Raw genomic sequence first — 53923 nt, forward strand, 5'->3', positions numbered from 1 at the left:
ACCAGTTCCGGCACGGCCGCGAACAGGTCTGCCTCCAGCCCGTAGTCCGCCACCGAGAAGATCGGCGCCTCCGGGTCCTTGTTGATCGCCACGATCACCTTGCTGTCCTTCATCCCCGCCAGGTGCTGGATCGCCCCCGAGATGCCGCACGCGATGTACAGCTGCGGCGCCACGATCTTGCCCGTCTGCCCCACCTGCAGGTCGTTCGGCGCGTAGCCCGCGTCCACCGCCGCCCGGCTCGCGCCAATGGCCGCGCCCAGCTTGTCGGCCAGCGGCGTGATCACTTCCTGGAACTTCTCCGCACTGCCCAGCGCACGCCCGCCCGAGACGATGATCTTGGCCGCCGTGAGTTCGGGGCGGTCGCTCTTGGTCACTTCGCGGCCCACGAAGCTGCTCTTGCCGCTGTCGGCCGCCGCAGCCACGGTCTCCACCGCGGCGCTGCCGCCCATGGCGGGCGCGGCGTCAAAGCCGGTGCCGCGCACGGTGATGACCTTGACGGTATCTGCGCTTTGCACGGTGGCGATGGCGTTGCCGGCGTAGATGGGGCGCTCGAAGGTGTCGGGGCTCACCACCTTGGTGATGTCGCTGATCTGCGCCACGTCCAGTTTGGCCGCCACGCGCGGCGCGACGTTCTTGCCGCTGGCGGTGGCCGGGAACAGGATGTGGCTGTAGTTGCCGGCGATGGCCAGCACCTGGGCGGCGAGGTTTTCCGCCAGGCCGTCCTTCAGGGCGGCGCCGTCGGCGTGGATGACTTTGGCGACGCCGGCGATCTGCGCGGCGGCCTGGGCGGCGGCGCCGGCGCCTTCGCCGGCCACCAGCACGTGCACGTCTGCGCCGCATGCGGCGGCCGCGGTGACGGTGTTGAGGGTGGCGGCCTTGAGGCTGGCGTTGTCGTGTTCTGCAATGACGAGTGCGGTCATGTTCTGTTCTCCTTCGTGCCGTGCCTTAGATGACCTTGGCTTCGTTCTTGAGCTTGTCCACCAGGGTGGCCACGTCGGGCACCTTCACGCCGGCGCCGCGCTTGGCCGGCTCAACCACGCTCAGCGTCTTCAGCCGCGGGGCCACGTCAACGCCCAGCTCTTCGGGCTTGACGGTGTCCAGCTGCTTTTTCTTGGCCTTCATGATGTTGGGCAGCGTGACGTAGCGCGGCTCGTTCAGGCGCAGGTCGGTCGTCACCACGGCCGGCAGGGCGAGCTGCACGGTTTCCAGGCCGCCGTCGACTTCGCGGGTGACGCTGGCCTTGCCGTCCGCCACTTCGACCTTGGAGGCGAAGGTGGCCTGGGGCAGGTCTGCCAGCGCGGCCAGCATCTGGCCGGTCTGGTTGGCGTCGTCGTCGATGGCTTGCTTGCCCAGGATGATGAGGCTGGGCTGTTCCTTGTCCACCAGCGCCTTGAGCAGCTTGGCCACGGCCAGGGGCTGCAGTTCGGCATCGGTCTCCACCAGGATGCCGCGGTCCGCGCCAATGGCCATCGCCGTGCGCAGCGTCTCCTGGCACTGCGCCACGCCGCAGCTGACGGCGATGACTTCGGTGGCAATGCCCTTTTCCTTCAGGCGTACGGCCTCTTCGACGGCAATCTCGTCAAAGGGGTTCATGCTCATCTTCACGTTCGCGATGTCTACGCCCGTGTTGTCCGATTTCACTCGGACCTTCACGTTGTAGTCCACCACGCGTTTGACGGGGACAAGAATTTTCATGGTGTGTCGCTTTCAGTGGAAGTTATTTGTCGAACTGGATGTGCGCCTGCCTAGCAACTATCAGCAAGGGCGACACTATGCTGCACGGGCGCCCTTCGATCAGATCGTCGACCGAGAAATCAGCACATCGTCAAACTGGCCGCACTCATGCACAGGCAAGTGCGCGCACGATGCGAGTGGCTACGGAAGGGGCTGCCAGCATTGGTCGTACACGCGGAAAAATGCGTCCCAAATCTGCGCTGCTTGCCATCGCCAAACGCACGGCACGGCTGCCGGACCATTTCGCTTGGATGACCGGCGTGCACAGGGCGTTGGAGGTCTGCCCCATGCCGCCAGGTCAGCGCTGGTGGTCCTCCATGATGAGGTCCGCCCCCTTCTCCGCCACCATCATCACTGCCGCCTGGATATTGCCGGACACCATCTTCGGCATAACCGAGGCATCCACCACACGCAGCCCCGATAAGCCGCGCAGCCTCAGCCGCGAATCGACAACGGCTGCATCGTCCTCGCCCATGCGGCAGGTACCCAGTGGGTGGTAAATGGTCTGCCCGTTCTCCCGCGCAAACGTCAGCCAGTCGGCATCGCTCAGGACCTGCGGCCCCGGACTCATCTCGTGCGAAATGAACTGCGCCATGGCAGGCTGGCCAACGATGTGGCGGGCCAGCTGCATGCTGCGCACGATGCACTGCTGGTCCACCTCGCTGCTGAGGAAGTTCGGCCGGATGGAGGGCCCTTGCAAGGGGTCGGCCGACTTGGCGTGGATGCTGCCGACGGATTCCGGGCGCAGTTGGGCCACGCCGATCGTCATGCCGGGCGCACGGTCGAGAATCCGCTCTGCGGCATTGGCATAGCTGGCATGCACAAAAAAGTACTGGGCGTCGGGCGCGGGCAGCTCCGGGCGTGACTTCACGAAGCCGTGCACCAGGCCCGTTCCCAGCGTCAGGATGCCGGTGCGAAACGCCAGGTACTGCGACACCACCGCCGCCAGCCGCCAGCCTCTCGACATTTCGTTGAGCGTGACCGTGTTCTTCACGCGCCAGTTCATGCGCGTGGCGAAGTGGTCGATGTAGTTCTCCCCCACACCCGGCAAGGCATGCTGCACAGCAATGCCCAACGACTGCAGCAGCGTCGGCTGACCGATGCCCGACAGCTCCAGGATCTGGGGCGTCTGCACCGCACCCGCCGCCATGATGACCTCGGCGTGCGCCCGCACGCTGACCTCCTGGCCATAGCGTCGGTAAGTGATGCCCACACACCGCCGGCCCGCCAGGTCCACGCGCAGCACATGCGCATCGGTCACAATCGTCAGGTTGGAGCGCTGCCGCGCAGGCTTGAGGTAGGCGTCGTACGCACTCCAACGACGCCCGCCATGCTGGTTCACCTGGTAGTAGCCAAACCCCTCCTGTTCGGGTGCGTTGTAATCGTCGTTCAACCGCTGGCCGCCCTGAACGGCCGCCTGCATGAAGGCATCGGCGATCGGGAACCGCTCCTGGACCTGCTCCAGATGCACCGGGCCGCTCTTGCCCCGGGTGCTGCCACCTTGTGGATAGCACTCGAGCTTGCGGAAGTAAGGCTCGACGTCCTGAGCACCCCAGCCCTTGGCGCCGGCATCGCGCCAGGCGTCATAGTCCTGCGCCTGCCCGCGCACGTAGATCATGCCGTTGATCAGCGTCGAGCCTCCCAGGCCCCGGCCGCGCGGCACCGAAATGACCCGGCCCTTGGTGTTCTCTTCGGCTTCGGTCTTGAAGAGCCAGTTGTACTTGCGGTTGGTCAGCAGCTTGCTGAACCCCGCAGGGATCTGGATCCACGGGCTGCGCGGTTCCCCGCCCGCCTCGACGAGCAAAACGCGGTGCTTGCCCGAGGCCGTCAGCCGATTCGCGAGCACGCAGCCCGCCGTGCCTCCGCCCACGATGACGTAGTCATAGGTGTCCATGGTGCTTCTCAGGAATTCAGATGGGGTGTGAGGACCTTGCCGGGGTTCAGCAGGCCGGCCGGATCGAGGGCGCGCTTGATGCGCTGGGCTAGTTGCAGTTCGGCGGCGGCGCGGCAGCGCGCGAGTTCGCTCACGCGGTACTGGCCTATGCCGTGCTCGGCCGAAATGCTGCCCGCGTGCGCGACCACCAGGTCGTGCACCCGGGCATTCAAGTCCGTCGCATCCAAGCCCGGCGGGATGATCACGTTGTAGTGGATGTTGCCGTCGCCGGCATGGCCGAAGGCATTGACCCGGGCGCCGGGGTAATGCTGCTGCACCATGGCATCGGCTTGCTGCAGGAAATCCGCGATCGCCGAAATCGGCACCGACACATCGTGCTTGAGCGAACGCCCTTCCCGGCTTTCCGCCTCGGAAATCGATTCGCGCAGCGCCCACAATTCGGCAGCCTGTCGCTCGGACTCCGCGACCACGCCATCGGTGGCGTCGCCACTCTCCAGCAGGGCGCCCAGTAGTTCCTCGGTCGCGTCACGCAGGCCTGGCAGAGAAGAACTCGCCTCCAGCAACAGGTACCAGTCCGATGCGCCCAGCGGTGCCTTCAGCTGCTGGTGACGCTGCACCAGCTCCAACGCCGCACCGGACATCAGCTCGAACCCGGTCAGGGTATCGCCGATGGCTTGCCGGGTGGCACGCAGCACCTCCAGCGCCTGAGCGGCGGTCGGCACCGCCAGCAGGGCCGTGACGCGGTGCGCGGGCATGGGCGTGAGCTGGAGCACGGCGGCGGTGACGATGCCTAGCGTTCCCTCGGTGCCGATGAACCATTGCTTCCAGTCATAGCCGGCGTTGTCCTTGCGCAGCCGGCGCAGGCCGCTGACGATCTGGCCGTCGGCGGTCACAACCTCCAGGCCCAGCACGCGGCTGCGCGCCATGCCGTAGCGCACGACGTCGGTACCGCCGGCGTTGGTGGAGATCACGCCACCGATGCGTGCCGATCCCTCGGCCGCCAGGCTGATCGGCAGCAGCAGGCCTTGCTCCGCGGCGGCCTCCTGGGCCACCTGCAGAATGCAGCCAGCCTCCACCTCCAGGGTTTCGCCCACCACGTCGAGGTGGCGTATGGCGTTCATGCGCGCCAGGGACAGAACGACCTGCCGCCCGCTGGCGTCCGGCGTGGCACCGCCGGACAGGCCGGTATTGCCGCCGTACGGCACCACGGGCACGCTGGCCTGGGCGCACAGACGCACCACCTGGGCCACTTCCGCGGTGCTGCGGGGCAGCACCGCGCACAGGGGAACGCCGTGGAACATGTGGCGCCAGTCATGGCTGTAGGGGGCGAGATCGGCGGCATCGGTGACAACGCCGCGCTCGCCCACTACATCGCGCAACCGCGCCAGGAATTCGGCTTCAACCATATTCAGGCTCCGCCCGTCGGCATTGCGCCGCTCATGAATGCCGCCATCAGCTCGATCTGGCTGGCCAGCATGGGGGCGCCGAAGTGGATGCGGCAGCCCTTGGCCTGGGCGGCCATCAGCAGCGGCGTCTCGGCTGGTTGCATGATGATCTCCGCGACGACTTGGTGCGGCTCCAAGCGGTCCGCATCCAGCGGCAGCGCATCGCTGGTGCCAAGGCCCAGGGAAGTGGCATTGACAACCAGGTCGTGACCAGCCGGATCCTCGCTGCCAACGGCCATGGTCAGCGATGGATGACGGCTCGCAATGCGATCAATCAGTTGCTGCGCCTTGTAAGCCGTGCGGTTGGCAATGGTCAGGCGGCTCACGCCAGCGCTGGCAAGCGCGAACGCGATCGCCGATGCGGCGCCTCCAGCACCGGCCAGATAGGCGCTGCGCCCGGCCGGGTCCAGGCCCTGGCTGCGCAGTCCGGCGACGAAGCCCTCGCCGTCCAGCATGCCGCCACTCAGGCGGCCATCGGCCGTGCGATGCACCACGTTCACCGCCCCGATCAGGCGTGCCTCGGGCGTCACCTCGTCGCACAGGGCGACGATGGCCGTCTTGTGCGGAACGGTGACAACGAAGCCACCCAGGTTCTGCATCGCCCGCAGGCCTTGCACCGCCTGCGCCAACCCCTCGGGCTTCACATGCAGGGGCACCATGACGCCGTCGGTCTGGCGCTCGGTGAACAGCTGGTTGATGCGCTGCGGCGTTTTGACGTGGTGGATGGGGTCGGCCAGGATGCCAAAGATCCGCGTGCTGCCGGTGATGTCTCGCATGATGTCAGGCCTGGGTGTAAGAGGTCTTGGTAGCGGTGTAGAACTCGCGCGCATACGTTCCCTGCTCGCGCGAGCCGTAGCTGGAGGCCTTGCGACCGCCAAACGGGGCGTGGTAGTCCACGCCCGCCGTAGGCACGTTCACCATCACCATGCCGGCCGTCGAGCGACGCTTGAAGTCGGTGGCATGCTTCAACGAGGTGGTGCAGATGCCTGAGGACAAGCCGAACGGTGTGTCGTTGGCGGTAGCCAGGGCTTCCTCGTAGTCCCTGACGCGGATGACCGTGGCCACCGGGCCGAAGATCTCCTCGCGGTTCACGCGCATGGCGTTGTGCGTTTCGGTGATCAGGGCCGGTGAGAGGTAGTAGCCCGGCGTGGCGCGTTGCAGCAGTTCCCCGCCCGCCACCAGGCGCCCCCCCTCCTGCTGAGCCAGATCGATATAGAAACGATCCTGGTCCAGCTGGTCCTGCGACACCACGGGGCCAATGTCCGTGCCTGCCTCCAGTGCGTTTCCGACCTGGAGCGCCGCCATGCGTTCGGCCAGCGCTGCGACGAAACGGTCGTGAATCCCCTCCTGCACGATCAGGCGGCTGGATGCCGTGCAGCGCTGGCCTGTGGAATAGAAGCTGCCTTGCAAGGCCACCGTGACGGCGATGTCCAGATCCGAGTCATCGAGGACGATCAGCGGGTTCTTGCCGCCCATTTCAAGCTGCACCTTGGCCCCGCGCTCCATACAGGCCAGTCCGACACTGCGGCCCGTGCCGGTTGATCCTGTGAAGCTGAGCGCACGCACCTTGTGCGAGCTCGCCAGGGTCTGCCCCACCTTGGAGCCAGGCCCCATCACCAAATTGAAGATGCCAGGAGGCAGCTGACCGGCCCGCACGATGATTTCCGACAGCGCCCAGGCGCTGCCCGGCACCAGGTCGGCCGGCTTGAACACAACGGCGTTGCCGTAGGCCAGCGCCGGGGCGATCTTCCAGGCCGGAATGGCGATCGGGAAATTCCAGGGGGAGATGATGCCCACGACGCCCTCGGGCTCGCGCGTCACCTCGACCTCGACGCCGGGCCGGATGGAGGGCAGCTTCTCGCCGCCCAGCCGCAGCGCTTCGGCCGCAAAGAACTTGAAAACGCGCCCGGCGCGCACCACCTCGCCAACGCCCTCGACCAGCGTCTTGCCCTGCTCGCGCGAGAGCAGCCGGCCCAGTTCGTCCCGGCGCGCCAGGATCTCCGAACCTATGCGGTCCAGGGCATCCGCGCGTTGCTCGGCCGTGCACCCGGCCCAGACCCGCTGCGCGTCGAATGCCGCGTCAATGGCGATCTGGGTCTGCCGTGCGTCGGCTCGGACGTATTCACCCACGACATCGCGGGTGTCCGACGGGTTGATGTTGGGCGCGATCGAGGCTCCCTCGGTCCAGGCGCCAGCGATGTAATTGAGATGCGGTGTGGTTTGCATAAGGCGGGTTGGTTGTCGGTGTCAGGTCATGAGCCAGCCGCCGGCCACGTCGATGACCTGGCCGGTGATGAAACTGGCCTGATCCGAAGTGAGGAACAGGCAGGCGTCGGCCACCTCGTCGGGGGTACCCAGACGCCGCAGCGGCGTGACGGCCACGACCGCGTCGTTGGCCGCCTTGGGCGCGCCGGCGACCATGGGGGTATCGATGCGCCCGGGTGCCAGCGCATTCACTGTGATGCCATGCGGCCCGAGCTCACCGGCCATGTGCCGGGTCATGCCGATGAGTGCGGCCTTGGTGGTGCTGTAGTGCGCGGCGACGATGTCGAGGTATGCCTTGCCGGCGACCGACGACATGGACACGATGCGCCCGAACCGGCGCTGCACCATGCCCGGAGCCAGCAAACGCGTGAAGTGGAAGACGCTGTTCAGGTTGACGTCGACCACCTGGCGCCATTCGGCGGGGTCCATCTGCCAGATCGGCGCCGGCAATCCCTGGTGCTTGGGCGATATCCCGGCGTTGTTGACGACGGTGTCCACCGGCCCCAGTACGGCCTGCGCCGCATCGCACGCGGCCTGGCACTGCGCAAAGTTGCCGACATCGGCCTGCGCAAAGTGCACTCGGCCGCCCTCCTGGCGCAGGCGCGCCGCCAGCGCTTCACCGGCGGCTGCATCGCGGTCCACCAGACAGACGGCAGCGCCCGCTTGCACATAGCGGCTGGCGATCGCCGCGCCTATGCCGCCGCACGCCCCCGTGACCAGCACAGTCCGCCCGGCGTGGTGCGGTGTGTTGTGGCTTGCTTCCATCATGGTCAGAACTTGATGTTGGCCTGCTTGACCAGGGCGGGCCAGCGCTCGCGCTCCAGCTCGATCAGGGCCTTGAGCTCTGCTTCACCGCTCAGCTTCGGTATGGCCCCCAGTTTGCGGATCGACTCCCGGAATGCCTCATTGGCGGACAGGCCGACGATGGCCTTGTCAAGCTTCTCACGCGCGCCCCGCTCCAAGCCAGCAGGCGCCACCAGTGCGAACCAGGCATCGACCACGAAGTCCTTCAGCCCCAGTTCCTGAAGTGTGGGCACGTCGGTCAGCACCGGCACCCGGGCTGCACTGGTCACGGCGATGGCCCGCACCTTGCCGCTCTGAATGAAGGGCAGCACGGACGGCAGGTTGTCAAACAACATGTCCACCTCGCCCCCCAGCACGGCGGTGATGGCCGGTCCGGCGCCCTGGTAGGGCACATGGGACAGGTTCAGGCCGGTGCGGACCTTGAACAGCTCACCCGTCAGATGCGGCCCATTGCCCGTCCCCGTGGAAGCAAAGAAACTGCCTTCTTTCTCCTTCCCCTTGAGATAGTTGATCAGTTCGGCATAGTTCTTCACGGGCATCTTGCTGTTGACAACCAGCACATTAGGCATCGTCGCCAGCAGGCTCAAGGCCGTGAAATCCTTGCGCGAGTCATAGGGAATCTTGGTATACGAGGCGTAGTTGAGCGCCAGGTTGCCAGCACTCCCCAGCCCCAGCGTGTAGCCGTCCGGCGATGCCTTGGCGACCGCATCGGCGCCAATGCCTCCGCCAGCGCCGGGCTTGTTCTCGATGATGACGGCCTGCTTGAGTCCATCCTGCAGTTGCTGGCCCACGAGCCGCGCCAGCAGGTCCGTCGTGCCACCGGGGGGATAGCCGACAACGAGCTTCACCGGTTTGGTGGGGTAGTCCGCCGCCTGGGCCACTGACAGCGGCAGCGCACATCCGAGTGTTGCCAGTGCGGCGATCAGGAAGTTTCGTTTGATCATGATGCTTGTCTCCTTCTGGGTTTTCGTTGGTTTCACTGCTGCTTGAACACCGTCCACAGCTTGCCGACGCCATCATCGGGTGGGCCATCGCCCACCTCGACGACCATGCGATGCAAGGTCGCGTTAAAGCGGAACGGTGGCTTGAAGGCCTCGCTGATCGGCACGCCCGCAAGGCCGCAGGTCAGGCCTGCAGTGGTGCTGTAGGTCCACCACGTCTTGGGCAGGTCAAGCACCGCCATTTGCCGGCCATCGACGCACAACGCCACCTGCCCTGCGTGGCTGCCCGTGCGCTTGAAGTTCAACTCCACAACGGCCGAGTCCGTGGGCAGCGGCGTGCTCATGCGGTAGCCCTGCACCTCGGAATAGAGGTACTCGTACACCAGCTCACCGGCCTGGCAGTACAGGACAAAGCCGGCAAAGCGGCTGCCCCACGAGAAGATGACGCCCTCGGTCTGCGGCACCAGCGCGGACAGTTCCGCACGGATGGTGTAGTCGCGGTCGCTGATTTCCGGCACCATGAAGCGGTCGATGCGCGCCATGTCCGGCTGGAATTCGTAGCGCGACCGCTTGGTGGTCATCAGGAAGTCACGCGCACGTTCAGCCTCGCGGTCATCCAGCGGCAGCACGCCGAAGCGATTCGCCTGCTGCCACCAGATGTCGACCAGTGACTTGAGCTTGTCGGGATGCTGCGCGGCCAGGTCGTTCGCCTCGGTGAAATCCTCGTTGAGCTTGTACAGTTCCCAGCGGTCATCCACCGCGTAGTCGGCACCCTTGGCATGCTTGACGACGGCCTTCCATCCCTCATGCCACACGGCGCGGTCGCCCAGCAGTTCGAAGTACTGCGTGGTCTTGGCCGTTGGCACGGTCGCGTCGCCAAAGGTATAGCGCATGCTCTGGCCGTGCATGGCCAACTGGTCGATGCCCCGGTAGACGCGCGGCGCCTCGACGCCGATGCAGTCGAGCACGGTGGGCATGACGTCGGTGACGTGGTGGAACTGCGTGCGCACCTCGCCGCGGCTGGCGATGCCGGCAGGCCAATGCATGATCAGCGGCGCGCGGATACCGCCACCGTGCGTGTCCTTCTTGTACCACTTCAGAGGCGTGTTGGAGACCTGCGCCCAACCCATGGGGTAATGGCTGAAGGAGTATTCACCGCCGATGGTGTCGATGCGCGGCAGCATGGCCTCGACCGTCTCCTGCTCATGTGTCATGTGCTTGCGCATGTTGATGGCGCCCAGCGCCCCACCCTCCGGACTCGCACCGTTGTCCGAGATCAGCACGATCATCGTGTTGTCCAGTTGGCCAATCGAGCGCAGGTAGTCGACCAGACGGCCAATCTCTGCATCGGTGTGCTCCAGGAACGCCGCAAAGGTTTCCTGCAGGCGGCAGCCCACGAGCCGCTGATCCTCGGGCACATCCTCCCAATCGACCACGCCCGGATTGCGTGGTGCCATTTCGGCACTCTCCGGCACCACGCCCAGCTCCTTTTGCCGCGCAAAGCGCTCCTCGCGAATCTGATCCCAGCCCCGGTCATAGCGCCCACGGTACTTGCCTATGTAGCTGTCCGGCACCTGGTGCGGCCAGTGGCAGGCACCAAAAGCCAGGTAGCTGAAGAATGGACGTCCGTTGGTGGACGTGACGTGGTCGCGGATCTGTCCGATCGTGCGATCGACCAGGTCGGTAGACAGGTGATAGTCCTCGCGGGACTCGAAGTGGAAGGGGTGGTTGTCTTCGTACAGCTCCGGGTTCCACTGGTCGATCAACGCGCCGTGAAAGCCATACCAACGCGAGAAGCCCCGCCCCAGCGGCCAATCGTTGTGGGGACCAGCAGCGCCGTAATCCGCCAGATTGGTCAAATGCCACTTGCCGCTGGCATAGCAGCCGTAGGCATGCTCACCCAGCACCTCGGCCAGGGTGGCGGCCTTTGGGGTGATGCGCCCCTGGTACGCCGGAAAGCCATTGGCCCATTCGGAAATGATGCCCACGCCGACGGAGTGCGCGTTGCGCCCGGTCAGCAAGCAGGCCCGCGTGGGCGAGCACATGGCGGTCACATTGAAATTGCTGTAACGCAAACCGCCGCCAGCCAGCGCGTCGATGTTGGGCGTGTGGATTTCGGAGCCGTAGCACCCCAGGTCGGAAAACCCCACATCGTCCAGCACCAGGAAGACCACGTTCGGGGCATTCGGTGGCGCTTTCTGTTGTGCGGGCCAGTGGGGCACCGAGTCCTTGTAGGTCTTACCGATCTTGCCTTCGAACTGTTCGTTCAGGCTCTGCTGCTGAGGCTTTTCCATGCGTATCTCCTAAGTCTTTCTCGACGCTGCAGCGAGTCTATTGATCCGTACCATTTATGCAGTGGTACAGTTCCATGCAACAGTAGACGTTCCCAAAAAAGCATGAGCAACCACGCTCTTCCGCTGGCTGAGCGCATCGCCACCGACATCAAGCGCCAGATCGCACTGGGCCAGTTGCTGCCCGGCAGCAGCCTGGCGTCGCTTCGCGACCAGGCTCAAGCCTGCGGCGCCGCGAAGAACACCGTCGTCAAGGCCTACGAGATGCTTGTGGCCGAAGGGTTTATCGAGCCACGCCGAGGTTCCGGCTTCTATGTGGCGGGCCGAGATCCACGCCTGCGCGTGACGGACGGATGGGCTCCGGCACTCGACCTGGCGCTGAGTGCAGTGGGCATTGAACGGCACGAGATGGACGTCGTCCACGGTAAGCCATCCCTGGGTGAGGGCCTTCCGCCCTCGGCCTGGCTTGAGGGTTGCCGGCTCGACCGCTACATGCAGAAAATCGGCCGCAGCGGCCTGGGCACGGTCTTTCGCTACGGCGACCCTGCAGGCTACCTGCCGCTGCGCAAGAACATCGCCGCCCGCCTGCAGGGCTTCGGCATGACGGTTACCCCGTCGCAAATCGTGCTCACCCAAGGCGCCTACCAAGCCGTTGACTTGGTTATCCGGCATCTGGTCCGCCCAGGCGACCATGTACTGGTCGACGATCCGGGCTTCTACCCGACCTTCAACAAACTGCGGCTACAGGGCGCGCAGATTCACGGCGTGCCCCGTACTCCCGAAGGCCCCGACATCGGCGTGCTTTCCCTGCTGCTGAAGCAGTACAAGCCGCGCCTTTTTTTTACGCAATCCTGCGGGCACAACCCAACGGGCAGCGACATGACGGGCCCAATGGTGCAGGAGCTGACCGAACTGGCACAGCGGCACGGCCTTGTCATGGTGGACGACGACGCTCTTGCTGATTTCGCACCGCCACGCACCCCGCGCATTGGAGGGGGCGACCAGCTCGAGCAGTCCATCTATGTTGGCAGCTTCTCCAAGTCACTGTCGAGCGTGGTCCGCGTCGGCTTTCTGGCATGCAGGCCTGAGCTTGCGCGCGAACTCACGCAAGTCAAAACCATCGTCAGCCTCAACAGCTCCCTCTACGCCGAGCGCACGGTCGACGCGGTCATCACCGAAGGGCGCTTTCGCAAGCACGCTCTGGCCCTGCGCGCCAAGACACGCAATGCCACGCGCGCCGCACTGTCGCTGTTTGACGCCAACGGTATCGAAGCCTTCACCCGGCCAGAGCAAAGCCTGTACCTGTGGGCACGGCTGCCTGGAGTGGAGGATTCGCTGCCCTTCGCCCGCCAAATGTTTGCGCACGGCGTTGCAATGGCACCGGGCGCCATCTTCAAACCTGACCCGACGTCGCGCACTCCCTGGTTCCGCTTCAACGTCGGATTTCTGGGCCCGGAATCGGCGATCAGCCAAGTCATCGCCGCAGCTTCATCGCATCGCCGTGGCGCACTCAGGGCTGGATCATGATTTCATCGACATAGCGCCCTTGGCGCAGCAGTGAAACCATGGCCTTCATCGGCGGGTCTATGTGCGTGAAAAAGGCCTTGTAACCGGCACACAGGTAGTTCAGTCCAGGCGCGCCGTCGGGTGTTTCGATGAACCGATTGCGCGGGCACTCCCCATAGCATGCAAAGAGCACTGGACACTGTTTGCAGTACTGCGGGAGCGTATCGAACTTTGCATTGCCAAAGCGGCGCTGCTTCTCCGAAGCCACCAGTGTCGCCAGCGGTGTGTCCTTGATATTGCCCAGCCGGTGCTGCGGCTCCACGAAATGGTCGCAGGAATACACGTCTCCGTTGTGCTCCAGCGCCAGAGAGGCGCCACATGTCGGCGCAACAACGCAGCTGTTGTGCTGGCCCAGCCAGCTTCCCAGCGCCACGTCGAACGTCGTCACATACACCTGCCCCACATCGCGCTGCACCCATTCGTCAAAGATGGCGATCAGGAAGCTGCCGAACTTCTCGGCGGGCACCGATCTGGCTGTCACGCGCGAGCCCTCCTGGCGGTACAAGGGCCTGTCCTTGCCCTTCAGGCCGCCCCAGCCTTGGTTGGCCAGCACGATCGTCTGCTCGGTCGCGCGCTCTACGATCGGGATGAGCTGGATGTACTGCGCCTTGAGCTCATCGCGGAAGAACCGATAGACCTCCAGCGGGTGGTCCGCATTGCCGGCATGCACCGTGCACAGGACATTGGTTTCGACGCCATGCCGCCGCAGGCAGTTCCACCCCTGCAGCACCTGCTCGAACGAGCCCCGCCCCTTCCGATCCACGCGGTAGAGATCGTGCATGGACGGCGGCCCATCGAAGCTGACGCCGACCAGAAAATTGTGCTGCCGAAAGAAGCTCGCCCACTCGTCATCCACCAGCGTCGCGTTGGTCTGCATGGTGTGCAGAATCTGCTGATCCACCCGGCGGTACTTCTCGGCCAGCTCTACCGAGCGCCGGTAGAAATCGAGACCACGCAGCATGGGCTCGCCCCCCTGCCATGAGATTTCAACCTGCGGCCCACCCGAAGACTCCAACAGTTGCCGGATGTAGGTTTCCAGCGTCGCATCGTCCATGAAATAGCTGTCATCGGGGTACAGGTTTTCCTTGGACAGGAAGAAGCAGTAGGTGCAGCCCAGGTTGCAAGCCGCTCCTGCCGGCTTGGCAAGAAGGTGATAGTGCTGCTGTTGTGCTTGCATGAGGTACTCCGAAGTGGTTTACGGCCTGTGCGCCGACGGCCTGGAGAGGAGGTACGCACTCATGCGCGGCGCAGGCCCAGGCATGGCAACCTGACGGATGAAATTCTATGAACACGCGCTCAACGGCAACGGTACAGTTCCGCGAAACAGTACGCGCCCCCTCCCGACACCAGCATCTCATGGCAGAGTCATTCGGAGCCTTCTGTAGCCGACGGGCCTTACAGAGTTCGGCGCAATGCGTCAGCCACAGCCGTACATTGCGAACTCCCTTGGGGCCGCATCAGCTCTGCCCCCTGCACCGGAACGAAAGTCAGGCGGCACTCGGCGCAAAGCTCCAATGCGCTTTACAGATGGCACTCCCCCGCCACGTAGGCCTTGCGCCAGCGGGTGATCTTCACCTCCTTGAACAACTGCGCCGCGTAAAACGGATCTGCTGCGATGAACGCCTGCGCCTCTTCGCGCGTTCCCACATCCAGCACATACAGCCCACCGCCTTGGTCAGACCCGTCGTCGTTCAACTTGGCACCGCAGGCAAGCAGGAGGGCCTTGTGGGCCTCCAGATACCGCAGGTGTTCCGCGCGATGCTCCATGCGAAGGGCAAGGCTGTTGGGCTTGTCAAATGTTTCAACGATGTAGGGCATATCAAACCGTGGCGATAGGAGTTACAGGCGATCCGACAGCACCCGGCAGCCGTAGCGGAGGTGCGGTCAGCAAGAACGAATGGCGATGATGGGCACGCAGCCAGTCGGCCAGCTCGGTGAGGTACCACAGTTCCCCCAGCGGCAGTCCAAGCTTGAACATGCAATGGTGGTGCAAAGGCAGGATGTGGCAGCAGTTGGGCCCAATCTTGGCGGGATGCTCCTCCACGGCGTAGTTGTCCGCAGCGATGGCGGCGATCTTGGACTCGGTCACCCACGCATGGATTCGCTCGTCGTTCCCGTCCAGTACCGCGCACATGTGGTGCGCCAGATGCGGATCGGGGTTCTTGTTCATCTCCAGCAGCCGCTGTGCAAAATTCGTGCGCAACAGCACGATGTCCCCCTGGCGGATCTCGATTTGATCTTTCTCGATCACCGCCATGAGGTCGTCGTAACCGACCAAACGGAAGTCATCCCCAAAGTGGTGGAACAGATCGATCACCACGCCGCGCCCCTGCACGCCCTGGGCCGCGATCACGGAGACATCCAGTGCCTTGGCATGGCTGGAAGTCAACCCCGTGCGCCGCTCCTTGAAGCATCCAGACTCTTCGAAGTCCATAAGCCCCAGGATGTCGATGTTGGGCCGAAAGCCGTTGTAGTACACGCGTTCGGCATGGCCATCGGCATCGGCATCGAACAGCGCTCCCGCATGCGCCAGGCCATCCCATTGCGTGGAGTACTGAAGGTACATGGTGACCTTGTCGTCGCTCAGCACATCCATGGCCCCCGGATAGAACTTCCCGATGGGGAAGTTCGTGTAAAGCATGCCTTGCTTTTCCGTAGGCTCCAGCATGGGGGGATGGCGCCGCTCGTTCAGCACATTGCCTCCCGGTACGTCCAGGGGCAGGGAGAGACAGAAGGTCTTGCCGACCCGCACTTCCGCAACCGCGCTGCGCACGGCCTCGCTTGTCAGATAGTTCAGCGTGCCCAGTTGATCATCCGCACCAAAATCCCCCCAATTCGAGCCTTCAGGCCTTTTCTTCCAACGCATTCCCGCTCCTTCTTAGATAGCACTTCACAAGGTGTTGCCCCTTCAACTTTATCGCATATAGAATAGATTTGTCATGGACGTGAAAACCGCATCGAGAGTTCTGGACGTATTCAACCTCTTCGCCGACGAGCGCAGACCGCTGACGTACAGCGAGATTTCCCGTCTGCTGGAGATCCCCCTGTCCAGTTGCCATGGCCTGCTCAAGACGATGGTCGGCCACGGCTTCCTCTATGACTTCGGCTCCCGGCAGGGCTACTACCCCACGCAACGGCTCCTGCACATCGCCACCACGATTTGCAGCGCAGACCCCTTGATCAACTACTTCACTCCGGTGCTGCAAAGGCTCAGAAACACGACCGAAGAAACAGCGATCCTGGCCAAGCTGGCAGAAAGCCGCGTCGTGTACCTCAACACCGTCGAGTCCAAGAAAACCATCCGATACAGCCATGAGGTCGGCGGCTTCAAGCTGATCAACGCCACCTCGACAGGCAAGGCGCTGTTCGAGGTCATGACCGATGCCGCCCGGAAGTCCCTCATGACGGCCCTGGAGCGGGACTACCAGCTTCCCACCGAGCGAACGATCAGGACCGCCGAAGCCTTCCTGGCCGACATCGCGTGCGGCACCCAGCGCGGCTGGCAGTCGTCCTACGGCGAGAACGTGGACGACGTGATGTCCATCGCCAAGGGATTTCTGATCAACGGCGAACCGTACTGCCTAGCAGTCGCCGGCCCCCTGGAGCGGATGCGCGCCAACGAGCAATCGATGGGTGCAGTGCTCATCAAGGTCGTCGGCACCTTACCCAAAAACATCACCGGAAATTAACCACAAAGGAGATCATCTTGTTCAAGAAAACCGCGCTCTACGCAGGCATTGCCGCCCTGGCATGCACCGCCCATCTCGCTTTTGCCCAGGACTACCCGACGAAGAGCATCCGCACCATTCTTCCGTTTGCGGCAGGCGGGCCTACCGATGCGATTGGCCGGGTCATCGCCAATCAGATGAGCGCGGATCTTGGACAGGCCATCTACATCGAAACCAAGCCGGGCGCCAGCGGCACGCTGGGTGCGGCCGAAGTGGCGCGCGCCAAGGCAGACGGCTACACGCTGCTGATGAACGCCTCCGTCCAGGTGATCTATCCGGGCATGTTCAAGGCCCTGCCATTCGACCCGATCAAGGACTTCGAGTTTGTCGGCGTGCTGGGCACCGTTCCCATGGTGGCCGTGGTGCCCCCGAACTCCCGGTTCAAGAAGTTCAGCGACGTCGTCAAGGCCGCGAAGGAGGAGCCCAAGAGCATCAGCTACGCGTCTCCCGGTGTCGCCACCATCCCGCACCTCGTGGGCGAACTGGTGTCGCTGGAAGCCAAGGCACCCATGACCCATGTGGGCTACAGGGGCACCGCCCCGGCCTTGACCGATATTGGCGGCGGCCATGTGGACCTGTTCTATGCACCGCTGGCTCCCGCCATGCCCTTGATCAAGTCCGGCAAGATCAAGGCACTGGCGGTCACGACCAAGGACCGCATCGCGGACCTGCCGGACGTGCCCAGCATTTCCTCGGAACTGGGCCTTGGCGGGTTAGATGTCGTGACCTGGTATGGACTCTGGGCCCCCAAGGGCACGCCCAAGCCAATCCTGGAAAGGCTCAACCAGGCGCTGCTCAAGGCATCCAAGGCGGAAAAGGTCATGGAAACGCTCAAGGCACAGGGCACCATCTCCAGCTCGATGAACCTTGAACAAGCCAACAAGTTTGCGCTGGAAGAAAACAAGAAGTGGGTCGGCGTGATGAAGGCCGCCAACATCCAGCCAGAGTAACGCCTTCAGGCAAGGGGCCACAGCCGCGCCGGCTCTCGCGGCCCCACTTCTTGCCTCCGTGCAACAGCATGTGCCTGCACCGTCGGACGGTGCGGGTCCTGCGGATCAGGGCGTGTGCAGGGCTGCACCCCGCATCGCTTGCGCCAGCGCGTCGTGGCCTTGCGCTTCAAGACCGCGAATGGCGCCCTCGCGGTCCTGCGGCCGGTGGTGCTGGTTCAGCTTGCGCTTGCCTTCCAGGCGGGTAATTCGTACCTCGATGCCGACGATGTTGCGCACCTGCTCGGCCAGGAAGTCGGCCGGCGCGTCGCCCATCTTCCAGGGCCTGGGCTGATCCGCCTCATGCTGGCGGGTCAGCCTGGCCACGGCGCCGCGCACGAAACGCGCGTCATCATGGACATGGATGGTTCCATGGGCATGGACCACCTCGTAGCCCCAGGTGGGCACGCGCCTGTGCGTCTCCTGCTTGCCCGGGTACCAGTTGGGCGAGAGATAACCCTGGGCGCCGCGGAACACCACCAGAACCTCGTCGCCGTCGCACGCCTCGCGCCACAGAGGATTGGCCCGCGCGACATGGGCAACAAGCACCCCGGCGCTGCCCCGATCCGCATCCAGCAGCATCGGCAGGTGGTTGGCATCCAGCCCCGCGGCGGTTGTCGTCACCAGCATCCCCAGGGCGTTCTCGCGGACGATGCGGTGCAGTTCCTCCAACCGCGGTTCGGCGAAATGCGGGGGAATGTACATAGGGCAGCCCTTTCCAATGCAAGCGCCGGAAGGCTCCGGCGAACGGTGCCACTGTGCGCCATCATCGGCAGGAAGAAAATATCCAGTTCCAGACAAAATCACCAGACCAGTTCACGCCATGCCCGCCCACCAGCACGGCCGCTCCCACCGCAGCCGCACGCTCTATGACGAAATCCGCGCCCGCATCGCCGACGGTACCTACGCCGCGGGCGCCGCGCTGCCATCGACACGCGCCATGGCCGCCGAGCGGGGCCTGTCCCGGGCCACCGTCACCCTGGTGTACGAACAACTGGCCGCCGACGGCTTCATCGAAACCCGCACGGGCGCGGCCAGCCGGGTGGCCACCGGCGCCGCGCCACTGGCACATGCAGCAACGCCCGAACGCGGCTGCCACGGAGGCGCGGCCGGCAACCCGCCCGCCGGACGGCTCTCGGCCTTCGGCAACCGCGTGGCCGCCATGGGCCTGCAGGATTCGGCGGTCACCACGCCCGGGGAGATCGACTTCGTCTACGGCCCGCTGGCCGGCAGCGACTTCCCGACACTGGCCTGGGCCAAGGCGCTGCGGGCCGTGGAGCGCCAGCGCAGCCAGCGCCTGGAATACGAAGACCCGCGCGGCACCCTCGCCCTTCGCAGGGCACTCCAGACCCACCTGAGCCAGACCCGGGGACTGTCCTGCACGGTGGAGCAGATCATGATCGTCAACGGCTCGCAGCAGGCGCTGGACCTGTGCGCCCGCCTGCTCATCGACCCCGGCGATCGGGTTGCCATCGAAAACCCCGGCTATCGCATGGCGCACCACGCCTTCATGGCCTACGGTGCACAGCTGGCATGCATCGACGTGGACGAACACGGCCTGCAGACCGAACAGCTCGCAGCTCTCGGGCCCACGCAGCTGCTCTACGTCACGCCCACCCACCAGTTCCCCCTGGGGTCGTTCCTGCCCATCGCCCGCAGGCGGCAGCTGCTGGCCTGGGCGGCCGAACGGGGCGCCTGGATCATCGAGGACGACTACGACAGCGAATACCGCTACGCCGTCCGCCCCGAGGCCACCCTGCAGTCGCTGGACACCCACGGCCGCGTGATCCACGTGGGCACCTTCTCCAAGACACTGTCGCCGCAGCTGCGGCTGGGCTACATGGTGCTTCCGCCCGACCAGATCGACACCTTCACAGCGGCCAAGCGGCTGACCGACCGCCACGCCGCCACCGGCGTGCAGCGCGCACTGGCCCGCATGCTGGAGGACGGCAGCTACGTCCGCCATGTGCGCCGCATACGCCGCCACCAGCAGGCGCGCCAGAAAGCCCTGGTGAGCGCCCTGAACCGGCATCTGGGAGACCAGGTACAGATTCAGGGCACGGCCAGCGGCCTGCATGTGGTGGTGTGGTGCCTGTCCCTGCCGGCCAGCCAGGAGCCGGCGCTGATCCAGGCCGCCCGCCAGCGCGGCGTGCGCGTGTATCCGATCAGCCCAATGTTCCACCCCGGCGCTGCGGAGCCAGTGCGGCACCGGCCCGCCGGCCTGGTCATGGGCTACGCGCTGCTGGACGCAGACGTGATCCCCGAAGGCGTGAAGCGCCTGGGCGCGGCCCTGCGCAGCATTCAGCGCCGCCGCTGACGCCCAGGCCACCGCACGCAGCAGCCGCGGCCACAGCGCCTGTCACCACCGGGGCGTCATGCCCACCCGTGGCGCAAAGCCCAACGCCGCCAGCAGCTTCTCCCGGTTGGCCACCTCCATGCGCGCGTAAAGCTGACGCCGGTGGTAGACCACCGTGTTCGCGCTGATGCCCATGCGCGTTGCGATCTGCGGCTCTGACAGGCCACGGGCCAGCCAGTAGGCCAGCTCATGCTGGCGCTGGGGCAGTGCCAGCGGGCGCAACTGCTCCAGCAAGCGCGCGTCGCTGGACAGGCGGCGCGTCACATGAATGGCCACCGCATCGCCCGCGCCCGCCCTGCCCGTCAAATGCGTGGCGCGCATCGAAAACCGGCCATACGCATTGCGAAAGTCCAGCTGCGGCAGCGGCGCATCCGCCTCCGGCAGAAACAGCCGCTGCACCAGCACCTGCAGGTCGGGCGGCAGCTCGCCGCAGCAGCCGCGCCAGCGCCAGCCGAAGGCCTGCTCCAGCAGTTCTTCCGTGCCCGGCTCAATCCACAAGGGCCGGCCCATGGGCGTCACGACCAGCAGCCCCTGGCCACAGACATCGGCATCCTGCGCATCCCCGTCGGCGGACTGCAGCGCGCGCGCCAGATGCGCCTCCAGCCGCCCCAGCGCGGCGGCATCCGCGCCGGAGAAATGCCGCTCGCCATCGCGGCGGTACAGCCAGAGGATGCCGATGCCCCGCCCATCCCGCGCGCGCAGCGGCAGCTTCATGCCCACCTCGACCTCGCCGGGGCGCAGCACCGCGTTGTAGTAGTCGCTGCGCCGCAGCTCAGACACCGGCACCTTGACCAGGTCATGCTGCATCTGCACGCCCCGCTCGCAGCGCAGCGCCTCGTCGAACAGGCGCGAGCTGCGCTGCATCACCTGCTGCTCGCTGCGCAGCACGCTGGGCTCGAAATACGACGGCATCACGGCGCGCGTGGCCGGGTTCTCCATGTGCATGTCCAGGTCGCCATCGCTGCGCCGGTACAGGTAGCCACCCGAATCGAACCCGATCACCCCCTGCAGCGCGCGCAGCACGGGCGCGATCTGCTGCGGGCCGCCGGCATCCATGCGGGCCATCTGGCGCAGTTGCAACAGGGTGCGGTCAAGGTGACGTTGTGCAGACATGGCGGCCAATCTACCGTGCACGTCACGTTAAACAACCACCCCTGCGGGGTAGGGCGCACGGCGCCGCGCATCCCTAGCCTTGGCGGCTTGTCACACACCGCCCCGATGCGCCCATGCCCCACGTCACACCCGCCCTTCTTGCCGCCGCGCTGCTGGCCGCCGCCTGCGTCATCACCGTCACGGCGCAGGCAGCGCCCTTTGCCGTCACCTACAGCGGCACCGTGGGCAGCTCCACTCTGCCCGGCGTGCAGAGCGGCAACCCGTACAGCATCACCTTCATCATGGACAACGGCAGCGCCACGGCGGCGGGCCAGCGCTGGGGCGACGCCAGCCTCACCTGCGCCATCTGGCGCATCGGCAGCGGCAACCAGCGCAGCGTCTTCACCCAGCCACTGATCGACCCCATCCGCCAGCTAAGCACCTGGGCAGGCGGTGCAGTAGCCAATGCCGACGGCTCTGCGCTGACGGACATGTTCATTGCGGGCTCCAACTTCATCCCCGTGGGCGACTACACCCTGACCGGCCCACTCACCCTGGCTCCGCCGGTGTCGTGGCTGGTAGGCGGAGCCGCCACCGCGATGGAGGACAGCCAGCATGACTTCTTCAACCATGGCCGTCCCGCCAGCGAAGTCATCGACCCGCTGAACTGGGGCCGGCCCGTGGCCGTCACCGGCCCCTGCGACGACACACCGGCCAACGCGCCGCCACCGCCACCCGGCCCCCACAGCGCCACCTCCGTCCCCGCCCTGGGCCTGCCCGCCCTGGCCCTGCTGGGCGCGGGCGCCGCCGGCCTGGGTGCGCTACGGCTGCGCCGTCGCTCCTGAATCAATAGCTTCTCACGCAATTAAATCAAGGCTTCCAGCCCATTTTGACCATGAAATACCGCCCCCACCTCCTGGCCGCCGCGCTGCTGGCCGCAGGCGCCACAGCCCATGCCGCACCCTACGCCATCCGCTACACAGGCACCATCGCCGGCTCCACCATCGCCGGCGTGCAAGACGGCCAGAGCTACGAAGTCACCCTTATCGTGGACAACGGCGGTACCACCGCCGCCAGCCAGCAATGGGGGCGCGAGCACCTGCGCTGCACCCTCTGGCGCATGAACAACCAGCGCGACCGCGAGTTGCGCGTGGATCTGGGCAGCCACCCGCCCAGCACCTACGGCGGCAGCGTGACCACCGCGGCAGACGGCACGCTGACGGGCATGTTCTCCACCCTGGTGAGCAGCGGTCTGGGCGCGGGGCAATACACCTCCACTTCCAACTTTCTGCCGCCCGCCCTCACCTGGCGCATCGGCGGCAACGGCAGCCAGAACGGCCTGTATGCCGGTGGCGGCACGGCCAGCGTCACCACCTTCCGCGACGCCGTTCACGGCGCCCCCAGCGCCCAGCCGGGCGACTGGAGCGCGCCCCGGCGCGTGCAGGGCAGCAGCCCTTGCAGCGACATCCCCGGCCCCACCGTGCCCCGCAACCCGAGCGCCACGCCCGGCGATGCACGGCTGGACGTGAGCTGGCAGCTCCCCATCCTGGTGCCTGGCGACACGCAAGCACGGCGATACGCAGCCGTGGCCAGCCCCTACGGCGGCGGCACCAGTCACTCTTGCCAGGCCAACCACCCAGCCACCACCTGCAGCCTCACCGGGCTGACCAACGGGACGGCCTACCGCGTGTGGGTGATGGCCGCGGGCCCGGACGACGTCGTCCTGGGGCAGTCAGAAAGCGTCACCGCCACGCCCTTCGCCCCCGGCGCACCCGGTGCACCCACAGGCGTGACAGCCACCCCGGGCGACGCCCGCGTCACCCTGCAATGGCAGGCCCCGACCACTGGAGCCGCACCCACCTCGTACCGCGTGGCGGCGACGCCAGGCAATGCAGGCTGCACCGCGCAGGCACCAGCCACCACCTGCACCGTGCCGGGCCTCACCAACGGCACTGGCTACACCTTCACCGTCTACGCCGTCAACGGCGTGGGCGAAAGCGCTGCAGCAGGCGTGGGGCCCATCGTCCCCGCGGCAGGCCAACGCGGTCCAGGCGACGCCACCCCCGTACCCGCCCTGGGCCTGCCTGCCCTGATTTTGCTGGGCGCGGGCGCCGCCGGCCTGGGCGCGCTGCGGTTGCGCCGTCGCTCCTGAATCAATAGCTACTCACGCATCACACAAAAGGCTCAAACCCTGTTTTGACCATGAATTACCGCCCCCACCTCCTGGCCGCCGTGCTGCTGGCCTCTGGCGCCGCAGCCCACGCTGTGCCGTTTGCCATCACCTACCACGGCACCATCGGCCCGCCCGACATCGGTACGTCCGCCATCCCCGGCATCAACGCGGGAGAGCCCTACTACATCACCTACATCGTGGACAACCTGGGCAGCAGCGCCAGCAGCCAGACATGGACGGCCAGTCACCTGACCTGCGTCCTGCTGCGCTTCAACACCGGGGCCACTGCCCGCCTGACGGTGGACCTGGTGGCCGTGCCGCCCGATGTCGTGCAAGCGCAGCTCCAGACAGGCACGGCCGGCACCATCACCGAGATGTTCCAGACCATCGCCGTGAACCCCATACAGGCAGGCCAGTTCAGCGCCACGGGCGTCAGCCTGCAGCCGCCCCTGGCCCTGGAAGCAATCCGACATAGCAGCGTGCTGAACGACGGCGCAGCCCCGTCGCGCCGCAGCGCGACCGACGCGGCAGACGGCGTCAACATGACACCCAGCAGCTGGAGCAGCCCCGTGGCCGTCACTGGCGCATGCGACGACACGCCCCTGGCACCGCTGCCGCCGCCCCCTGGCACGCCCACGGGCGTGACGGCACAGCCCGGCGACGGCCAGGTGACGGTGAGCTGGCGGCCCCCCGCCGGCAGCACCCCGCCCTTGAGCTACACCGTCCACACCTACGACGGCAGCATCCCCAGAAGCTGCACCGTGCACCACCCCACCACCAGCTGCACGGTAACGGGCCTGGCCAACGACCAGCCCTACACCTTCGTGGTGACCGCCGCCGCGCCGCGCAGCCGCCCATCGGCCCCATCCAACCCGGTGACGGCCGCACCCGGCAACAACCCAGGCCCTGGCCCCGGTCCAGGCCCCAGGCCCGGCGGCGTGCAGGCCGTCCCGGCTCTGGGCCTGCCCGCCCTGGCACTGCTGGGTGCGGGTGCGGCCTGTCTGGGCGCGCTGCGGCTGCGCAGGCGCTCCTGAATCAATAGCTTCTTGCGCAATACACAAAAGGCTTTCACACCATTTTGACCATGATTTACCGCCTCCACATCCTGGCCGCCGCGCTGCTGGCCGCCGGCGCCGCAGCCCACGCCGCACCGTTTGCCACCACCTACCACGGCACCATCGGGACGTCCGAGATTCCCGGTATCAACGCGGGAGAGCCCTACTCCATCACCTACATCATGGACAACCAGGGCAGCAGCGCCAGCGGACAGACGTGGACAAGGGCAGACCTGACCTGCGCCGTGCTGCGCTTCAACACTGGTGCCACTGCCCGCCTCACGGTGAGTCTGGTAACGGTGCCGCCCAACAACGTGTTCGGGCAGCTCCAGACTGGCACGACAGGCACCATGACCGAGATGTTCCGGATGATCTCCGTCGCCTCGATACAGGCTGGCCAGTACAGCGCCACGGGCCTCAGCCTGCAACCAGATCTATTCCTTTGGTCGCGCCCCCCCTCAAGCAATCCCGTCATCCTGCGCGACGGCGGCGGCGCAAGCCCCTACCGCCGTGTGACGGATGCCGCCGACGGCGTCAACATGACCCCCGGCAGCTGGAGCAGCCCGGTACAAGTTACCGGCCCGTGCGACGACACGCCCCTGACACCGCTACCCCCACGGCCCGACGCGCCTACGGGTGCGACGGCCCAGGCCGGCAACGAGCAGGTCACGGTGCGCTGGCAAGCGCCCGCGGGTAGCGCAGCGCCCTTGCGCTACACCGTATACGCCACCAACAGTCTGGCCAGTTGCACCGTTGATCACCCCGCCAACAGTTGCACCGTTGCGCCCCTGATCAACGACTTCGCCTACACCTTCGCGGTCACGGCCACCGCACCGGGCAGCCGCCCATCGCTCCCGTCCAACCAGGTAACGGCCACGCCACGCGCGACCCACGGGCTCGGCGACGTTCAAGCCGTACCTGCCCTGGGCCTGCCCGCCCTGGCACTGCTGGGCGCCGGTGCGGCCGTTCTGGGCGCGCTGCGGCTTCGCCGCCGCTCCTGAATCAATAGCTTTTCACGCAATAACCAAAAGGCTCTCAGCCCATTTTGATCATGAAACACCGTACCCACCTCCTGGCCACCGCGCTGCTGGCCGCCGGCGCCGCAGCCCACGCCGCACCGTTTGCCACCACCCACCACGGCACCATCGGCCCATCCAGCATTCCCGGCGCCAACGTCGGTGAGCCCTACTCCATCACGCTCATCATGGACAACCAGGGCAACAGCGCCAACGGGCAGACGTGGACGCAGCAGCAACTGACCTGCGCGCTGTTGCGCTTCAACACCGGGGCCACCGCCAGCCTGACGGTGGACTTGGCAGCAAGCCCACCCGCCCATCTCACCAATGAACTCCAGACCAGCGCGACAGGCGTCATGACTCGGATGTTTGCGGAGCTCGCGGTGTATTACATACAGGCAGGCCAATACAGTGTCACAGGCCTCGCCCTGCAGCCCCCCTTCGCACTACGTGGGGCTTCAGCCGACGACCGCGTGCTGTCGTACGGCGGTGGCGCAAATCCTCTCCTCAGAGTGAGCGACGCCGCTGGCGGAGTCAACATGAGCCCCGGCGGCTGGAGCAGCCCCATCGCCGTTGCCGGCGCGTGCGACGATACACCTCTGGCGCCGCTGCCACAGTCCCCCGGTTCACCCACGGGCGCCACAGCCCAGGCTGGCAACGGGCAGGTAGCAGTGAGCTGGCAAGCGCCCGTGGGCAGTGCCGCCCCCCTGAGCTACACAGCCTACACCTACGGCAACGACGGCTTCGCAAGAGCCTGCACTGTGGACCACCCCGTCACGAGTTGCACCGTGACAGGCCTGGTCAACGACCAGCCCTACACCTTCGTGGTCACGGCCGCCGCGCCGCGCAGCCGCCCATCGGCCCCGTCCAACCAAGTCACGGCCACGCCCCGCGCCACCCCCAACCCCGGCCCTGGCCCTGGCAGCGTGCAGGCCGTCCCGGCCCTGGGCCTGCCCGCCCTGTCACTGCTGGGTGCGGGTGCGGCCGGTCTGGGCGCGATGCGGCTGCGCAGGCGGCGGGCGCCGGGGGGCGGGCAATGAAGCGCACCTACCAGGGCAGTTGCCATTGCGGCGCCGTGCGGTTCGAAGCCGGCATCGACTGGAGCGCGGGCACCCTGCAGTGCAACTGCCCGATCTGCGTCACCACGCGCGCCTGGGGCGTGGTGGTGGCGCCGGGCGCCTTTCGGCTGACGCAGGGGCACCTGGCCCTGTCGGTCTACCGCTTTGGCTCCCGGCAGATGGCGCATTGCTTTTGCCGCCATTGCGGCGTGCACCCGTTCGCCCACGGGCACAGCGCGGCCTTTGGCGGCGCGTTCGACGTGGTGCACGTGAACTGCCTGAACGACCTGCACTGGTCCGAGGCGCTGGCCGCCCCGCTGCACGCCGCCAACGAGTGCCACGCCCACTTCACACACACGCCCGCCAAGACGCGGCATGTATAGGCCCCAGGAAATTCTCAGCATGCTCAAACTCATTACCGCCACCTTCGCCTTTTTTGCCCTGTCCACCATGGCGCTGCTCATCACGGTCACCAGCGCCTGGGCCGCGGGCGGCACCGACCCGGCCACGTTTCGCCTCACCCCCGCGCTGATGGACCGCATGGACAAGGTGGCCGCCGAACTCAAGCACCTGCCGCAGCAAGGCGATGACGACGACGAGGATGACGATGCCCAGTCCGCCGAGGACATCGCCCGCAAGCTCGACGCCCACCCCCAGGTACGCGCCGCGCTGGCGCGCCATGGCCTGAGCAGCCGCGAGTACGCCACCGCCATGCTGGCCGCGCTGCACGCGGGCATGGCGCTGGCCGTGGAGAAGGCCCCGGGCGCGAAGGGCGCGCAAGGTTTTACGCCCGCACAGCGGGCCAACGTGGAGGTGCTGCGCGCACGCCAGAAGGGGCGCAAGTGAAGCGTTTGCTCACCCTGCCCCTCGCGCTGCTGCTGGCCGCCTGCGGCGGAGGTGATACCGATCCACCGCCGCTCATCAACCACGCCGTGCAAGGCCGTTTCGTGCTGCGCGTGCTGGGCTCGGCCACCGGGTATGTGGCACTGGAGGAAACGCCCGCGCCCTACCACGGCGGGCCGCCCAGCGCGGCCGTTCACCGGCGCATCCGCACCGCAGGGGGCGATGTGTATGCGCCGCCCGATGGCTGGTCGCTCATCGACATGGCGCAACACCCCTCGGGGGCGGTGTCGGCCGTGCTGGCCTCCCGCCGGGAGCTGAGGCTGGTGCGGCTGGACGACCGCGCACGCAAGGTCAGCGAGACACCGCTGGCCGACGACCATGCGCCGCACGACCCGTACTACGGCCAGGGCGGCATCAAGGACGACACCTCCCTGCTGCCCCTGCACACGCGTGACGCGGTGCGCCTGGCCGCGCTGGGCGAAGACCTGGCCGTGGCGCTGCGCACCGGCCGCCACGCGGTAGTGGCCTACCGCTACACGCACGGCGCGCAGGGCTATACACAACGCTGGCGCAGCATGGTGGAACCGGGCACGACGGTGATGTCACGCCACCTCACCAGCGGCAGCCATGACACCTACGGCCAGCTGGTCAACCATTTCCAGGTGCTGCTGGCCACCAATGCGCGGGGCGACATCGCCGTGGCCGTGCCTGCCGCGCCGCACAACGGCGCGTTCGCGGCGCATGCGGCCCACTTCTTCACCCGTGTTCCGCTCGACCCCAGGCCGCCACCCGTGCTGCCGGACTATGGCGCCATCGTCACCCGGCTGGACGGCCAGGGCCAGAACCTGGGTGCGACCTTCGTCGACACGGGCGGCCCCACGCAGGTGTATGCGCTGCGCGCGCTGCCGGACGTCGGCGGGGGCTGGGCGATTGCGGGCCGCCACAAGGTGGCGGGCCAGGTAGGCGGCTGGAACGGCTTCGCCGCCTGGTTGAACGGCGCGGGCCGTCTGCAGCGCCATGTGGTGCTGGATGTGGAGGACGACGACGTGCTGTTCGACATCGCCGCACTGCCCGATGGCCGCCACCTTGTCGCCGGGGCCACGGGCTACCGGCAGAACCCGGCGGGCGCCAGCATTTCCGACCAGGGCGCACCGCTGCTGGCCGTGCTGGATGCGCAAGGCCGCATCGCCCGGCGCTGGGCCCTGCCCGCCGCCGCGGGCCAGAACCCGGTGCGCAGCCTGGACGGCCAGGGCGGCCGCTGGCTGGTGGCAGGCATGCGCGGCGGCCCCGGCACGCATACGGCCGATGCCGACCCCGCGCGCCTGCGCGCCGATGGCTATGTGCTGGAGCTGGAGGCCCCTTGATGCAGGCGTTGCAGCAGTTCCTGCCGCTCCTGCAGCCCCAGCCGGTTGTAGAGCTGGCGCCGGTGGTAGACCACCGTGTTGGCGCTGATGCCCATGCGCTCGGCGATCTGCGACTCGGGCAGGCCGCGGGCCAGCCACCAGGCCAGCTCTTGCTGGCGCTGGGGCAGGCGCAGCGCCTGCAGCGCCGCCAGCAGCCGCGCGCCGCGCGCCACGCGCCGCGTGATGTGAAGGGCCACGGCCTGCCTGCCCGGCTGGTGGCCCGTGGCGGCAGCCATGCGCGTGGCGCGCAGCGAGAACCAGCCCTGCGCATTGCAAAGGTGCATCTGCGGCAGGGGCGGCGGCTCTCCGTGCAGCACAGGGGCGTGCAGCCGCCGCAGCAGTTCCTGCAACGGCGCAGGCAGCGCGCCCGCCGCGCCGCGCCAGCGCCAGCCGAAGGCCTGCTGCATGAGGGTTTCGGCCTCGGGCGAGATCCACTGCAGGCGGCCCTTGTCCGTGGCAATGAGCAGGCCGCTGCCCGTCTCCTCGCCGTCCTGCGCGTCCGGGCCGCCGGGCTGCAGCACGCGCGCCAGGTGGGCCTGCAGTGGCGCCAGGGCATGCAGGTCCTCCCGCGTGAAGGGCGGCGAGCCCTTGTGGCGGTACAGGATCAGCGTGCCCACCTGCGCGCCCCCTGGCGCGCGCAACGCCAGGGTGACCCAATCGGTCACGCCCGAGGGACGCAGCAGCACGTTGTAGAAGTCGCTGCGCAGCATCCCGGCGTAGGGCACCTTCAGCAACTGCTCCAGCAGCAGCGGGCCATGCCCCAGGTGCGTCACCTGCCCCAGGTAGCGCAGGCTGCAATGGAACACCTGGCTCTCGTTGCGCAGGATGCGCGGGTCGAAGTAGTCCGCCTCCCGCGCCCGGATGCAGGGGTCTTCCATATAGGTCTGCAGCACCCCGTCGCTGCCGGGATGCACATAGCCGCCCGCGTCGAACGCCACCAGCTGGTGCAGCGCCTGCATCACCGGCGCGATGAACTGCGGGCCCTGCAGGTCCAGCCCGGCCATCTGGTGCAGATGGGCCAGGGCGTGGCGGGCGGATCGGTGCGGTGGCATGGGTGGCGGTGGTGCTGGCGCGAGGGTGCGAATCTAGGACGCTGGCCGCCGCGCGTCAACGCCGTATGCGCACTGCAACGCCCCATCCCCCCGGGGTGGTGCGCGGCGCGCGCCGCTGCCCTAGCGCGCCACCAACTAATCAAAAACAATAGCAATTCACGCTTGCAGCATGGGCGCCACAGGCCATTTCATCGCTTTTTTGGGTGCACGGGTTCGCCCCATAGCCGCTTCGCCCTTTCGAAATCTTCCGACATTTTTTGCCACCTCCACGCGGCCTCGGCCGCGTCTTTTTTGACCCCAGGAGACCCTCCATGCCATCACTTCGAACGGCCGCTCCATCCGGCCGGCCCCTTGCCTTGAGCGCGCGCCTGGCGCTGCGCGCAGCGGGCGCATCGCTGCTGCTGACAGGCGCCCACGCGTTCGCCCACACCTGCGCGCCCGGCCAGTGGCTGGCCGAGTACTTTCCCAACACGGCGCTGTCGGGACCGCCCGCGCTGCAGCGCTGCGAGAGCGGCCCCATCGACCGTTACTGGGCCGGCAGCAACGGCAGCCCCGACCCGACCCTGCTGCCGGTAGATGGTTTCTCCGCACGTTGGACGGCCACGCTGCCCTTCGCGGCGGGCACGGCCAAGTTCGTCACCTTCACCGACGACGGCGTGCGCGTCTTCGTCAATGACCGCGCGGTGATCGACAACTGGACCGAGCACGGCATCACCATGGACACGGCCTCCGTGCCGCTGGCGGCCGGCGACCACACGGTGCGCATGGAGTATTTCGAGTCGGGCGGAGAAGGCCTCGCCCAGTTGGTGATCGAGCAAGACGCGGCCCCGCCGCCGCCCGCGCCGCCGCAGATCCAGTCCTTCACGGCGCAACCCGCCACGGTGGACGCGGGCGGCACCAGCATCCTGGCCTGGAGCGCCGACAACGCCACCGCCTGCACCGCCACCGGCGGCTGGAGCGGCGACCAGGCGCCCCGCGGCAGCGCCAGCGTGCGCCCCCAGGCCACGACCACCTACGGCCTGACCTGCCGCAACGCGCAGGGCGACGCCGCCAGCGCGTCGGCCACCGTCACGGTGCGCGGCGGGCCGCCGCCCGCGCCGCCCGTCATCACCGGCTTCAACGCCACGCCAGCGCGCGTGCACCCCGGCGACAGCGCCCGCCTGGCCTGGCAGACCAGCGGTGCGGCAGCCTGCACCGCGTCGGGCGGCTGGAGCGGCCCGCGCCCACCGGCGGGCGATGAACTGGTGCGCCCCGCCGCCAGCACGGCCTACACCCTGACCTGCGACAACGGCGCGGGCCAGACCGCCAGCGCCACGGCCCAGGTGGCGGTGGATGCCGTCAACCCGCTGCCGCAGGTCGGCGGCGTGAACGCCACGGCCACGCCGCAGGGCGTGCGCCTGGGCTGGAACCCCGTCACCCACAGCGGCAAGTGGGTCTATGGCTACTACGCCGGCTGGTCCTGGCGGGACTACCCGCCCGAGGCCGTGGACATGAGCACCATGACGCACTTCGTCTTCGGCCGCTATGCGCCGGGCACCGGCCCGCTGGGCGGGCAGGCGGGCGAACTGGTGGAGGGCGCGGACAACGCGCACCATGAAGTGGAAGACCTGCTGATCGCCAAGGCCCACGTGGCGGGCATCAAGACCGTGATGATGGTCGGCGGCGATGGCGACGGCCCCGGCTTCATCGCCGCCACGACCGACCCGGCGCTGCGCGCGGGCTTCATCCGCCAGATCCTGGACAAGGCCGAGCAGAAGAACTACGACGGCGTGGACATCGACTGGGAGGAAGAGCTGGACACCCCCGAGGGCCGCGCCCAGGCCCTGGCCCTGCTGCGCGAGCTGCGCGCCGCGTCGCAACAGCGCCCGCGCTACCAGGCCACCCCGCTGGAGATCAGCTGGCCCGGCTTCTGGGTGAACGTGGGGCAAAACGACATCACCCCCTGGCACGCGGCGGTGGCCTCGGTGGTGGACCGCTTCAACCTCATGACCTACTCCATGGCCGGCAGCTGGCCGGGCTGGCTGTCGTGGCACCACTCGCCCCTCTTCGGCGAGGGCAGCAACCACCCCACCTCCATCGCCTCCACCGTGCAGATCTACCTGGACGCCGGCGTGCCCCGCGCCAAGCTGGGCATTGGCATCGGCCTGTACGGCCTGTTCTACAACCGGCCCGTGAGCGGCCCGCGCCAGAGTACCGCAGGCATGGAAGGGTGGGGAGCCAACGGTTTCGATACGGTGAACAACTACCAGCGGCTGGTGGCGGAAAACGCCTTCGGCCAGCCCGGCGCCGCCTACCACTGGGACGACGTGGCCAAGCAAAGCTACATCAGCTACGCCCAGCCCTGGTGGCGGGCCGACGACGCACCCGTCACCTTCCTGAGCTATGAGGACGAGCGCTCCATCGCCGAGAAGGGCAAATGGGTGCGCGAACAGGGCCTGGGCGGCACCCTGGTGTGGACCGTGAACTTTGGCCACCTGCACCCGCAGGGCACCAACCCGCCGATGCAGGCCGTCAAGCAGTCCTTCCTCCATGCCGGCGCATCGGCCTACCGCGTGTACCGCAACGGCGTGGCAATCGCCACCGTCACCGCAGGCGCCAGCTACACCGATGCATCGGCCCCCAGCGGCAGTCACAGCTACCAGGTGGCCATGATCGACAGCGCGGGCAACGAGGGGCCGCGGTCCACACCGGTGGCCGTGCTGGTGCCCTGACACCGGCCAGCCGTAACGCGCAGCCCCCGTGCCCTGGCGGCCCGGGGGCGCAACCCTTCCTGGGTGCGCGGCCACCAGCGGACTGGCCTGCGCTTCGCCGCCCGCCGATAATGCGCACCACCATGCCCGTCCCGCGCAACGCCCGCCACCTGGCACGTCTGGCACGCCTGTTGTTGGCGTGCTTTGCCGTGTCGCTGGGCGTCGCCACGGCCGCGCCCTTCATGCAGGCGGGCCACCTGGAGCGCGTCTGCACCGCATCGGGCGAGGAGCGCTGGGTGCGGGCCGGCGGCAACGACGCCGCCGATGCAGCCGATTCAGCCGCGCACGGCCTGGACTGCGCGCTGTGCCTGCCGCCCCTGCTGCCCACCCTGGACGCGCCGCCGCTGCACGGCGTGCACCAGGCGCCCGGCGTGTTCGTGGCGCCTGGCGAACGCCAGGCCCATGTGCCCGCGCTCAGCCGCGCGCCCTTCCCGCCGCGCGCCCCGCCCGGGGCGCCCACATCTCACGCCCCGGTTTGACCGCCGCCCAGGCGGGCCTGCTATCCGCGCGCACCGCGCCCGGCCAGGCATGCGCTTAGGCCGCATGGACGGGTGGGGCAGCCCGCCCGCCCCATCGATTTTTGATTCAAGGATTTTTCATGTTCTCCACAACGATTACCTCCCGCCTCGCACTCGCCGCTGCCCTGCTCGCCGCCGGTCTGGCCCATGCACAGGTCACGGTGCAAGACGCGTGGGTGCGCGCCGCCGTGCCTCAGCAAAAGGCCACGGGAGCCTTTATGCGCCTGACTGCCACGCAGGACACGCGTCTGGTCGGCGTCAGCAGCCCCGCGGCCGGGGTGGCCGAAGTCCACGAGATGAAGCTGGTGGATGACGTGATGAAGATGCGCGCCATCCCCACGCTGGCGCTGCCAGCCGGCCAGGCCGTGGAGCTCAGGCCCGGCGGCTACCACATCATGCTGCTGGACCTGAAGCAGCCCGTGGCCCAGGGCTCGACGGTGCCGCTGACCCTGGTCTTCGAGGGCAAGGATGGCAAACGCGAAACGCAGGAGGTGCAGGCGCCCGTGCGGGCGGTGAACGCCACGGCCGCGCCGGCCATGGGCCACGGCAAGCACGGCCACTGACGCCCACGCGCGATCGGACAAGGGCAGTGCGGCCAATGCCGCGCTGCCCTTGATTGTTTTTGGCCTCCAGCCCTTATACAGCAAGCGCAATAAGCTATTATTTTTATAGCACTCAGTATCGCCGCAGAGCAAGCGCCTCTGCCGGGGCTTGGCCGATAATCCGCTGCTTTGCGCGGCGCCCCGGGGGGCCGCGCGCCCCTCTCGCCCTCACACCTCTTCATGCACCCCAACGCCCAAGACCTCTGGCGCGCCCCGCGCTGGACCCTGGCCATCCTGCTGGCCCTGCTGGGCATGGTGGGGCCGTTCTCCATCGACACCTACCTGCCCGCCTTCCCCGCGATGGCCAGCGCCCTGGGCGCCACGCCGGTGCAGATGCAGCAGACGCTGTCGGCCTACCTGTTCGGCTTTGCCTTCATGACGCTGTTCCACGGCGCGCTGTCGGACAGCCTGGGCCGCCGGCCCGTGGTGCTGTGGGGGCTGGCGGTGTTCACGCTGGCCTCGGCCGGCTGCGCGCTGTCGCAGAACATCGGCCAGTTGGTGATGTTCCGCGCGCTGCAAGGGCTGTCGGCGGGCGCGGGCATCGTGGTGTCGCGCGCGGTGATACGCGACATGTTCCCGCCGGCGCAGGCCCAGCAGGTCATGAGCCAGGTGACCATCTTCTTCGGCGTGGCGCCGGCCATCGCGCCCATCGTGGGCGGCTGGCTCTCGGTGTACCTGGGCTGGCACAGCGTGTTCTGGTTCCTCACCGGCGTGGGCGCATGCCTGTGGGTGGCCAACTGGCGACTGCTGCCCGAATCCCTGCCGCCCCTGGACCGCCAACCCATCCACCTGGCCCACCTGCTGCGCGGCTACTGGGAGCTGGGCACCAGCCCGCGCTTCGTGCTGCTGGCGTTGGCCAGCGGCGTGCCGTTCAACGGCATGTTCCTGTATGTGCTGTCGGCCCCGGCCTTCCTGGGCGACCTCCTGGGCCTGGGGCCCACGCAGTTCTTCTGGATGTTCCTGATCACCATCTCCGGCATCATGGGCGGAGCCTGGGTGAGCGGGCGGCTGGCGGGCCGCATCGCGCCCAAGCGGCAGATCCGCCACGGCTTCGTGATCATGCTGGCCATCTCGCTGCTGAACCTGCTCGCCAACCTGCTGCTGCAGCCCCATGCGTCCTGGGCCCTGTGGCCCCTGGGCATCTTCTCGTTCGGCTGGGCGCTGATGGTGCCCGTGGTCACGCTGCTGGTGCTGGACCTGTTCCCGCAGCGGCGTGGCATGGCGTCGTCGCTGCAGTCCTTCGTGGGCGCCACGGCCAACGGGCTGGTGGCGGGCGTCGTGGCGCCGCTGGTGATGCAATCCACCGTGCTGCTGGCCACGGCCTCGCTGCTGATGATGTGCGTGGGCCTGGTGGCGTGGATCTACCTGCACCACCGCTGGCCCGAGATCGGGCGCACGGCCACGCACACCTGAGCCTCGCCGGAGCAACAAAAAAAGGCCAACCCCTTGCGGAGCTGGCCTCTGGTCATGCCGGATGTGTACGGCCGGCGGCGCGATCAGCGTGCCGGACGGGCCGGGCGCTTGCGTGCGTCGTGGGGCGTGAACGGCTTGCCGGCACCGCCCTGGGGCTTGGCGAACGCGGGCTTGCGGCCACCGAAGTCGCCGCGCGGTGCGGCACCTGCCGCATCGCCACGGCCGGCGCCCAAACGACCCGTGTCCCCAAAGCCGCTCTTGCGGCCATAGCCTTCGCCATCACGGCGGCCGCCGTAGCCACCGCGATCGCCACGCGGCGCGCCAGCGCCGTAGCCCTCGGCCGGGCGCGCCGGGCCGCGTGCGCCACGGTCACCAAAGCCGCCGCGATCGCCGAAGCCACGGTCGTGGTTGCCGCCGCGATCATTGAAACCACCACGGTCGCCAAAACCACCGCGGTCGTTGAAGCCGCCACGGTCATTGAAGCCATTGCGGTCACCGAAACCACCGCGATCGCCGTAGCCGCGATCGTTGCCGCCGCGGTCACCAAAGCCACGGTCATTGCCGCCGCGACCAAAGCGCTGATCGCGCCCACGTCCACCGCCGCCCTCGCGGCCCCGGCCGCCGCCGAAGTCGGGGCGCGACTGCGGGGAGCGCTGGGTCGGCTCCAGGCCGGCCACTACCTCGGCCTTGAACTGCTGGCGGCTGTAGCCTTCGATGTCGAAGATCTTGCGGCGGTCGCGGAACTCGGCAAAGGTCACGGCGATGCCGTCGCGGCCGGCACGGCCCGTGCGGCCGATGCGGTGCGTGTAGTCCTCGGCCTTCATCGGCAGGCCGAAGTTGAAGACGTGGGTGATGGTGGGCACGTCGATGCCGCGTGCGGCCACATCGGTGGCCACCAGAATCTGCACCTGGCCATTGCGTAGCGCCATCAGGCGGCGGTTGCGCAGGCCCTGGCTCAGGGCGCCGTGCAGGGCCACGGCCGAGAAGCCCTCTTGCTGCAGGTCGTTGGCCAGGCCATCGCACTCGACCTGCGTGCTGGCGAACACCACGGCCTGGTTGATGCCGGTGTCGCGCAGCCAGTGGTCCAGCAGCTTGCGCTTGTGCTGGGCATTGTCGGCCCAGTACAGCATCTGCTTGATGTTGGCGTGCTTTTCCTGGGGCGAGTCGATGGTCAGCTTCTTCACGCTGGCGCCGTTGTCGTGCATCACGCGCATGGCCAACTGCTGGATGCGCGGCGCGAAGGTGGCGCTGAACATCATGGTCTGCTTGCGCTGGGCCGTGAGCTGGTTGATCTCGGCCAGATCGTCGGAGAAGCCCAGGTCCAGCATGCGGTCGGCTTCGTCGACCACCAGGAATTGCACCTGCTCCAGCTTGATCTGCTGTGAGCGCTGCAGGTCCAGCAGGCGGCCGGGCGTGGCCACCACCAGGTTGGCGTTCTGCAGCTTGGCGATCTGCAGCTGATAAGGCATGCCGCCCACCACGTTGGCGATGCGCAGGCCCTTGCAGTGCTTGACCAGTTCGATGGCGTCATGCGCCACCTGCTGCGCCAGTTCGCGCGTGGGGCACAGCACCAGGGCGCCAGGCGTGGCGGCCTTGAAGTTGCGCGGCTGCGTGGGGTTCTTGCGCTTGGGGCGCTTCGGGGCTGCCTCGCCGCGCTCGGCCGCTTCAGCGGCGGCACGCTCGAACTCGGCACGCGCGGCGGCCTCGGCCTCGGCCTGCTGGCGAATCAGCGTGTGCAGCACGGGCAGCAGAAAGGCTGCCGTCTTGCCGCTGCCGGTCTGGCTGGAAACCATCAGGTCGATGAAGTGGTCATCACCCTCCGCCCCCATGGCCAGGGGAATGGCGCGGTCCTGCACCTGCGTGGGGCGGGTATAGCCCAGGTCGGCCACGGCCTGTACCAACTCGGGCGCAAGGCCCAGTTCTACAAAGCCATTGGGCTCAGCCGGGGTGGTGGTGGCAGGCGCCTCGATCGAAGCGGCCATAGAGGATTGGGCAGGCGCGAACTCGCCCTGCACTTGCACGGTGTCTGTCATGTAATAGATAAGCGCGCGGGTGCAACCCGCGCAGGCTTCCGTCAGTGGTTCATCAAAACATCAACCATCCAACGAAACCGGCGCCAGCAAGCGGCTGGGCTGGTGGGCCATTGACGCAGGGGACCGAGCGGTAAACGCTCAAAAAGCCTGCAGCCCGGTGTGAGAAGGGAGATGCGCACAGATTGCGCGAAGCACTTGGGCCGCCTCAGGCCCAGCAGTTTTCACGCAAGCCGCAGATTCTCGCACGATTCGGGTTTTCCCGCAAATCGGCAAGGCTTATACCGCCAGCAGGTGCGATCGGTAATGCTGCAGTTCGTCGATGGATTCGTGCACATCGGCCAGGGCCGTATGGCGCTGCGCCTTCTTGAAGGAGTTGTAGGCCTCGGGCTTCCAGCGTTTGGCCAGTTCCTTGAGCGTGCTCACGTCCACGTTGCGGTAGTGGAAGAAGGCCTCCAGCTTGGGCATGTACTTCACCAGAAAGCGCCGGTCCTGCCCGATGCTGTTGCCGCACATGGGCGCCGTGCCCTTGGCCACGTAACGCGACAGGAAGGCGATAACCTCCTGCTCGGCCTCGGCCTCGGTGACGGTGGAGGCCCGCACCTTGTCAATCAGGCCGCTGCGGCCATGCGTACCCTTGTTCCAGGCATCCATGCCGTCGAGCAGCGCATCGGACTGGTGGATGGCGAACACGGGGCCTTCAATGCGGGGCTCCAGGCCGGGACCGGTGACGACCACGGCGATCTCCAGCAAGCGATCGGTTTCGGGGTTCAACCCGGTCATTTCACAGTCCAGCCAGACAAGGTTCTGGTCGGATTTGGCAAGCACGGGCGCGTCAGGGGTAGCGGTGTCAGACATGCCGTGAATTGTCGCTGATGACCTGAACGCTTCTGGCCTGAGGAACCATTGGCCACATAAATCTCATGTGCGTGCGCCCATGTAGCTTGCGGTTGTGAGGATCGCCACAGCATAACGTCGAATCATCTTGGCGTACCAGGGATATCCGCATGGGATGCCCTCGCAGGGGCCGCCCCCGCTTGGCGCAGCCAGCGCATCAGAGCCCCCAGTATGGGCAGCTTCTCATAGAGCTCTTCGGCTGCATCCCAATAGTCGCGATGCAGCGTCACACGGCCCAGGGCATCGAAATGCACCAGCGTGCCGCCGTGGATGCATTGGGGCACCTGCGCGCGCAAGCGCTTCATGCGAAAGTGAAACTCCCACTGCAAAAAGGCCCGATCGCCCTGTACCAGCTGCTGTGTCACGACAAAGCGCGGCTGCTCCAGGTTCTCGAACATGTGGGCAAAGATGGCGCGGATGGCGGGCACGCCCTGCACATCATTGAACGGGTCTTTGAAGCGCGCACCGGGGGCGTAGTAGTCCCCCAGATGCGCCAGTTGAACGGGGGCCAACTGCTCATAGAACTGCACCAGCCGAGTGGCGCAAGCGTGGGTATCTGGAGATGGGTTCATGTGTCACAGCCCGGTCATACGGTGGACCAGCGGGAAGTACCAGCGGTATGGCAGCACACGCAGCAGCTTGAGCCACAGCGTGAAGCGGCGCGGAAAGTGCAGCTCGAAGTCACCCCGCGCCCAGCCGCGCAGCATGGCCTGGGCCGCCTGCTCCGGCGTGAGCAACGCGGGCATGGCGAAGTCGTTCTGGCGCGTTAGCGGCGTATCGACAAAACCGGGGTTCACCACACTCACTCCCACGCCCAGCGGGCGCAGGTCGAGGAACAGCGTTTCCGCCAGGTTGATGAGCGCGGCCTTGGTCGGTCCATAGGCCAGGCTCTGCGGCAGGCCGCGCCATCCCGCCACGCTGGCCACCAGGCTCAGGTGGGGCGCACGCCCGGCCTGAGCCGATGCCAACAGGCCCGGCACCACAGCGGCCAGCACATGCAGTGCCCCCGTCAGATTGACCTGCAGATGGCGCAGCAGTTCAGGCAGCGCCAACGCGTCGGCGCGCATGGGGGTGTAGTGGCCGGCGCAGTAGCACACCATATCCAGCGGGGCCTCGGCCTGCAGGTGCGTGGCGGCATGTTGCACCGCCTCGGCATCGGTCACATCCAGCACCAGCGCCTGGCTGCCCGGGTGCTGCTGCGTGAACGATTCCAGCAGCGCCTGCTGACGAGCCGACACGATCACCTGGGCTCCCTGGGCGTGCAGCTGCGCCGCAACGGCTCGGCCAATGCCACTGGAGGCGCCTACCAGCCACACACGCTTGCCGCGCCAGTCGGTGATGGCAAGGTTCAAGGGCACAGCGTGGTTCCTTATGGCTTGGTGAACGACAGCAGCACTTCACCCAGGGTGAGGCCGAACTTGCTCATCGTGGCCCGGTTGAGCATCACCCGGTCATCGACGAGGAACATCCAGTCGTCGAACTGCACCTCGTACTCCTTGCCATCCACCGGCAGGCGCAGCGTGTAGTTCCAGCGGAACGCATTACCCGAGGTCTGGCCCTGTGCCTCGCCCACGACATCGTCGGCGGTGCCGGTGTAGCGCCCATCGGCATGCTTGGTCAGGCGCCAGATACGGCGCTGGGTGCTGCCGTCCGAATAGGTGAAGGCCTCGTCCAGCACGCCTTGATGGCCCTCCCAATGGCAGTCCATCACCACGGTGAAGCGGCGCACCACCTCGCCGCCTCGTTGCTGAAAAATGCCGTGGGCCAGGATGCGGCCGTTGAAGTAGCGGTCCAGCTCCAGCTGTGGACGCTCCTGGGCGTAATCGCTCACCTGGGGGCTGGCACAGCCGGTCAACACGGCAGTGCCCGCGAGCAAGCCCAGCAAGGCGTGGCGGCGGGTGTTCATGGGGAAACTCCTTGGTCATGCAACAGCGGGAATGGGCGAATCAGCAGGTGGTACAGCAAGCCCACCGCCACAAGCTTGAGGGCACAAGGCAGCAGCGCGTAGGCCCAGGACAGGCGCTGGAGCGCTTGGGCATCCTGGGTGCCGGGGCTGTAGCCGACCCCCTGCAGCAACGGCAGCGCCGCACCTGCGGCCAGGGCCAGGTTCAGTTTGGTGGCCAGGTTCCACCACCCGAGGTACACCCCTTCACTGCGGCCCTGAGCCCCTTGACGCTCCACCAAACGGGCCAGCAAGGCGCCGGGCAATGCCAGATCGGCCCCCAGGGCGATGCCGGACAGCGCACAAATCCACGCAAAGGCCGCAATCTGCCCGCTGCCCAGAAACGTCGTCCAGCCAAAACAGGCCACCGCCAGCAGCATGCCGCCCAGCCAGGTGCGCTCCAGCCCCCAGCGGCGCACCGCACGCAGCCACCCTGGCATGGACAGCGCCCCGCTGACAAAGTACAGCACCAGAAACAGGGCAGTGTGTCCCTGTGTGGCCTGCAACCGGTCCTGGGCAAAAAACAGCATCAACGCCGCTGGAACTGCGCTGGCAATGCCGTTGCACATAAACACCGCCAGCAAGCGACGAAAGGCTGGCTGGCGCAAGGGTTGCCAGACCGTGGCCCAGGCAAAAGCGGCAGATAAATCCCGCTGCGCAGGTGCTGCAGGACGCGGCGCCCACCACAGGGCCAGCCACCCGGCCAGCAAGCTCAGCGCGAACACCACCAGCATGGGCCCGGCGCCCCAGGCCACCGACAACGCACTGGCCATGACCACGCCGATCAGCCCCGGACCCTCGCGCCAGGCCACGACACGGCTGCGCTGCAGCGCATCGCCGCCCAGACGCACGCCCCAGGCCTGGTGCGCAATCACCAACTGGCTGTGCGCCAGGCAGGTCACCAACAACCCTGCCACCATCCACGCCGCCAGCGCCTGCGGTCCTTGCACTGCGGGAAAGAACAGCCCCGCCAGCCCCAGCACCTGCACCAGGGCCGAGCCCCCAGCCACCCACAGCACCGCACGCAGCGGGCCCTGGTACAGGCGGTCGCTCAAGCGCCCCAGCAGGGGCTCGGCTGCCGCATCCAGCAGGCGAACCAGCATCAGCAAGGCACCCACACTGGCCAACGGCAAGGCCAACTCCGTGGCGTAGTAATGCGGCAAGACCACATACAGCGGCAAGGCCACAAAGGCCAGCGGCAGACCGAGCAAGCCATAGGCCGGCCCGGACCACCAGCGTGGCAGCGGAACCGCACGCGCGGGGGCAGCCAGGGGAGTCATGGTGCCGCTCTGCCGGCGGTTCGGGCCAGCAAGGCACTGCGCAGGCCCGGCTCTGAGGTCTGCGGTGACAACCAGATGCCAAAGAACAGGCGCGCCAGCTCCGCATCGTCAATCGCTGCCAGCTCCTGGCTGCCACGCCACAGACGCATGCCTTGGCCCGGCTGGTACAGGCCGGTGAGCCGCTCGCCCGGCTGCACGTCGGGAATTACGGCCGCCAGGCGCTGCTGCCAGCGCTCGGCCTGGTCAGAAGGAACGCTCGCCTGGCGCTGCATTTCCTCCACAGAGCGCTGGGCAATGGCCGCGCCGGTGAAGCCACGGTGGTAGGTCAACTCCAGCGCCAGCGGGTGCGCACCAAAGCGGCTGGCGTCAAAACCGGGCGTGACCCACAGCCGCGCGTCGTAGATGCGCAATCCAAGAAATCGCATCTGCCCTTCCCCCGCCAGGGTGGCCCCCGTCAGGGATTGCCGCACCCAGACGGGGGCAGCGCCACCGTCCTGTCCGGCCATGGGATTGGCCGAAGCCACCACCAAGGCCAAGGCCGCACCGCCTGCAAAAGCCCAGCGCTTCAAGGATGAAATTTGGCTCCAGGGCATATGTATCAGGCGCTAGCCGCTATCGTTTTAATATGCAACAGAAGCCGCAGCCTCGCCCCCGAGCCGCAAGGCAGAGGGTGCAGCAGTCACCACGGGGGAAGTGCGGCGCACCACGGGCACCGGTGCACCACCGCCTGCGTCCTGCGCCAAGCGGAACACACTGACGGCCTCGGCCAGTTGCGCAGCCTGCTGCTTCAGGGTTTGTGCAGCCGCGGCGCTTTGCTCCACCATGGCCGCGTTTTGCTGGGTGGCCTGGTCGAGATGGGTCACGGCGTTGCCCACCTGGGCAATACCGTCGGTCTGCTCAGCGGTGGCGGTGCTGATTTCCGCAATCAGGCCCGCCACGCGCTGGGCCTGCTCCACGATGTCGGTCATGGTGGCTCCTGCGTCGCCCACCAGGCGCGCGCCCTGCTCCACCTTGGCCACACTGCTGTCAATCAGTCCTTTGATCTCCTTGGCAGCGTCGGCGCTGCGCTGCGCCAGCGCCCGCACTTCGCCGGCCACCACGGCAAAGCCGCGGCCCTGCTCACCGGCGCGCGCAGCCTCTACGGCAGCGTTGAGCGCGAGAATGTTGGTCTGGAACGCAATCGAGTCAATCACGCCGATGATGTCGGCCATCTTGTGGCTGCTGGCCGTGATCTCCTCCATGGTGCTGACCACTTGGGCCACCACCGCGCCGCCCTTGTGGGCCGCCTGGCTGGCGGAGGCCGCGACCTGGGTGGCCTGGCGGGCCGAGTCGGCGTTATTCCTCACCGAAGCGGTCATCTGCTCCATGGACGCGGCGGCCTGCTGCAGGTTCGAGGCCTGCTCTTCGGTGCGCTGCAGCAGCCCGGCGTTGCCGCTGGCAATCTCTTCAGAACCCACGGTGACGGCGTTCGACGCCTGGCGCACGTGGCCTACCACGCGCGCCAGACTGGCCTGCATCGCCCCCAGCGATGCCAGCACACTCCCCGGCTGCGCCTGGGCAGCGCCGGTCACCGGCCGCAGGTTGCCCTGCGCCACGAGGCTGGCCACGTCGGCCAGCGCTGCGGGTTCGGCCCCGAGCTGATGCACGATGCTGCGCGCCACGCTCCAAGCCACCGCCACGCTGAGCACCAACGCCAGCAGCAGCGCCGAGAACATCACGCCGAGGAAGCTGCCCGCCTCGTCCATGGCGCCCTGGTTGGTCGTCTGGATGCGCGCTTCCTTGAAGTCGATGAGCTTGTTGATGGTTGCCAGCCATTGCACGTATTGCGGCTTGGCCTGCGTCCACAGGGTTTGTGCCGCAGCGGCATCGCCCGCCAGCACCTGGGCAATGATGGCCTGAGTGGTGGCCACGGCCTTGGATTCAGCGCTGCGAATATCGGCATACAGCTGCCCCAGTTCAGGGGCTGCGCCTTTGCGGGTGATGAGCTTTTCCAGCGGCGCAGCCGACTGGGCGTAAAAGTCCGCCAGCGCAGCGATGGTGGCGATCTCCCGGTCGCGCTCGGCGGGGGACGGACTCAGCACCACGTCGCGCACGGCGATGGAGCGGTCATGGGCCGAGCCACGGAAGTTGATGGCGTAGCGCTGCACCTGCACGTGGATGTCGTTGTTGGCTCGCAGCGCCTGGTCAATGCGGTTCACCTTCACCAGGGCGATGCCCGTCAGCACCACCAAAAGGACCAGGATCAACCCGAACCCCGCGTACAAGCGGGCGGCGACCGTCATTCGAGATAAGAACATGATGATTTTCTTGTTGAAAACAAGGGGGCCGTACGGGGCCATGAAAAGCGGGGATCGTTGCCCGTGAGGGGCGCTTCAGTCCTTCACCAGCGTGTACTGCACGACGTCGATGCTGCGTGCGTCGAATGCGGCCTCGCAGTACGCCAGATAGAACTCCCAGGTGCGCTGAAAAGACGCATCAAACCCCTGGGCCTGTACCTGGGCTCGCTGCTGGACGAAGCGCTGGTGCCAGCGGCGCAGGGTTTCGGCGTAATCACGGCCAAAGGCAAACTCTTCCACCACCCGCAGACCCGCATCCTGTGCGGCAGCGCGAAGACGCGACGGGCTGGGCAGGCAGCCGCCCGGGAAGATGTACTGCTGGATGAAATCGGTGCCCTGCACATAGCGTTCGAACAGCGCGTCGTCGATCACGATGCTTTGTACGCAGGCGCGCCCGCCCGGCTTGAGCAAGCGCGCCACGGCACCAAAGTAGCTGGGCCAATAGGCCTGGCCCACGGCCTCGACCATTTCGATGGAGCAGATGGCATCAAACGGGCCATCCTGAATATCGCGGTAGTCCTGCAGCCGCAAATCCACCTGGTCGGTCAGGCACGCGGCCTGCATGCGCGCTTGACCCCAGGCCAATTGCTCGGTGGACAGCGTTACCCCGGTCACCTGCGCCCGGAACTCTTTAGCAGCCATCTCTGCCAGAGCGCCCCAGCCACAACCGATCTCCAGCACCTGGTGGCCGGGCTGCACGCCCGCGCTGTACAGGGCGCGGCGTACTTTGGCATGCTGCGCCTGGGTCAGGTCACCCCCCAGGTTGCCCTGGAACCATGCACTGGAGTAATTCATGCTCGGGTCAAGCCACAGCGCGTAGAAGGCGTTGCCCAGGTCGTAGTGCGCATGGATGTTGCGCCGGCTCCCGGCACGGGTGTTGCGGTGGAGCAGGTGACGCAGGCGGTACGCCAGTCGTCCCCACCAGCCGCCGTAGACCAGCGATTCCAGGGTGCCACGGTTGTCGATCAACAGCCGCAAGAGGTCGGCCAGGTGGGACGTTGTCCAATCCTGGGCGATGTAGCTCTCCGCCAGGCCAATATCACCCGAGCGCAGCACGGCACCAAACACCCTCCAGTTGTGCAGGCGCATGCTGGCATGCGGGTGCTGGCCACTGCCCAACTGCAACACGTTGCCATCGGGCAGCTCCAGGTGCAGCGTGCCGCGCTGCAGGCTCTGCAACAGGCGCAGTCCATGGCGTGCCGCAGCAGGCATGTCGGCAGGCAACTGGAGCGCGGACGGAGAGACAGTGGTGGTGTTCATGGTCAAGTGCTCGGCGAGGAAGATCGGGTCACGGGCCGTGCGGGCGGCGTGGGTTTGGGATGAAAGGGCGCGCGCTTGATCCACAGCAGCAGTGCATGCCAGTGGATGCGGGCAATGACGCCCAGTGTCAGAAGCGGATAGCGCCACAGCGCGCGGCGGCGGCTGCTGGCGTCCAGAGGTTGCAGGCGCCCTGCCACGCCGGTGAGCACCAGCGGGCCCTGGGCATCGTCGAAGTCAATGCGCACGCGGGTGGACTGCAACCCCTGGGCGCCGCTGCGCTTGAACTCAAAGCGGTAGCCGCCTTCTACTGGGCAAAACGGCGACACATGGAACACCTTGCGCGCACGCAGCTCCTGGCCGTACCTCGGTGTGTCGAGCAGGTAGGCATGGCGCTCGCCAAAGGTGTTGTTCACTTCGGCCACGATGGCGCGCAGGCTGCCGTCGCTGCGGTGGCAGTACCAGAAGCTCACCGGTTTGAAGCTGTAGCCCACGACGCGCGGGTAGCAATGCAGCCAGATTTCACCCTGCGCGTCAGCAACTCCTTCGCTGCGCAGCAGCTCTTCCAGCCAGGCCAATGCCCCTCCGGCTTGCGGGCTGCGACCATCACCGTGGTCGGCATCGCGAAATGCCAAAGCGCCCGGCCGGTTCAGCGCCAGCACGCCCGCGGCCGCCGGCTGCGCGCGCAGCGTGCGCATGGGCAGCAGCAGGAAGAAGGTCGGAACAATGAAACGGTGGCGGCGCGGGCGCAGCCGGGTGTGCCACACATGACCGAAGCCGATGTGCGGCCGGTTGCCGGTCACCGCGGTGACTGGAGGGGTCATGCGGCCTCCCGCTGGCGCAACTGCTGCTGCAGCAGATCAGCGGCGCGGTAGCCCGACTGCAGGCCGTCTTCATGAAAGCCATACCCCGTCCAAGCACCGCAATACCACGTGCGCTGCACGCCCTGCAATTGCGGCACCTGGTCCTGGGCGGCAATGGCGGCCAGATCGAACACGGGGTGGTCGTAGTCGAATTCGGCCAGCACCTTCTCCGGCGCAATCGAACGCGTCGGATTGAGAGAGACCAGCACGGGGTCGGCAAAAGGCAAAGGCTGCAAGCGATTGAGCCAGTAATGCAGGCACACGCGCGCCGATTCACGCTCATTGCTGGCCGCGCGCTCGTAGTTCCAGGCGGCCCAGGCGCTGGGCCGCCGCGGCATCACACGCGTGTCGGTGTGCAGCACCGCGCGATTGGGCTGGTAGCGGATGGCACCCAGCACCTGGGTTTCCAGCGCGGTCGGCTGCGCCAGCAGGCGCAGGGCCTGGTCGCTGTGCACCGCCAGCACCACGGCATCGAAGCGCTCGCTTTGCCCCCCCGCATGCACCTGCACGCCAGCGGCATCGCGCACGATGCGCTCCACGGGCATGGCCAGCCGGGCATCGAGCCCCTGCAACAGTTTGTGTACGTACTGGCGTGCGCCACCCGCCACCGTGAACCACTGCGGGCGGTTGTTCACCTGAATCAGCCCGTGGTTGTGGCAGAAACGGATCATGGTGGCCACGGGAAAGCGCAGCATCTGGTCGGTGGGGCAACTCCAGATGCTGCCCAACATCGGCAGGAAGTACCAATCGCGAAACGCTGGACCAAAGCCATGCCGCGCCAGAAACGCGCTCAGCGGCTGGGCCAGCGCCGCCTCTTCACCTGACTCTGCCAAAGCGGTACACAACTGATTGAAGCGCAGCAGCTCGCGCAACATGCCCCAGAAACGCGGACGCAGCAGGTTGCGGCGCTGGGCAAACACCGTAGCCAGATTGGCACCACTCCACTCCAGCGTCTGCGCCCCCAGTGCGCCAGCGCCGGGCACCTGCACCGAGAACGACATGTCCGAACGCACGGTGGGAACCTGCAGCTCGTCAAACAAGGCAATCAGTCCGGGGTAGGTCCGTTCGTTGAACACCAAAAAGCCGGTATCGACGCCATGCGTTACCGCCTGCCCGCCAGCGTCCGGCAGGCGCACGTCCACCGTGTGGGTATGACCTCCGAAGTAGCTGCCCGCCTCGAACACCGTGACACGCGCCTGGGCCCGCAGGCGGTGTGCTGCGGCCAAGCCTGAAACTCCCGAACCAATGATGGCGATTTGCATGATCACTCCAACCCCCGGCGCAATGCCAGAGATAGCTCTGTACGCGGGTATTTGGCGTAATGTAGTGGACAGGACTATTTTTGTCCTAGACAATTTAATCAAACCCTACACTTTGTCCATGACTTTCAGAATCCGCCTGATACCTGTACGCCTCGTGAAGGTCCGCGCATGAGCACGCCTGCCCCCCCCGACAGCACAGGCTTGCCGATTGCGGCAGTGGAGCGCGAAACAGGCCTTGCCAAGGACACCTTGCGCGTATGGGAAAGACGCTATGGATTCCCGCAACCCTTGCGAGATGGCGCCGGGAACCGGCTGTACCCTGCCGAACAAGTGCAACGGCTGAAGCTGATCCGCCGTCTCCTGGATACAGGGGCGCGCCCAGGCAAGGTAGTGGGCCTGGACAGTGCGGGACTGCAGTCGCTGCTGAACCAGAGACCCACAGCATCCGCCGGCATTTTGTCCAGGACAAATTTCCAAGAATTTCCACCACTGGCGACCCTTACGCCTCTTCTTGACGCCATCGGAGCGCACGATCCGCAAGCCCTGCGGCATGCGCTGAGTCATGCGCAGCTGCGCATGGGGCTCGCTCCGTTCGTCACAGACCTCGTGGCGCCCCTGGCCGTCGCCGTGGGGGAGGCCTGGGCACAAGGGCGCTTCGAAGTCTTCGAGGAACACCTCTTCACCGAGGTCATTACCGGGGTTCTACGCAACGCGATTGCATCACTGGCGCCGCTGCCCGTACCGCAAGGCCCCAAGGTCCTGCTTACCACCCTCCCCCAGGAGTTGCACAGCCTGGGGCTGCTCATGGTTGAAGCACTGCTGGCATTGGAGGGCTGCACCTGCGTGTCCTTGGGCACACAGACGCCCGTAAGAGACGTAGCACAAGCCGCACTAGCCCATCGAGCCGACGTGGTCGCTTTGAGTTTCAGCAATGTGCACAACGGTACGGCCGTCCTGGCCAGCCTGCGCGAATTGAGGGCCCAGCTGTCCCCCTCCACCGCAGTGTGGGTGGGCGGCTCATGCACGGCGCTGTACCAGAAACCTCTGGAAGGGATCACTCCCGTTCAGCACCTGGCGGGGCTTCAACCCTTGGTGGCGCAATGGCGCCGCATGCACTGATTCACCCAGCGATCAAGGACATCACATGCACATGCTTTCGGCTTTCCTGTGTTCTGTAGAGCGTGCACTCGTCCGATACTGCCGTGGCGGTATGTGGACCCTGTGGATGGCATGCGCCGCCGTGGTGGCCGGCTGCGCAAATATCGGGCCCCCACCCGGCGTGGAGGCTGTCACACCGTTCGATCTGCAGCGCTACCAGGGACGCTGGTATGAGTTGGCCCGGCTGGACCACTCGTTCGAGCGCGGCATGACGGATGTGTCCGCCACATATACCCCTCAGGCGGATGGCGGCGTGCGTGTGGTCAATCGCGGCTTTGCCCCAGCATCGGGCCAATGGCGCGAAGCCATTGGCAAGGCGCTGTTCACGGGAGCGCCCACCACCGGATCGCTCAAGGTGTCATTTTTCGGCCCGTTTTACGGCGGCTACCACGTCGCGGCGCTTGACCCCGACTACCGCTGGGCGCTGGTGCTGGGCCCTGATACCAGCTACTGCTGGATTCTGGCGCGTGACAAACAACTGGGCGCGGCGCAGCGCGATGCCATCGTTGCTCGCGCCCAAGCGCTGGGAGTGGATACCCGCGCCCTGATCTGGGTGACGCACACGCGTCAGGATCCAGCGCACTGAACACAATCACTAGCTATGGCACCATCATTGGTGCTGGGCGCCGGATGATTGCCCGCTCCAGAATAGACGCCCACTGCTTGTCGGCGGAGAAGCGCTGCTGGCAGTTCTGGCAGAGTTCACAGAACGGCGCCAGACATGCTGATCCCCTTACTCAAGAGCGCCACCACGTGGACTGGCCAGCAGTTGCTTCAACGCCTCGGCCAAGCTGGGATAGCGCCAGGCAAATCCTGCCTCCTGCGTGAGGCGCGGAACCAGCCGCTGGCCGCCAAGCAGCAGCACCGACATTTCGCCCAACGCCATACGCAGAGCCCAGGCGGGTACAGGCAACAGCGCCGGACGATGCAGCGTGCGCGCCAGGGTCTGGGTGAAATCGGTGTTGCGCACCGCTTCGGGTGCGCAGGCGTTGAAAGGGCCGCTGCAGGCGTCGTGTAGCAGCAAGTGGTTGATGAGAGCCACCTGGTCGTCCAAATGGATCCAGGGCATCCACTGCTGGCCACTGCCCAGGCGCCCGCCCAGGCCCAGCCTGAAAGGCAACAGCAGCCGCGCCAGCATGCCCCCCTGCGGGGCCAGCACCGGCGCGGTGCGCAGCAGCACCACGCGCATGCCCCACTGGCGCGCACGCTCAGCCTCTTGCTCCCAGGCCACGCATAGGCGGCTGCCGAAGTCGGCATTGCCCGGCGGGCTGTCCTCGGTCAGCCATTGCTCGCCACCGTCGCCATACCAGCCGACGGCCGAGCCCGACAGCAGCACGCGCGGCGGCGTGGCTTGCTCGCCCATCCAGTTGACCAGAGTACGCGTCAGATCTACACGACTGCGCCACAGCAAATCGCGCCGCGCTGCCGTCCAAGGGCGATCGGCAATCGGTGCACCCGCCAGGTTGACCACGGCGTCCAGCGGCCCGCTGCCGTTGAGCATTTGCAATTGTGCGACGCCCTGCGCGCCGCTGCACAGGCGCGGTACTTGCCCCGGGTCGCGGCTCCATACAAAAAGGTCGTGGCCCTGTCGCTGCCAGTGCTGGCACAGTGCTCGGCCGATCAAGCCAGTGCCGCCGGTAAGCAGAATGCGCATGGTGCGTTTCCTTTCAATCGTTGCGATGGGGCACAAGCGCAGGCGCTGACCGTCACTGACCCAGAAGCAGCTACTGTGCTGCGGCGGCAAGCCATCAAGCACAGCCGGTAGGCCGCACGCGCCGTCGCTGGCGGGCCGCTCGATCTGCGCGCCGCGAAGCGGGGCCGACAAGACCGACCGCCGCGACCACCGACTGCGGGTAAGTGTGGGCCATCTCTATAGCCACAGTCTTCAGCACCATGTTCAGCGCTGCCTTGGAGGCACTGTAGCCGACCCAGCCACCCAGCCGATCGTCGCCAACGCTGCCAACCTTGTGTGCAAGCCTTGAGTCTGGACTCCACCATCATCCAGGTGCATTCCGACGGTTGCGGGTGATCCGCACCCCATCCGGCGGTGCCATCCGAAGGCGACTAGTCCATTTGTGCGATGGACCCCACCATAGGGCCTTCTTACACTTTGAACCATTTTGGTGAACGGCGCACCAGCACTCCCTTGCACTGCCGACAACAAAACGATCGCCTTTCATGCCCCCCTTTTATCCCACCCCATGGTGCAGGCAGCCTTGCTCTCGCCTCGGGTGGCACTGGTGGTCACCTAAAGCTCTGCAGCCCCCCTTGACAGCAGCCTCGCGACAACCACCTGCGCCGCCCCCCCGCCGATGGGGGCACAGTGACTTGCCCGCCCAGGCCTGTGTCTAAAGGGTGCAGCCGTACCAGTTAGCAGACGGTTGCATAAGTGCCACCGCGTCACGCAGACTCTGACCGACGGCGGTGCGGGCGATGGCGATCTGAGCACTGGCGGCGTCATCAACGACCCGGGGGCGTGGGCAGCATGGGCAGCGTTGGCGCACAGCCCATTCCCACGCTCACCGAGTGGGGCTTGCTGCTGCTCAGCCTACTGGCCGCACTGGCGGCATGGCCGGCGCTGCGCAGGTTATAAGGGGAATAGGCCTTCAGCGCTTGGCCGCCTAGTTCAAAGTGCCGCACTTCGAGAATTTGGGCGCCAATGACCGAGAAAACGCAATCTACCCAATGGCGCCACTCTGGCGTCCACAGGGCAGTAACCCGGCGAAATGGACTGCTACCGGTCGCAGCACCGCCAAAGTTGCCGAAAAATCGCCAACAAGCAACAAAAAAGAAAACCACACTATCAATTAAGCAGCATGGTTTCCTTATGTGCACTTGGTAGGGCGTGGCGGACTTGAACCGACGACCAAAGGATTATGAGTCCATGGTAAACGACGTTTGCCGCTGTTGAATACCGCAGATACAATCAATATAAATCAACACCTTACATAACATTCAAGACCAACCACTGTTGATTAATACATGGGCGTATTTCAAGAATTTGCCTACAGATTGCCTACAAGTTGCCTACAGACGCCATGAGCGAAACCACTAGCCGCGTGAGACTGACCGCCGGGCGCGTTGACGCCTTTATGTGCCCGCCCGGCAAGGGGCAAGCATTCCTCTGGGATACCGATGCGCCCGCACTTGCAGTGCGTGCGACACCGACTGGGCGCAAGACCTACGCCTTTGAAAGCCGCCTGCATGGAAGGACTCTGCGCCTGACCATCGGCGATTGCAAAGCATGGCCGCTGGCCGGAGCTCGCGCCGAAGCAACCCGACTAACCCTGCTGGTGGACAGTGGACAGGACCCACGCGAAGTAAAACGCCAACAGGAAACCGCGCACGCCGCACGACAAGCCGCCGCAGCAGCCCAGGCCATAACGGTAGGCGAAGTGTGGGCCTCTTACATTGCCGAGCGCGCCCCTCACTGGGGGGCCCTTCACCACAAAGACCATGAGCGCTTAGCCCGTGCTGGTGGCGAGGTTGCCAAACGTGGCACCCGTGGCCGTGGCGTGACCATTGCCGGGCCCCTTCACCCCTTGATGGCAATGCGCCTGCAAGACCTAACAGCCCCCGTTATCGAGGCGTGGGCCGCTGAGCAGGCCAAGACCCGCCCCACCCCTGCACGACTATCCTGGCGACTGCTACGGGCCTTCCTGACGTGGTGCGCAGAGCACCCGCAATATGCCGTCGTGGTACCAGCCCAAAACCCCGCCAAGACTCGCCGCGCCCGTGAGGCGCTGGGCAAGGCCGGGGTGAAGCAGGACTCCCTTTTGCGCGAACAGCTTCCCGCATGGTTTTCTGCCGTGTGCGCCGTCGGTAACCCCACCATATCGGCCTATCTGCAAACGCTGCTAATGACGGGTGCACGCCCTGGCGAGGTGCTGACCATGCGCTGGGAGGACATCAACACCCAATGGCGAGGGCTGACCATCCGCGACAAGGTGGAGGGCGAGCGCATCATTCCTTTGACGCCCTACGTGTGGCACCTTTTAGCAGCCCTTCCGCGCCGCAGCGAATGGGTTTTTGCAGGGACTGTGCGCGAGCCGGGCGAGGCTGCGCAGCCCATTGCCAAACCCCACCACGCCCACGCCACAGCCTGCAAGGTAGCGGGCATCGAGGGACTGACATTTCATGGCCTGCGCCGCAGCTTCAAGAGTCTGACCGAATGGCTGGACATCCCGGCTGGCGTGGTTGCACAGATTCAAGGCCACAAACCCAGCGCGACCGCAGAGAAGCATTACACCGTGCGCCCGCTTGACCTGCTGCGCCTGCACCATGAGCGCATCGAGGCATGGATTTTGGAACAGGCTGAGGTGCAGTTTGACGCCCAAACCGAACCGGGCAAGCTGCACATAGTGGCAAAAAAGCGATAACACAAACTAATGGGCCACCACCCTGCACCTTCAGGCCGAGCCTGGAAGGCGGCAAGGCGACGCCGTCACAGCGCAGTGTGAGCGCCATGCACATGCCATCGGCTACCGCACCGTGGTGCGCCTGGAGCAGTGCTAAATCGCTTGCCCATGTAGGCGTGGCCTCATCTCCGCGACCACAGGCGCCGCCTCGGCCCTTGGCAATCACCGTCTGCGTCTTGACTATTTCAACGCGCCCACTAACATATGTACGTGCATCCAGCCTTTTGACCGATCTGTGGTCGATACGGCAGGAGTGCGCAAGAAGGCTGTAGCGCAGGAGTGCTTGGCAATTTCCCGTCAATCCGGGGGATGTCATGCACTCAAAGAAAACTGAGTTGGCTCCCCCTTGCTGGAGCCCCCATGGTTTCGATCAAGCCCCTGATCCAGGAAACCCGCGCAGCACTGCCGACCACCGAAGCTGCAATCCACCTCAACCGCAAGCCGCAGACGCTTCGCCTCTGGGCCTGTCATGAAAACGGTCCCCTGCGCCCGATTCGGGTCCATGGTCGCCTTGCGTGGCCTGTGGCCGACTTGCGCCGCCTCCTGGGCATTGAGGGATAACGGATGGCCGCTCCAGCCCTGTGCGGCGTCATGCGCATTGGGCGTATCCATACCTTCCGACAACTGCTGGAAGCGGGGCGCCATAACAAGCGCGAGCGTCTTCAACCGCATATTGACCCAGAGCGCGTTCGTTTGAACTACGCCCTGGCCGGCCCGGACGCCGGTCACGGCGCGAGCCTGGCGATCACGCATGCTGCCCGGGCGATGCTGCGTGCTGCAGGCCTGGGCAAGGGCCGCGGCCTCAAGCCACTGCGAAAAAACGTGGTGCTCGCCGTGGAGGTCATCTTTAGCCTGCCGCCCGGTTTCAATGCGGAGAACCATCGCGCCTATTTCAACGATTGCCTGGCCTGGATGGGCCGGCACTTTTGCGATCCCCGCAACATCCTGAGCGCCGATGTGCACTTGGATGAAGGTGCTCCGCACATGCATGTGCTGGTGCTTCCGCTCCTGGAAGGTCGAATGCAGGGCGGAAAAGTGTGTGGAAGTCCCGCTCAGCTCAATAGGTGGCGCGAGACCCTCTACACCGAGGTCGGTATCCGCCATGGGCTGTCGCCTCCTGCGCAGAAGCTGCGCGGCGAGGACAAGGCAGAAGCCGTCACGATGGTTCTGGCGCACTATCGGCAGGCCTTGCCCGCTCTGCTGAATGATCCCACTTGGCCCGCCGTGCGGAGGTCGATCGAGCTTGACCCTGATTCGTACATGCGGCAACTCGGCTTGGAGGTCGCCCCTCGCCAGAAGCGGATGCGCACCATGGCGCAGATTTTTACGAGCAAGGGCAAGGGGCCGACTCGGGAACCAAGTCACGCGCAGCGTGTGGCCGCGGGCACCAAAACTCTATGCTCTGTCGCAATTGACGAGATGGAGAGTTTTGAGGCCCTTCCGGCTCTGCAAGAGAAGGCAGTCCTCCCCGACGTGGGGCTTGCGGTGAACAGGC

49 protein-coding genes are annotated in these 53923 nt (G+C 66.5%); 22 read left to right on the forward strand and 27 right to left on the reverse strand.

What is annotated here, in order from left to right; translation table 11 throughout:
* The 9 genes from BP68_RS18265 to BP68_RS18305 form a co-directional block, all read right to left on the reverse strand.
* A partial coding sequence (locus BP68_RS18265) for an electron transfer flavoprotein subunit alpha/FixB family protein (protein ID WP_496372740.1) occupies window positions 1-920 on the reverse strand: 920 nt, incomplete at its 3' end.
* A gap of 25 nt (window positions 921-945) precedes the next feature.
* The gene (locus BP68_RS18270; RefSeq protein WP_496374432.1) at window positions 946-1695 is read right to left on the reverse strand and encodes an electron transfer flavoprotein subunit beta/FixA family protein; all 750 of its coding nucleotides are present in this window, start codon (window positions 1693-1695) and stop codon (window positions 946-948) included.
* A gap of 337 nt (window positions 1696-2032) precedes the next feature.
* Complete coding sequence (locus BP68_RS18275) at window positions 2033-3628, reverse strand: GMC family oxidoreductase (RefSeq protein ID WP_496374434.1); 1596 nt, start codon at window positions 3626-3628, stop codon at window positions 2033-2035.
* Between the two features lie 8 nt (window positions 3629-3636).
* On the reverse strand, window positions 3637-5034 hold the full coding sequence (locus BP68_RS18280) for an FAD-binding oxidoreductase (protein ID WP_496374436.1): 1398 nt from the start codon (window positions 5032-5034) through the stop codon (window positions 3637-3639).
* Between the two features lie 2 nt (window positions 5035-5036).
* Window positions 5037-5849, reverse strand: a complete 813-nt coding sequence (locus tag BP68_RS18285; RefSeq protein WP_496374438.1) for a shikimate dehydrogenase family protein — start codon at window positions 5847-5849, stop codon at window positions 5037-5039.
* Window positions 5850-5853: 4 nt separating this feature from the next.
* Entirely contained in the window at window positions 5854-7299 is a 1446-nt protein-coding gene (locus BP68_RS18290; RefSeq protein WP_496374440.1) for an aldehyde dehydrogenase family protein, read from the reverse strand.
* Between the two features lie 21 nt (window positions 7300-7320).
* Window positions 7321-8106 (reverse strand): SDR family oxidoreductase, encoded by a 786-nt coding sequence (locus tag BP68_RS18295; RefSeq protein ID WP_496374442.1) that lies wholly within the window; start codon window positions 8104-8106, stop codon window positions 7321-7323.
* Between the two features lie 2 nt (window positions 8107-8108).
* Window positions 8109-9086, reverse strand: coding sequence for a Bug family tripartite tricarboxylate transporter substrate binding protein (locus BP68_RS18300; RefSeq protein ID WP_496374444.1), 978 nt, complete (start codon window positions 9084-9086; stop codon window positions 8109-8111).
* A 32-nt stretch (window positions 9087-9118) separates the two neighbouring features.
* A complete protein-coding gene (locus tag BP68_RS18305) occupies window positions 9119-11377 on the reverse strand; it encodes an arylsulfatase (protein WP_496374446.1) in 2259 nt (752 codons plus the stop codon).
* A gap of 102 nt (window positions 11378-11479) precedes the next feature.
* Here BP68_RS18305 and BP68_RS18310 point away from each other — a divergent pair, with 102 nt between their 5' ends.
* A complete protein-coding gene (locus BP68_RS18310) occupies window positions 11480-12901 on the forward strand; it encodes an aminotransferase-like domain-containing protein (RefSeq protein WP_496374448.1) in 1422 nt (473 codons plus the stop codon).
* Here BP68_RS18310 and BP68_RS18315 read toward each other — a convergent pair.
* The 3 genes from BP68_RS18315 to BP68_RS18325 form a co-directional block, all read right to left on the reverse strand.
* Window positions 12885-14117 carry an anaerobic sulfatase maturase gene (locus BP68_RS18315; RefSeq protein ID WP_496374450.1) on the reverse strand — a complete coding sequence of 411 codons (1233 nt, stop codon included), beginning with the start codon at window positions 14115-14117 and terminating at the stop codon, window positions 12885-12887. The two genes, BP68_RS18310 and BP68_RS18315, sit on opposite strands and share 17 nt — an antisense overlap.
* Window positions 14118-14461: 344 nt before the next feature.
* Complete coding sequence (locus tag BP68_RS18320; RefSeq protein WP_496374452.1) at window positions 14462-14758, reverse strand: YciI family protein; 297 nt, start codon at window positions 14756-14758, stop codon at window positions 14462-14464.
* Between the two features lies 1 nt (window position 14759).
* Window positions 14760-15806 carry a cyclase family protein gene (locus BP68_RS18325; RefSeq protein WP_496374454.1) on the reverse strand — a complete coding sequence of 349 codons (1047 nt, stop codon included), beginning with the start codon at window positions 15804-15806 and terminating at the stop codon, window positions 14760-14762.
* Between the two features lie 73 nt (window positions 15807-15879).
* On the opposite strand from BP68_RS18325, the gene BP68_RS18330 reads away from it, so the two are divergent.
* Together BP68_RS18330 and BP68_RS18335 are read left to right on the forward strand one after the other, a co-directional pair.
* On the forward strand, window positions 15880-16629 hold the full coding sequence (locus tag BP68_RS18330; protein ID WP_496374456.1) for an IclR family transcriptional regulator: 750 nt from the start codon (window positions 15880-15882) through the stop codon (window positions 16627-16629).
* A gap of 17 nt (window positions 16630-16646) precedes the next feature.
* Window positions 16647-17618 (forward strand): Bug family tripartite tricarboxylate transporter substrate binding protein, encoded by a 972-nt coding sequence (locus tag BP68_RS18335; protein WP_496374458.1) that lies wholly within the window; start codon window positions 16647-16649, stop codon window positions 17616-17618.
* Window positions 17619-17723: 105 nt separating this feature from the next.
* Here the strand turns inward: BP68_RS18335 and BP68_RS18340 are convergent, their stop codons facing one another.
* Entirely contained in the window at window positions 17724-18359 is a 636-nt protein-coding gene (locus BP68_RS18340; protein WP_496374460.1) for an FMN-binding negative transcriptional regulator, read from the reverse strand.
* Window positions 18360-18477: 118 nt separating this feature from the next.
* Here BP68_RS18340 and pdxR point away from each other — a divergent pair, with 118 nt between their 5' ends.
* A complete protein-coding gene (pdxR, locus tag BP68_RS18345; protein WP_496374462.1) occupies window positions 18478-19971 on the forward strand; it encodes a MocR-like pyridoxine biosynthesis transcription factor PdxR in 1494 nt (497 codons plus the stop codon).
* 42 nt (window positions 19972-20013) lie between these two features.
* On the opposite strand, the gene BP68_RS18350 is transcribed toward pdxR, so the two are convergent.
* Window positions 20014-21123 carry a helix-turn-helix transcriptional regulator gene (locus tag BP68_RS18350; RefSeq protein WP_496374464.1) on the reverse strand — a complete coding sequence of 370 codons (1110 nt, stop codon included), beginning with the start codon at window positions 21121-21123 and terminating at the stop codon, window positions 20014-20016.
* 113 nt (window positions 21124-21236) lie between these two features.
* Between BP68_RS18350 and BP68_RS18355 the strand changes: the two genes are divergently transcribed.
* The 8 genes from BP68_RS18355 to BP68_RS18390 are packed head-to-tail and all read left to right on the forward strand — an operon-like array spanning window position 21237 to window position 28611.
* Window positions 21237-21947 carry a hypothetical protein gene (locus BP68_RS18355; protein WP_496374466.1) on the forward strand — a complete coding sequence of 237 codons (711 nt, stop codon included), beginning with the start codon at window positions 21237-21239 and terminating at the stop codon, window positions 21945-21947.
* A 50-nt stretch (window positions 21948-21997) separates the two neighbouring features.
* Complete coding sequence (locus BP68_RS18360; RefSeq protein WP_496374468.1) at window positions 21998-23254, forward strand: fibronectin type III domain-containing protein; 1257 nt, start codon at window positions 21998-22000, stop codon at window positions 23252-23254.
* 50 nt (window positions 23255-23304) lie between these two features.
* Window positions 23305-24309 (forward strand): fibronectin type III domain-containing protein, encoded by a 1005-nt coding sequence (locus BP68_RS18365; RefSeq protein WP_496374470.1) that lies wholly within the window; start codon window positions 23305-23307, stop codon window positions 24307-24309.
* Window positions 24310-24359: 50 nt separating this feature from the next.
* Window positions 24360-25331: a fibronectin type III domain-containing protein gene (locus BP68_RS18370; protein WP_496374472.1), complete on the forward strand. Its 972-nt coding sequence runs from the start codon at window positions 24360-24362 to the stop codon at window positions 25329-25331.
* A 50-nt stretch (window positions 25332-25381) separates the two neighbouring features.
* The gene (locus BP68_RS18375; protein ID WP_496374474.1) at window positions 25382-26386 is read left to right on the forward strand and encodes a fibronectin type III domain-containing protein; all 1005 of its coding nucleotides are present in this window, start codon (window positions 25382-25384) and stop codon (window positions 26384-26386) included.
* Window positions 26383-26787 carry a GFA family protein gene (locus BP68_RS18380; RefSeq protein WP_496374476.1) on the forward strand — a complete coding sequence of 135 codons (405 nt, stop codon included), beginning with the start codon at window positions 26383-26385 and terminating at the stop codon, window positions 26785-26787. Before BP68_RS18375 ends, BP68_RS18380 begins: the two co-directional genes overlap by 4 nt.
* Before the next feature lie 19 nt (window positions 26788-26806).
* Window positions 26807-27250: a hypothetical protein gene (locus BP68_RS18385; protein ID WP_496374478.1), complete on the forward strand. Its 444-nt coding sequence runs from the start codon at window positions 26807-26809 to the stop codon at window positions 27248-27250.
* Window positions 27247-28611, forward strand: a complete 1365-nt coding sequence (locus tag BP68_RS18390) for a hypothetical protein (protein ID WP_496374480.1) — start codon at window positions 27247-27249, stop codon at window positions 28609-28611. The genes BP68_RS18385 and BP68_RS18390 overlap by 4 nt, the downstream gene beginning before the upstream one ends.
* On the opposite strand, the gene BP68_RS18395 is transcribed toward BP68_RS18390, so the two are convergent.
* Complete coding sequence (locus BP68_RS18395; protein ID WP_496374482.1) at window positions 28584-29702, reverse strand: helix-turn-helix transcriptional regulator; 1119 nt, start codon at window positions 29700-29702, stop codon at window positions 28584-28586. The genes BP68_RS18390 and BP68_RS18395 overlap by 28 nt on opposite strands.
* A 311-nt stretch (window positions 29703-30013) precedes the next feature.
* Between BP68_RS18395 and BP68_RS18400 the strand changes: the two genes are divergently transcribed.
* The 4 genes from BP68_RS18400 to BP68_RS18415 all read left to right on the forward strand — a co-directional run bounded on the left by BP68_RS18400 (window position 30014) and on the right by BP68_RS18415 (window position 34985).
* Entirely contained in the window at window positions 30014-32413 is a 2400-nt protein-coding gene (locus BP68_RS18400; protein ID WP_496374484.1) for a glycosyl hydrolase family 18 protein, read from the forward strand.
* Between the two features lie 122 nt (window positions 32414-32535).
* Window positions 32536-32931 carry a DUF2946 family protein gene (locus BP68_RS18405; RefSeq protein ID WP_496374486.1) on the forward strand — a complete coding sequence of 132 codons (396 nt, stop codon included), beginning with the start codon at window positions 32536-32538 and terminating at the stop codon, window positions 32929-32931.
* A gap of 119 nt (window positions 32932-33050) precedes the next feature.
* Window positions 33051-33533: a copper chaperone PCu(A)C gene (locus tag BP68_RS18410; protein ID WP_496374488.1), complete on the forward strand. Its 483-nt coding sequence runs from the start codon at window positions 33051-33053 to the stop codon at window positions 33531-33533.
* 219 nt (window positions 33534-33752) lie between these two features.
* Window positions 33753-34985 carry a multidrug effflux MFS transporter gene (locus tag BP68_RS18415; protein WP_496374490.1) on the forward strand — a complete coding sequence of 411 codons (1233 nt, stop codon included), beginning with the start codon at window positions 33753-33755 and terminating at the stop codon, window positions 34983-34985.
* Window positions 34986-35068: 83 nt separating this feature from the next.
* Here the strand turns inward: BP68_RS18415 and BP68_RS18420 are convergent, their stop codons facing one another.
* From BP68_RS18420 to BP68_RS18470, 11 genes are all read right to left on the reverse strand, one after another.
* Complete coding sequence (locus BP68_RS18420) at window positions 35069-37018, reverse strand: DEAD/DEAH box helicase (protein ID WP_496374492.1); 1950 nt, start codon at window positions 37016-37018, stop codon at window positions 35069-35071.
* Window positions 37019-37294: 276 nt separating this feature from the next.
* The gene (gene orn, locus BP68_RS18425) at window positions 37295-37873 is read right to left on the reverse strand and encodes an oligoribonuclease (RefSeq protein WP_496374494.1); all 579 of its coding nucleotides are present in this window, start codon (window positions 37871-37873) and stop codon (window positions 37295-37297) included.
* A gap of 122 nt (window positions 37874-37995) precedes the next feature.
* The gene (locus tag BP68_RS18430) at window positions 37996-38484 is read right to left on the reverse strand and encodes a nuclear transport factor 2 family protein (RefSeq protein ID WP_496374496.1); all 489 of its coding nucleotides are present in this window, start codon (window positions 38482-38484) and stop codon (window positions 37996-37998) included.
* A gap of 3 nt (window positions 38485-38487) precedes the next feature.
* Window positions 38488-39270: an SDR family NAD(P)-dependent oxidoreductase gene (locus tag BP68_RS18435; protein WP_496374498.1), complete on the reverse strand. Its 783-nt coding sequence runs from the start codon at window positions 39268-39270 to the stop codon at window positions 38488-38490.
* 11 nt (window positions 39271-39281) lie between these two features.
* Window positions 39282-39818 (reverse strand): DUF3833 domain-containing protein, encoded by a 537-nt coding sequence (locus BP68_RS18440; protein WP_496374500.1) that lies wholly within the window; start codon window positions 39816-39818, stop codon window positions 39282-39284.
* Window positions 39815-41134: an MFS transporter gene (locus BP68_RS18445; RefSeq protein ID WP_496374502.1), complete on the reverse strand. Its 1320-nt coding sequence runs from the start codon at window positions 41132-41134 to the stop codon at window positions 39815-39817. The genes BP68_RS18440 and BP68_RS18445 overlap by 4 nt, the downstream gene beginning before the upstream one ends.
* Window positions 41131-41727: a chalcone isomerase family protein gene (locus tag BP68_RS18450; protein WP_496374504.1), complete on the reverse strand. Its 597-nt coding sequence runs from the start codon at window positions 41725-41727 to the stop codon at window positions 41131-41133. The genes BP68_RS18445 and BP68_RS18450 overlap by 4 nt, the downstream gene beginning before the upstream one ends.
* Window positions 41728-41754: 27 nt before the next feature.
* Window positions 41755-43431 (reverse strand): methyl-accepting chemotaxis protein, encoded by a 1677-nt coding sequence (locus BP68_RS18455; protein ID WP_496374506.1) that lies wholly within the window; start codon window positions 43429-43431, stop codon window positions 41755-41757.
* Window positions 43432-43506: 75 nt separating this feature from the next.
* The gene (locus tag BP68_RS18460) at window positions 43507-44730 is read right to left on the reverse strand and encodes a class I SAM-dependent methyltransferase (RefSeq protein WP_496374508.1); all 1224 of its coding nucleotides are present in this window, start codon (window positions 44728-44730) and stop codon (window positions 43507-43509) included.
* 2 nt (window positions 44731-44732) lie between these two features.
* Window positions 44733-45551, reverse strand: coding sequence for a DUF1365 domain-containing protein (locus BP68_RS18465; RefSeq protein WP_496374510.1), 819 nt, complete (start codon window positions 45549-45551; stop codon window positions 44733-44735).
* Window positions 45548-46852 (reverse strand): NAD(P)/FAD-dependent oxidoreductase, encoded by a 1305-nt coding sequence (locus BP68_RS18470; protein WP_496374512.1) that lies wholly within the window; start codon window positions 46850-46852, stop codon window positions 45548-45550. The genes BP68_RS18465 and BP68_RS18470 overlap by 4 nt, the downstream gene beginning before the upstream one ends.
* Window positions 46853-47020: 168 nt before the next feature.
* Here BP68_RS18470 and BP68_RS18475 point away from each other — a divergent pair, with 168 nt between their 5' ends.
* Window positions 47021-47971: a MerR family transcriptional regulator gene (locus tag BP68_RS18475; protein ID WP_496374514.1), complete on the forward strand. Its 951-nt coding sequence runs from the start codon at window positions 47021-47023 to the stop codon at window positions 47969-47971.
* Between the two features lie 25 nt (window positions 47972-47996).
* Complete coding sequence (locus BP68_RS18480; RefSeq protein ID WP_496374516.1) at window positions 47997-48596, forward strand: lipocalin family protein; 600 nt, start codon at window positions 47997-47999, stop codon at window positions 48594-48596.
* 147 nt (window positions 48597-48743) lie between these two features.
* On the opposite strand, the gene BP68_RS18485 is transcribed toward BP68_RS18480, so the two are convergent.
* On the reverse strand, window positions 48744-49664 hold the full coding sequence (locus BP68_RS18485; protein WP_496374518.1) for a TIGR01777 family oxidoreductase: 921 nt from the start codon (window positions 49662-49664) through the stop codon (window positions 48744-48746).
* A gap of 831 nt (window positions 49665-50495) precedes the next feature.
* Between BP68_RS18485 and BP68_RS18490 the strand changes: the two genes are divergently transcribed.
* The 4 genes from BP68_RS18490 to BP68_RS18505 form a co-directional block, all read left to right on the forward strand.
* Window positions 50496-50603, forward strand: a complete 108-nt coding sequence (locus tag BP68_RS18490) for an IPTL-CTERM sorting domain-containing protein (protein ID WP_496374520.1) — start codon at window positions 50496-50498, stop codon at window positions 50601-50603.
* 445 nt (window positions 50604-51048) lie between these two features.
* On the forward strand, window positions 51049-52389 hold the full coding sequence (locus BP68_RS18495) for a tyrosine-type recombinase/integrase (protein WP_496374522.1): 1341 nt from the start codon (window positions 51049-51051) through the stop codon (window positions 52387-52389).
* A gap of 399 nt (window positions 52390-52788) precedes the next feature.
* Window positions 52789-52989, forward strand: a complete 201-nt coding sequence (locus tag BP68_RS18500; RefSeq protein WP_496373489.1) for a DNA-binding protein — start codon at window positions 52789-52791, stop codon at window positions 52987-52989.
* Between the two features lie 3 nt (window positions 52990-52992).
* Window positions 52993-53923, forward strand: a 931-nt coding sequence (locus BP68_RS18505; protein ID WP_496374524.1) for a plasmid recombination protein, incomplete at its 3' end; no start/stop codon positions are given.

This window comes from Diaphorobacter oryzae DSM 22780 (assembly GCF_059568935.1).

Excerpts from the sequence above, each read along its gene's own strand:
- pdxR (WP_496374462.1), top strand. The coding sequence starts at position 18,478 with ATGCCCGCCCACCAGCACGGCCGCTCCCACCGCAGCCGCACGCTCTAT.
- BP68_RS18325 (WP_496374454.1), bottom strand. The coding sequence starts at position 15,806 with ATGCGTTGGAAGAAAAGGCCTGAAGGCTCGAATTGGGGGGATTTTGGT.
- BP68_RS18290 (WP_496374440.1), bottom strand. The coding sequence starts at position 7,299 with ATGCAAACCACACCGCATCTCAATTACATCGCTGGCGCCTGGACCGAG.
- BP68_RS18480 (WP_496374516.1), top strand. The coding sequence starts at position 47,997 with ATGCACATGCTTTCGGCTTTCCTGTGTTCTGTAGAGCGTGCACTCGTC.
- BP68_RS18395 (WP_496374482.1), bottom strand. The coding sequence starts at position 29,702 with ATGCCACCGCACCGATCCGCCCGCCACGCCCTGGCCCATCTGCACCAG.
- BP68_RS18320 (WP_496374452.1), bottom strand. The coding sequence starts at position 14,758 with ATGCCCTACATCGTTGAAACATTTGACAAGCCCAACAGCCTTGCCCTT.
- BP68_RS18300 (WP_496374444.1), bottom strand. The coding sequence starts at position 9,086 with ATGATCAAACGAAACTTCCTGATCGCCGCACTGGCAACACTCGGATGT.
- BP68_RS18365 (WP_496374470.1), top strand. The coding sequence starts at position 23,305 with ATGAATTACCGCCCCCACCTCCTGGCCGCCGTGCTGCTGGCCTCTGGC.
- BP68_RS18460 (WP_496374508.1), bottom strand. The coding sequence starts at position 44,730 with ATGAACACCACCACTGTCTCTCCGTCCGCGCTCCAGTTGCCTGCCGAC.
- BP68_RS18430 (WP_496374496.1), bottom strand. The coding sequence starts at position 38,484 with ATGAACCCATCTCCAGATACCCACGCTTGCGCCACTCGGCTGGTGCAG.
- BP68_RS18270 (WP_496374432.1), bottom strand. The coding sequence starts at position 1,695 with ATGAAAATTCTTGTCCCCGTCAAACGCGTGGTGGACTACAACGTGAAG.
- BP68_RS18485 (WP_496374518.1), bottom strand. The coding sequence starts at position 49,664 with ATGCGCATTCTGCTTACCGGCGGCACTGGCTTGATCGGCCGAGCACTG.
- orn (WP_496374494.1), bottom strand. The coding sequence starts at position 37,873 with ATGTCTGACACCGCTACCCCTGACGCGCCCGTGCTTGCCAAATCCGAC.
- BP68_RS18495 (WP_496374522.1), top strand. The coding sequence starts at position 51,049 with ATGAGCGAAACCACTAGCCGCGTGAGACTGACCGCCGGGCGCGTTGAC.
- BP68_RS18400 (WP_496374484.1), top strand. The coding sequence starts at position 30,014 with ATGCCATCACTTCGAACGGCCGCTCCATCCGGCCGGCCCCTTGCCTTG.
- BP68_RS18310 (WP_496374448.1), top strand. The coding sequence starts at position 11,480 with ATGAGCAACCACGCTCTTCCGCTGGCTGAGCGCATCGCCACCGACATC.
- BP68_RS18285 (WP_496374438.1), bottom strand. The coding sequence starts at position 5,849 with ATGCGAGACATCACCGGCAGCACGCGGATCTTTGGCATCCTGGCCGAC.
- BP68_RS18375 (WP_496374474.1), top strand. The coding sequence starts at position 25,382 with ATGAAACACCGTACCCACCTCCTGGCCACCGCGCTGCTGGCCGCCGGC.
- BP68_RS18410 (WP_496374488.1), top strand. The coding sequence starts at position 33,051 with ATGTTCTCCACAACGATTACCTCCCGCCTCGCACTCGCCGCTGCCCTG.
- BP68_RS18450 (WP_496374504.1), bottom strand. The coding sequence starts at position 41,727 with ATGCCCTGGAGCCAAATTTCATCCTTGAAGCGCTGGGCTTTTGCAGGC.
- BP68_RS18295 (WP_496374442.1), bottom strand. The coding sequence starts at position 8,106 with ATGATGGAAGCAAGCCACAACACACCGCACCACGCCGGGCGGACTGTG.
- BP68_RS18380 (WP_496374476.1), top strand. The coding sequence starts at position 26,383 with ATGAAGCGCACCTACCAGGGCAGTTGCCATTGCGGCGCCGTGCGGTTC.
- BP68_RS18315 (WP_496374450.1), bottom strand. The coding sequence starts at position 14,117 with ATGCAAGCACAACAGCAGCACTATCACCTTCTTGCCAAGCCGGCAGGA.
- BP68_RS18370 (WP_496374472.1), top strand. The coding sequence starts at position 24,360 with ATGATTTACCGCCTCCACATCCTGGCCGCCGCGCTGCTGGCCGCCGGC.
- BP68_RS18465 (WP_496374510.1), bottom strand. The coding sequence starts at position 45,551 with ATGACCCCTCCAGTCACCGCGGTGACCGGCAACCGGCCGCACATCGGC.
- BP68_RS18340 (WP_496374460.1), bottom strand. The coding sequence starts at position 18,359 with ATGTACATTCCCCCGCATTTCGCCGAACCGCGGTTGGAGGAACTGCAC.
- BP68_RS18355 (WP_496374466.1), top strand. The coding sequence starts at position 21,237 with ATGCCCCACGTCACACCCGCCCTTCTTGCCGCCGCGCTGCTGGCCGCC.
- BP68_RS18275 (WP_496374434.1), bottom strand. The coding sequence starts at position 3,628 with ATGGACACCTATGACTACGTCATCGTGGGCGGAGGCACGGCGGGCTGC.
- BP68_RS18440 (WP_496374500.1), bottom strand. The coding sequence starts at position 39,818 with ATGAACACCCGCCGCCACGCCTTGCTGGGCTTGCTCGCGGGCACTGCC.
- BP68_RS18500 (WP_496373489.1), top strand. The coding sequence starts at position 52,789 with ATGGTTTCGATCAAGCCCCTGATCCAGGAAACCCGCGCAGCACTGCCG.
- BP68_RS18385 (WP_496374478.1), top strand. The coding sequence starts at position 26,807 with ATGCTCAAACTCATTACCGCCACCTTCGCCTTTTTTGCCCTGTCCACC.
- BP68_RS18405 (WP_496374486.1), top strand. The coding sequence starts at position 32,536 with ATGCCCGTCCCGCGCAACGCCCGCCACCTGGCACGTCTGGCACGCCTG.
- BP68_RS18455 (WP_496374506.1), bottom strand. The coding sequence starts at position 43,431 with ATGTTCTTATCTCGAATGACGGTCGCCGCCCGCTTGTACGCGGGGTTC.
- BP68_RS18445 (WP_496374502.1), bottom strand. The coding sequence starts at position 41,134 with ATGACTCCCCTGGCTGCCCCCGCGCGTGCGGTTCCGCTGCCACGCTGG.
- BP68_RS18350 (WP_496374464.1), bottom strand. The coding sequence starts at position 21,123 with ATGTCTGCACAACGTCACCTTGACCGCACCCTGTTGCAACTGCGCCAG.
- BP68_RS18305 (WP_496374446.1), bottom strand. The coding sequence starts at position 11,377 with ATGGAAAAGCCTCAGCAGCAGAGCCTGAACGAACAGTTCGAAGGCAAG.
- BP68_RS18360 (WP_496374468.1), top strand. The coding sequence starts at position 21,998 with ATGAAATACCGCCCCCACCTCCTGGCCGCCGCGCTGCTGGCCGCAGGC.
- BP68_RS18420 (WP_496374492.1), bottom strand. The coding sequence starts at position 37,018 with ATGACAGACACCGTGCAAGTGCAGGGCGAGTTCGCGCCTGCCCAATCC.
- BP68_RS18280 (WP_496374436.1), bottom strand. The coding sequence starts at position 5,034 with ATGGTTGAAGCCGAATTCCTGGCGCGGTTGCGCGATGTAGTGGGCGAG.
- BP68_RS18475 (WP_496374514.1), top strand. The coding sequence starts at position 47,021 with ATGAGCACGCCTGCCCCCCCCGACAGCACAGGCTTGCCGATTGCGGCA.
- BP68_RS18470 (WP_496374512.1), bottom strand. The coding sequence starts at position 46,852 with ATGCAAATCGCCATCATTGGTTCGGGAGTTTCAGGCTTGGCCGCAGCA.
- BP68_RS18415 (WP_496374490.1), top strand. The coding sequence starts at position 33,753 with ATGCACCCCAACGCCCAAGACCTCTGGCGCGCCCCGCGCTGGACCCTG.
- BP68_RS18490 (WP_496374520.1), top strand. The coding sequence starts at position 50,496 with ATGGGCAGCGTTGGCGCACAGCCCATTCCCACGCTCACCGAGTGGGGC.
- BP68_RS18330 (WP_496374456.1), top strand. The coding sequence starts at position 15,880 with ATGGACGTGAAAACCGCATCGAGAGTTCTGGACGTATTCAACCTCTTC.